Origin of the sequence: Aeromonas sp. Lyrl_2, assembly GCF_051948815.1 — a bacterium.
GTDB classification, from domain to species: domain Bacteria; phylum Pseudomonadota; class Gammaproteobacteria; order Enterobacterales; family Aeromonadaceae; genus Aeromonas; species Aeromonas veronii.
Map to the genome: position 1 here is coordinate 56,266 of NZ_JAYJLJ010000018.1, position 55,462 is coordinate 111,727.

The window sequence follows — 55,462 nt, forward strand, 5'->3', positions numbered from 1 at the left end:
GCCACCACCGCATCGTAGACCTCGCTATTCATTGCCGGCAGATAGACGTAGCCGACCCGTCCTCCGCTCAGGCTGGCCACTAGCTCCCGCCGTTTCTCAATCCAGCGATCCTGTTGCAACTGGTACTCCTGCTGTTTGTCGATGGCGGTGAGCACCACCTCGTCAGTTTGCTTGTTGCCCTCCTGCTGGAAGGTGAGGGCGAGCCGGGCACCGGCCTGATGGTTGAGGGCCTGATCCAGCTCGGCCAGATTGGCAATCGGGACGCCGTTGATGGCGAGCAGGCGGGCGCCCGGGGCGATATCGCTCTCCTGATCCAGCGGGCCGCCGGAGAGCAGGGCGGTGAGCATCACCCCCTGCTCGCCATCCTGCCAGTAGCCGCCAAGGCTGGCGGTCTCGTCCGCCATGCGCGGGAAGGGGGCGGGGCCGCTGCCCCAGGTGTGGGAGACATTGAGCTCGCCAGCCAGCTCCGCCAGCAGGTTGCCAAAGTCCCGCGGGTTGCCGATGCCCGGCAGCAGGCGGCGGTAAGCGGCGACATAGCTATCCCAGTTCACCCCGTTCATATCGTCCAGATAGAACTCGTCCCGGGTGAGCCGGGCGATCTGATCGAAGGCGGCGGTCATGCGTTCCTGCCAGCGGCTGGTGGGTTGCAAGGCGAAGGGGGCGCTGGTGGCCTCGCCGGAGTCGAGGTGGATCCGGGTGATCTCCCCATCCCGCACCAGGGTCGCCAGGGTGCCCTGCTGGTTGAGGCTTGCCAGCGCTGGGCCGGGCTGTTCACCAAACAGTTCGCTGGTTTTGCCCTTGCGCAGATCCTGGCTGTAGCCCTTGATCTCGCTCTCGCTGTTGACTCCCATCTCTTCCACCAGATAGATCAGCTGGTCGCCGATGATGCGGCTGGCGAGCAGGGTGCCGGTGGGTTGCAGCAGCAGCGCTTCGCGATGGTTGAGACGATCGCTCTCAAAGCCGTATCCCCCTTTCGGCGGCTCCAGCTCGGCAATGGCATCGGCTCTGGCAGCGCGGCTGCTGTATATGCCGAGCAGGTTGGTGACGAGGGGCTCGCCATCGGGCCCCAGTGCGCCAAACCGGGTAGATTGCCAGTAGAGGATGGCGCCATCCTGACTCCAGCCCGGTTGCCCATCCTGATAGCCGTTGAGGCTGACATTGACCGGTTTGGCCTTGAGGTTGGCCGTGTCGATCACCGAGATCTCCTGCTCTGCCGCATCGGGGCGGAAAGTGAGCGCCAGATGGCGTGAGTCGGGGGCAAAGGCGAGATGTACCTCGTGGCGCGACGGGTTGAAGCTGGCAGGCACCAGCTCCCGCTGCTTGTTGCTCGCCAGATCCAGCAGGTGGATGGCCTGGCCATCCACCACGAATGCGAGCTGTTTGCCATCGGGGGAGAGCACCGGACGGCTGATCCCCTTGTCGGGAATCGCCAGCAGCAGACTCTCGGTCAAAGTGCCGGGATCGCTGAACAGCAGATCAGGGTCCCCCTTGCGCAGGCGATAGAGGGCGGCGTGCCCCTGCTGCTCCGACAGATAGATGAGGGCGCGGCCCTGCTCGGCGAAGAGAGGGCTGGATTGCTCGCTCGGATCGCGGGTCAGCTGACGCACCCGCTCCCGCTCGGGGTCGACGGCAAACAGGTTGCCCTCGCTCACCAGGATCAGCTCATCCGCCTCTTCGCTGACCAGCGCTTCGTCTGCCAGAGTCAGGGCCTCGCTCGCCTCATCCGGCGTGCTTGCCACTTGCGGGGTGAGGGTCAGCTTGCGTGGCTCGCTGCTACCGGCATCGAGGCGATAGAGTTCACCGAGCCATGACCAGACCAGATCGCCATTGCGAGAGGCGCTGAGCCCCCGCACCGGATGGCCCTGATAGTGGGTCAGCTGTTGCTCCTTGCCGCTGGCGAGATCCCGGCGCCAGACGTTGAAATCGCCGCTGCGCTCGCTCAGGTAAAAGAGGGTATCTCCCTTGTCGCTCCAGACCGGATCGGTGGCCGCCACCCGATCTTCGGTCAGCTGCTTGTGCTGCTTGCCATCAAACAGCCAGAGGCGGGGCACCGCAAACGAGTGCTGATGCTTGCGAAAGGGTTGATCCGCCGCGGGCATCTGATAGGCGATCCGCTCCCCGTGGGGGCGGGCGAGGGTCGCAGGCAGCGGCAGATCGGCCTGCAAGGTGCCGCCGGTGATCGGGGTCCAGTAGAGCTCGCCCCATTGGTAGCCTTCCGCGACAAAATGGTCGGCATCGGGCGCGCCCAGGCGCTGGCTGCTCAGCAGCAGTCGTTTGCCATCGGCGCTGAAGGCTTGCGGCAGATCGGTGCGCGAATCGCGAGTGAGGCGCACCATCTCGCCGCCGTTGGCGGGTACCACGAACACATCTTCGTTGCCGTAGAGATTGGCGGCAAAGGCGAGTTGTTTGCCATCCGGCGACCAGATTGGCCGCTGGCTCAGGTAGTCGCTGCCGGTGAGCGCCGTAGCGGGGCCACCCTCGGCACTGGCGACAAAAATGCGCCCCTGCCAGGTGAAGGCAAGCTGCTTGCCATCGGGGGAGAGGGCGGGCTCGCGCAGCCAGAGTGCATCGGCGGCGACACTGGCGGGCAGCCAGAGCAGGAGTGGCGAGAACAGCAGGGTGGCGAGGCGGCACGAAGAGCGCATGGCATGATCCTGTCGGGGAGTGGAGTGTTATCTTCGCCGATCATTGCCCCGGGTGCCAGCGCGATAATTTTTTGTATCTTGTTGTTTTAACTGTTAATTACCAATGCCAAATGACGGCGTTCAAGGAAGATGGCCTTGCTGCGGCAAGATATGTTTTGCCGAGCATATTGAGTATTGATGGCGATCCAATATCATGGCGCTCGCTCGCCGCTCGGCGGGCATCGTTCAGATGATCTGGTAACAAGAAAAGCCCGCACCAGAGGCTTGTCGAGGGATGGAATGAGAGCCGTATTACTGTGTTTGTTGGGGCTTTGGCCCGCATTGAGTTTTGCCTTTACCGAAAAAGCCGATTTGGTGGTGGTCAAGAAGTCGACCTATAGCCTGACCCTGATGAAGGATGGCAAGGAACTGAAGCGCTACTGGATTGCTCTGGGCCCGGCGCCCAAGGGGCACAAGCAGCAGGAAGGGGATCAGCGTACGCCGGAAGGGCGCTACACCCTCGACTACAAGAAGACCAATTCCGGCTACTACAAAGCCATCCATATCAACTATCCGAACCTGGATGACATCAAGCGCGCCAATGAGCTGGGTGTTCGTCCGGGTGGCATGATCATGATCCACGGCCAGCGCAACAGCATTGGCAACCGCAGGGTTCAGCCCTCCAACTGGACCAACGGCTGCATCGCCATGCTCAACCACGAGCTGGATGAAGTGTGGGACGCGATTGATCCGGGTACGCCCATCGTCATCGAGCCCTGATCCCCTTGTGCACGCCCGCGACTCCGCGGGCGTTTTATTTCCCGCCAGTGATGACGTGACAGCGCTTGCTGTCCCGTGCTAGTTTTTTCGGCTCGCTTTGGCTGTGACAAGGAAGATCACATGATGTCAGTAACGAGCGTGCCCGAGCGAACGGGGATGCTCTGGTGGCGTGCCGCACTGGATATGCTCCCGCTCTCCATTTCGGTGATCCCCTGGGGGATCCTGTGTGGCGCTTTGGCGTTGCAGGCAGGGCTGAGTCCGCTTCAGGCTCAGCTGATGTCGTTGCTGGTCTACGCCGGAGCCGCCCAGCTCTCGGCCACGACCCTGTTCGGGGCGGGCACACCCCTGCTGCCCATCATGGGCTCCACCATGGTGATCACTTCCCAGCATCTGCTATACGGCTTCACCTTCCGCCGTGACGTATTGCCGCTCTCCCTGCGCTGGCGTGCCAGCCTTGCTTTTTTCCTGACTGATGAGATGTTCGCTGTGGCGCTGAAAGACCGGGAGCGCAGCGGCCACTTTGATCCGGCCTACGCGCTCATCGCGGGATTCGTCTTCTATCTGTTCTGGAATCTGGCGACCCTGGTCGGCATCGCGGCCGGCCAGTACATCGATGGACTGGACAGCATGGGGCTGGATTTTGCCATCGCGGCCACCTTCATCGCCATGACCATTCCCGCCATGAAAAACTTGCCCATGGTGGCGGCCACTCTGGTGAGCGGCGGCACAGCGTTGATTACCAAGCCGCTGCTGGCGGAGATCCACATCATCGTCTCGGCTCTGGCTGGCATGGTGGTGGGCTATGTGCTGCACCGGATGAGGAGGTAGCGTGAGCTGGCTGATGATTGGCCTGCTGGCCCTGATCACCTTTTTCAACCGCTTCGCCTTCTTTTCTCGGTTGACCCGATATCAGCCGGGTGCCGAGATGGGGGCGTTTCTCGGCTTCTCGGCCCAGTCGGTGCTGACTGCAATCTGGTTGCCCATCGTCTTTAGCTACGAGCCGGGGATAGGTCTTGACTGGGATCCTGACTACCTGACTGCCACCCTGTGGGTGATGCTCTTGACCCTGTTGCGGCTGCCGACTCTGGTTGTGGTGGTGGGCGGAATGGGGGGCTTCTTTCTGCTGCGCTGGCTGGGAGGCATAGCCGAGCTCTTGCCTTGGTGAAGCGCGAGCCGTGATCTTGTGTAATGGATGTCATTATTCGACATCCGTCATGTCATGAATGTCACTTCAAAAAAAGCCTGCAAATGGTGAGGATATGGGCTCTATCCGTGAAGGAGTGTCCCATGTCTTTGATCGAAACCTGTCAGCGCATCGTGCGCGATCCCCATCTCTCCGCTGCCCAGAAGAGCCACGCGCTGGCGCTGGCCGCCGAGAATGCGTTGCCCTACCCCGACCTGCCTGCCGCAGTCGCCGAGGCGATGGAGCAGGGATTTATCTGCGACATGTTCGAAGGGCATGCCCCCTACAAGCCGCGTTATGTGCTGCCGGACTATGAAAAATTCCTGACTCAGGGCTCTGCCTGGCTGGAGCTGGCACCACCACAGGATTTCGACGAGGCGCTCAACGCCCTGCGCATCCTCTATCACCATGTCCCCTCCGTCACCGGCATTCCGGTCTGGCTGGGTCGGCTCGACCATCTGCTGTTGCCGTTTGTCGGCGAACTGGATGACGAGACTCTCTACCGCAAGCTGAAAGGGTTCTGGATCTATCTGGATCGGGTGCTGCCGGACGCCTTCATGCACGTCAACATCGGGCCTGATGACAACCGTATCTGCCGCCTGATCCTGCGCATCGACAACGAGCTCAAGCAGGTGGCGCCGAACCTCACCTTCTTCCACGATCCGGAGCAGACCCCGGACAGCCTGCTGCTGCAGGCGGTGAAGAATATCGCCGAGTGCAGCAAGCCGCACATCGCCAACTACCCGATCCACCGCGATACCTTCGACCAGCGTGGTTTTGGCATCGTCAGCTGCTACAACGCCCTGCCGCAGGCCGGTGGCGCCAACACCCTGGTGCGCATCTCCCTCAAGCGGGTCGCCGAGCAGTGTCAGGGGATCGATGATTTCCTCGGCTGCCTGCTGCCCCACTACTGCCGCTTGGCCTCTCAGCTGATCGAAGCGCGGGCCGCATTCCTCCACGATGAGTCCGGTTTCTTCGACAGCTTCCTGGTCAAGGAGGGGCTGCTGGATGAGGATCGTTTCGTCCCCATGTTCGGCATCTACGGCATGGCGGAAGCGGTCAATATCCTGATGGATAAAGAGAATCTGCCGGATCGCTACGGCCACGGCGAGGAGGCGAACCAGCTTGGCTATCGCATCTCGGCCCAGCTCTCCGCCTATGTGACCACGACCCCGCAGACCCATGCCTGGGGTGGCCGTGCGCTGTTGCACTCGCAGGGTGGCCTCAGCATCGATGTGGCTGTTACCCCCGGGGTACGCATTCCCTACGGGCAGGAGCCGGATCCCGCCAGTCATGTGCTGGCGCTGGCACCGCACCACACTTATTACCATTCGGGGATCAGCGAGATCCTGACGCTGGATCCCACCATCCGTCAGAACCCGCAGGCGCTGCTGCAGCTCTGCAAGGGGGCGCTCGCCATCGGTATGCGCGAGTTCACCGCCAACGTGGCCGACAGCGATCTGGTGCGGGTGACCGGCTATATGATCCGCAAGAGCGACGTGGCTCGCTTCGCAGAGGAGGGATCGCGGTTGCAGACCACCTGTCTCGGTGCCGAGGCGAGTGAAGTGACCGCCATTCGTCAGAGGGCGCCGCGAGTGGTCGCCCACGAATCGACCATCGGCGAGTATTGAGTTCGCACCGATGGCTGATGTATTGCCAACACGCAGCGCCTTGGTAAGCAGGGTGCTGCCGTTCTCCTGTGTCGACGGGCCGGGTAACCGGCTGGTGCTGTTTCTGCAGGGTTGCAACTTTCGCTGCCCCGGCTGCCACAACCCGCACACCATCGGGCTGTGTGACGATTGCGGTGACTGCCTTGCGGTCTGCCCGAGCGGCGCCCTCACTCTGGATGAGGGCCCCCTTGGCGAGCGCAGAGTGCGCTGGCAGGCGGCGCTCTGCACCGACTGCGACGCTTGTCTGGATGTCTGCCCGCGCAGTGCCAATCCCAAGACTGCCACCATGACGGTGGACGACGTGTTGGCCCTGCTGCGCCGCTACGGCCCCTTGCTCAGCGGGATAACCGTCTCCGGCGGCGAGGCGACCACCCAGCTCCCCTTTGTGGTTGCGCTGTTTGCCGCCATCAAGGCCGCGCCGGATCTGGCCCATCTCACTTGCCTGCTCGACAGCAACGGCTCGCTGGCCGAAACCGGCTGGCAGCGGCTGCTGCCGGTGCTCGACGGCGCCATGCTCGATCTCAAGGGGTGGCGTGACTCGGTGCATCACACCCTGACCAGCTATGGTCGCGAGCGGGTGCTGGCATCGCTGCAACTGCTGGCACGCCACGGCAAGCTGGCCGAACTGCGGCTGCTCCATGTGCCGGGCAAGAGCGATTTTCTGGATGCGAGTGGTGAGCTGGACGCGGATCTTGCCGCCTTCTTGCAGCAGCTTGGGCCTGTGCCCATTCGCCTCAACGGCTTTCGCCATCACGGGGTGCGGGGTGAGGCGGCACAATGGCAAGAGGCTCACCAAACCGAGCTGGAACAGCTGGCCAACCGCTTGCGTGCAGCAGGATTGGGGCCGGTCTCACTGCCTGCCTTGATGGGCTGAGTGGCTGCGTCATCCGGTGACCGTCATGGCGTGAGGTGCGGTATGGAAAGGCCGCAACTGTGATTTCTGTCTATTGGAGGGGGCGAGAACGGCGGCTAGAATAATGGCCATCTTCTTACCCCCTCAATGACAGATAATCATGAGTGAAAGCAAGGCGTTATATCGGGTTCAGTTTATTTGCCACAGCGAGCGCTACGAAGTTTATGTGCGCGAAGTCAATCAGGGCCAACTGTTTGGTTTTATCGAGATCGCCGATTTTGTTTGGGATAACCATACGGCGCTTATCGTCGATCCCAGTCACGAGAAGCTCAAGAGCGAATTTGCCGATGTGCGCCAGACCCTTATTCCCATGCATCAGGTGCTGCGCATCGATCAGGTGAAAAAGCAGGGGGCAGCTCGCATCACAGATCTGGGCAGCAACGTTACCTCCTTCCCCAGCCCCATCTATACCAAACGTCCCTAGTCCCTACTTGCCGTTGATGTTTCACCGCGGTGAAACATCAATCTCTGCTCGCTGTCGTCCGGCTCAGGGCTCAATCAATTCGCGACCCAGTTGCAGGATCCGCTGGCGGAACCAGTGACGGGCCGAGCCATCACCGGCCGGGCCATACCAGACCAGACTGTGACTCACCTTGCCGTAATCGAACGGTGCCGGACGCATCACCAGATCCGGCTGACTGGCCATGCAGGCCGCCCAGCCACCGATGGCGGTGAGGATCAGGTCGGTTTGAGGCAGCAGAGCCGCCGCGCTGGCAAAATCGGGCAGGGTGGCGCCAATCTGGCGACGCACCTGCTGCTGGGCCAGGCTCTGTTCGAAGAAGGGGTTGGCCAGCTCCTGATCCCGGATGGCGATATGGCGCCAGCTCAGATAAGCATCGAGATCCCAAGGCTTGGCTAGTGCGGGGTGGTCTTTGCGCAGCAGGCAGACCAGTTTTTCTTCCCGCAGGGTCTCCCACACCAGCCCGGGCTGGCGCGGCAATGGCTGGCTCTGGTCATGGGGCAGGATCACGAAGTCGAGTTTACCCGCTGCCAGCGCCTCCAGCCCCTGCTCATCCTTGTTCCAGATCTCCGGCACCATGCCCGGCACCTCTTTCATCAGCTGACCCAGAATGGGGCCCACCGGCCAGGTCATCACGCTCTCGCGCAATCCCAGCCGCAATGTGCCCTGCCACTGCTGCGGGTTGAAGGCATTCTGGCGAGTGAGGCCGTTCAGCTCCCCCAACAGCCGGTGCAGGGTGGGCGCCAGTCGCTCGGCCATGGGGGTGAGCAGCAGCTGGTTGCCCTGGCGGTAGAGCAGTTGATCCCCCAGCAGATCCCGCAGCTGGTTGAGGGTCTTGCTGACGGTGGAAGGGGTGGTGCAGAGCCGCTCTGCGGTGCGGGTGACGCTCTGGTTGTCGAGCAGCAGGTGCAGGGTGACCAGATGGCGACCTCCCAGCCGAGAGAGAGCGATCAGATCCATAGTGGCTCCTGAAGTGGATAAAGATAAGCGGATGAAAAGACAGGCTCTGAATCAGTACGATACAGCGTGACCTGTTGGCATTCTCTCACAGCAGGGGGAGGGTGAGCAGACTCCTCAAGAGGTGACTGCGAACGCAACAGACAAAAAAGCCCCGCCAAAGCGGGGCTGATGCGGATTAGCCCTTGAGCACCGCTGCCATGGCGTCAGCCACATAGTCGACGTTGCGGCTGTTGAGGCCCGCCACACACATGCGGCCGGAGCGCACCAGATAGACGGCGAACTCTTCGCGCAGGCGATCTACCTGCTCCGGCGTGAAGCCGGTGTAGCTGAACATGCCGCGCTGGTTGATGAAGTAGCTGAAATCGCGGCCCGGCACCTTGGCGCTCAACACCTCGAACAGCTTCTGGCGCATGTCCTTGATGCGGGTGCGCATCTCGGTCACTTCATCGACCCACATGGCGTGCAGCTCGGGTTGGCTCATCACCGCCGCGGTGATCTGGCCGCCGTGGGTGGGGGGGCTGGAGTAGTTGCGACGCACGGTAGCCTTCATCTGGCCCAGTACCCGGCTGGCCTCTTCGGCACCCTGACAGATGACCGACAGACCGCCGCAGCGCTCGCCGTAGAAGGAGAGGTTCTTGGAAAACGAGTTGCTGACGAAGAAGCTGACACCGGCGGCCACCATGGCGCGGATGGCGTAGGCATCCTCTTCCAGCCCATCGCCGAAGCCCTGATAGGCGATGTCCATAAAGGGGATCAGGTTCTTCTCGACCACCAGCGCGATCACTCGATCCCACTGGGCACGGGAGAGATCCACCCCGGTCGGGTTGTGGCAGCAGGGGTGCAGCAGCACGATGCTCTTGGCCGGCAGGCTGCTCAGGCAGTCGATCATGGCATCGAACTGCACGCCGCCAGTGGCCGCATCGTAGTAGGGATAGTCATGCACCTTGATGCCGGCTCCCTCGAACATCGCCTTGTGGTTGTCCCAGGTGGGATTGCTGACCCACACCTCGGAGGTCGGGAAGTAGCGCTTGAGCAGATCGGCCCCGATCTTCAGCGCGCCGGAGCCACCGATGGTCTGGATAGTGGCGATACGTCCCGCCTTGACCGCTTCATGGTCGGCACCAAACAGCAGGTGTTGCACTGCGGTGCGGTAGTTGGCGGCGCCTTCCATCGGCTGGTAGGGGCGCGGCGCCGGGGCGGCGGCGCGCTGGGCTTCGGCCTGCTGCACCGACGGCAACAGCGGAATGCGGCCCTGCTCGTCGTAATAGAGGCCGATCCCCAGGTTCACCTTCTGCTCGCGGGTGTCTTTGTGGAAGGTCTCGACTAGCGTCAGGATGGGGTCGCCAGCATAGGCATCGACGTGTTCAAACATGGGGGATCCTTGAAATTGACTGTCCAGTAAAACCGGCGGTCAGCCGGGCTGGACATCATGGCGCAAAGCTGGCGGTGGCTCAAGCCCGACGCTGGTCGAGCCTGAAGGGATGGTGCCGCGATCCTGCTTACTTCAAATAGGATCGCAGGACGCTGACCACCTGATCCAGATCCTCCAGCCGCTCGGCCGGGGTGGCATCGGCGGCGCCGAGATGCTCGCGCATATGTCCTTCCAGTACCTCCAGCATCAGGCCGTTGACGGCGCCGCGGATGGCGGCGATCTGCTGCAAAATGGCGGTGCAGTCGCTCTCCTGCTCCAGCGCGCTCTCCAGCGCACCGGCCTGTCCCTTGATGCGGCGCACCCGTGCCAGCAGCTTCTTTTTGTCGTGAATGGTGTGGGACATGACGGATCCTCTCGATCAATAAAACTATACTGGGGTATAGTATATTGCATCATCGCTCTCAGGAGAAATCCATGTCATCCCTCGCTCAATCCCACTGCCATCAACCCGTCATCCACGAGGGCAATCCGCTGGCCGAACAGAAGACCCGCTGGGCCGTATTGTTGACCGTCATCATGATGGTGGCGGAGATTGGCGGCGGCTGGTTCTACAACTCCATGGCGCTGCTGGCCGATGGTTGGCACATGAGCTCCCACGCACTGGCGCTCGGTCTCTCTGTGCTGGCCTACCGCGCCGCCCGCCATTTCGCCCGTGACCACAGATTCAGCTTCGGCACCTGGAAGATCGAGGTGCTGGGTGGCTTCACCAGCGCCCTGTTGCTGGTGGGAGTGGCCGGGTTGATGCTGTTCGAGTCGGTGTTCCGGCTGCTCGATCCCAGCCCGATCCACTATCAACAGGCGATCGCTATCGCGCTGGTGGGGCTGCTGGTGAACCTCGCCTGTGCCTGGCTGCTCAAGGATGATCACGGCCACCATCACCACGGCCACCATCATGAGCATCACGACCACGATCATCATCATGACCATGGCGATCACCACGGCCATCAGGATCTCAACCTGCGCGCCGCCTATATTCACGTGCTGGCGGATGCGGCCACTTCCGTGCTGGCGATTCTGGCGCTGACTGGAGGTATGTTGTGGGGGGCTGACTGGCTGGATCCGCTGATGGGCATAGTGGGTGCAGGGCTGGTCGCGGTGTGGGCTTGGGGCCTGTTGCGCGACTCCGGTCGGGTGCTGCTGGATGCCGAGATGGATACCCCGCTGGTGGCAGAGATCCGCGAGGTCATCGCCGAACTGCCACAGACCGAGATCCGCGATCTGCACGTCTGGCGGGTAGGGCAGCAGCAGTATGCCTGCGTGCTCTCTTTGCTGATGGTCAATCCGCTACCGGCGCAGCAGATCCGCGAACGGTTGGCGATCCATGAAGAGCTGGTGCATGTGACCATCGAAATCGCCAGCGAACAGGATAAATAACGGGGGCCCTTGGCCCCCTTGGTTTCAGTGCCGTTGGCACTCTGATGTCAGTGCGGCTGCCCGGTGATTTCATCCTGGGGCTTGTGTTGCCACACAGCGCCGAGCAGCAGCTTGAGCAGTAGTCCGGGCGGGTTGTCCAGCAGCTTGCCGGACTCCAGCAGCAGCTGACCATCGGCGCGAAACCCGAGGCTTGCATCTATGGTGCCATCCTCCGAGACCACCTGGATCAGGCCATTGAGGGCGGAGCGCTCGCCGGGCTGACAGCGCAGCCGCAGCTCGCGGGGTTCCCCCAACAGGGTGAAGGCGCGGCTCAGCGGGGGCGAGTCTTCATAATCGGGCCAGTTGAAGAAGTGATACTGCTCGGCCAGGGCTCCCGCCTGCTGGCAAAACTGGTCGAACAGCTGCCCGATCGCCTGATACTCCTGATCGAGTCGTCTTGCCTGCTCTTCAATCCGTTTCATTGTTTACTCCTTGTCTATCCACTTGATCAGACATTGCTTTTCTGACCCCGTGACTGCCGTTTTCCAGATATGAGGCCAAATGGCTGCGAGGTCTGTGAGCAGGATCCAAGTTTCAGTCTGAAAACGTTATCTTGTTGAAACTGGATGGTTTTTTTGCCCTTCCGCTCACATTTGAATCGATTGCCGCTGATTAATATGGCACCGCCTGGCAATGACCGGGTGCTCGACTATCGAGACTAACTACAGCGGGAATTATAAAAATATGGATATGAAAAAGACCAAAGTGGCGCTGGTAACAGCCTCACTGCTCGCGCTTTTGTCTGGCTGTAATGACAACAGCTCTGATGCCTCCGGTGTGAACCCCGTCCCCCCTACACCGCCTACACCTGAAGTCACCGATGGGCCTGTCGCCCGTCTGCCCAAGATGGATCCCCCGAAAGAGTTGCTGGTTGCCGGGGAGAATCAGGTGGTCATTGCGCTGGTGGATACCCAGTCGGCAGCCAAAGGGGCTAAGGCACCGTTTGACAGCCACAGCCTGCATCTGTGGAACAACGACGCCTGCCAGGCAACGGCTGATAGTGACCTGAATACCGGGTGGGATGACAAGAGCAAGACACCTGCCACCGCCGACAGCTTTGGTCCGGCCTGGGTCGTTCCGCTCAAAAATGTGGAAGGGTGCATCAACTTTATCGCTCGCAACGGCGATCTGGCCAACCTGACCGGCAGCGATATGAAGGTGAGCTTCAGTGAGCACCCGGATCGCACCGTGGCCATCGTCGCGGGCAAGAAAGATCTGTTTGGCAGCCGTGCCGAAGCCTTTACCGCCGCCTTTGGCGTGGCGGGGGCCAGCGCTCATCTTATCGATGGCAATACCCTGATCTGGCAAGGGGGCAAGGATAAGCCCCATGTTCGCCTCTATTACACCGACTCGGGCACCATCAAGGCCAATGCCGATGGGGTGTTCGATTTCCCCTATATCAGCCTGACCGCGACCAGCCTGACTGCTGAGCAGCAGGCCAAATATCCGCACCTCAAGGATGCGGCCGCCTTTGCCCTGCCTGCCGGGAAAGATCTCAAGCCCCTGCTCAAGGGGGAACTGGTGGCTATCGGCACCGATGCCAACGGTATCCTGCAGGGGGCGACCCTGGTGCAGAGCGCCGGCGCCCTCGATGCGCTCTATGCCCCAGAGGCGACCAAGCTGAGCTATGGCGCCGTGGTGGAGGGCAACCGGGTGACCTTCCGTCTCTGGGCACCGACAGCCAAGTCGGTCAAGCTGGCCCTCTACAACGCCAGCCACCAGAAGAGTGGTGAAGTGGCCATGACCTTCGACAGCGCCAGCGGCAGCTGGAGTTACGAAGGGGGCAGCGAGCTGATCGGCCAATTCTACCGCTACGACATGGAGGTCTACCACCCGCTGAGCCGCAAGGTCGAGCACTACGAGGTGACCGATCCCTACTCCTTGAGCCTCGCGATGAACTCCGAGTTCAGTCAGGTAGTGGATCTCGACGATCCGGCCCTGAAACCGGAAGGATGGGACAGCCTCAAGGCGCCCCACAGCCAGCAGAACCCCGCCGATATCACCATCTATGAGGCCCATGTTCGCGACCTGACCGGGAACGATGCCTCTACCGATGAAGAGAAGCGCGGCAAGTTTGTCGGCCTGACCCAGCCCGACTCTGTACCGGTCAACCATCTGAAAGCGCTGGCAAAGAGCGGCGTCAGCCACCTGCATCTGCTGCCGGTGTTCGATATCGCTACCGTTAACGAGGATCCGGCCAAGGTGGCCAATCTCGGCGATGACTTCAGCAAGCTCTGTCAGGTCAATCCGGATGTGAAAACATCCAAATTTGGCGGCTACTGTGGTGGCGGTCAGACCGTGGGAGATGTGCTGGCCGACCTGCAAGGGGGCGACAGCAAGGATAATCCGCAGGTGCAGGAGCTTTCCGGTTACCTGCGCGGCGTCGACTCCTTCAACTGGGGTTATGATCCCTACCACTACACAACACCGGAAGGCTCCTACGCCACCAACGCCGAGGGCACCAAACGTATTCTGGAGTTCCGCGAGATGGTCAAGGCCATCAAGCAGAACATCGGTATGAACGTGGTGATGGACGTGGTCTACAACCACACCAACGAATCCGGGCTCGGCCCCAAATCGGTGCTCGACAAGATAGTGCCCTGGTACTATCAGCGCCTCAATCCGGAGACCGGCTCGGTGGAGAACTCCACCTGCTGCTCCAACACGGCGCCGGAACACGCCATGTTCGCCAAGCTGATGGATGACTCCCTGGTCACCTGGGCGCGCGACTACAAGATCGACGCCTTCCGCTTCGACCTGATGGGCCACCATCCGAAAGATCAGATGGTGCAGGCGCTGGCCGCGGTGAAGAAGGTCAATCCCGAGATGTACTTCTACGGCGAGGGGTGGAACTTCGGCGAAGTGCAGGATGACAAGCGCTTCGTGCAGGCGACCCAGAAGCATCTGGGTGGTACCGGTATCGGCTCCTTCTCCGACCGCTTGCGCGATGCGGTGCGCGGCGGCAGTCCGTTCGACGGTGGCGATACCATTCGCAAGACCCAGGGCTTTGGCAACGGTGCCTTCGTCGATCCTAACGAAATGAGCAAGGTGGATCTGGCGACGGCCTTGCACCAGTCCGATCTGGTGCGGCTCGGCATGGCGGGCAACCTCAAGGAGTTCGTGCTGACCGACAAGGATGGCATGCCGAAGAAAGGCGCCGAGATTGACTACAACGGTCAGCCTGCCGGTTATGCCCAGGATCCGGTGGAAGTGCAGAACTATGTCGACAAGCACGACAACCAGACCCTGTTCGACAACCTGATCTACAAGGCACCTGCCGGAGCCGATCTGGTACGGATGCAGGGAGTATCGCTGGCGACCGCCATGCTGGGTCAGGGCATTCCCTTCACCCACGCCGGTGTCGAGCTGCTGCGTTCCAAATCCATGGAGCGGGACAGTTATGACTCGGGCGACTGGTACAACAAGGTCGACTACACCCTGGGCGACAACAACTTCGACAAGGGGTTGCCGCGCAAGGACAAGGATGGCGACAACTATCCGCTGATCGAGCAGGTGCTCGGCAAGCATGCCAAGCCGGGCTCGGCCGAGATGGCGCAGATGGTGAGCTTCTATCAGGAGCTGGCGGAGCTGCGCAACTCCTCCCGCCTGCTGCGTCTGGGCAGCGGCGCCGAGGTGATCAAGCGGGTCGACTTCCGCAATACCGGCCCGGATCAGGTGCCCGGCCTTATCGTCATGACGGTGGATGATGGCGTCAGTGCCGGGGCGGATCTGGATCCGGCCATCGACGGCCTGGTGGTGATGATCAACGCCAGCAACCAGAGCCAGAGCATCGGCGACTTCCGTGACGGCAACGATCAGCCCATCGATCTGAGCGGTATGGTGCTTGGCAGCAAGCATCGCGCAGTCGACAGCATCGCCAGCGGCGCTGCCTATGATAACGGCCAGCTGACGCTGGGGGCCTGGTCTGCCGCCGTGTTCGTCAAGCCGCAGTCTGGTGCACAGGGTGCGGGCCTGCCGGTCAGCAAGAAGACCGACCTGAGTACCCTGCCACCGTTTGGCAACACCGATGTTTATCTGAAGGGGTTCCTCAATGAGTGGGGCAACACCAACCAGATGACCTTCAGCGGCAACTTTATGTACGAGTTCACTACCGAGGTGAGCACCGACAAGCTGGGTACCACCAACGTCAAGATCGCTGACGCCAGCTGGGGGCCGGTCAACTACGGCAGCTGCAACGCCGGTGACAAACTGGTGGTTGGCACTCCGCTGACCCTTTGCAAGGGTGGGGATACCGGCAACATCGGGCTCGATCTGGCCAAGGCGGGCAGCTACAAGTTTGTCTTTACCGCCATGAACAAGGACAAACCGACCCTGAGCGTCAGCTTCACCGAGCCGGTGCAGAGCTGCAAGGTGCTGGAGACTGTGGCGGGCAATCCTCTCGGCTACAACCTGTTCGTCAAGGGTGAGCTTTCAGGCTGGAATGCCCAGCCCCAGTACCAGCTGAGCTATAAGGGGATGGACGGTGATCTTGCCATCTATCAGGCGGCGTTCAACTATGCCGGTAGCACCGAGTTCAAGGTCGCCAACGAGGACTGGAGCAAGGAGTACCTGCTCAACGGTGGTGGCGCGGTGAACGCTGAAACCGGCTATTCGTTCGCCTTCTCCAAGGGGGGCAGTGCCAATAACAGCATCACCTTGCCGCAGGGGCTGTGGAGTGTGCTGGTGAAGGTTGACCCGGCTGGCGTCAAGGCGGGTACTGCCGTCATTCAGGAGTGCAGCGTCAAGTAAGCAAGCCATTGAGTCCGGGGGATGGCTCGGCGCCCCCGGGTTGAATTCCACCTTGCCAAGGGTGGGATAACTCCGAGAGAGTAAGCAAAGCGCGACTGCCGACCGGCAGGCGCGCTTTTTCTTTTACGGGGTGCCGTGAGAAAAATGAGAGGAAAAAGAAAAGCCGTCCCGGTTGGGGGACGGCGTTTGGCTGGGATGCTATCGGCTGGCTTAACGCTTGCGCAGCAGCCGCAAGGCGTTGGCGGTCACCAGCGCTGTTGCGCCGGTATCGGCCAGTACCGCAATCCACAGGCCGGTGATGCCGAGCAGGCTGGTGACCAGGAAGATGGCCTTCAGCCCCAGCGCCAGCGCGATATTCTGGTGAATATTGGCCAGTGCCGCCCGCGACAGCCGGATCATCGCGGCGATGCCACCGAGCTGGTTGTGGGTCAGCGCCGCATCGGCGGTCTCCAGCGCCACATCGGTGCCGCCCCCCATGGCGATGCCGATACTGGCCCGCTTCATGGCGGGGGCATCGTTGATGCCATCGCCGATCATGGCAACCTTCCGGGTGCTGGCGAGCTTGGCGATCTCTTCTACCTTGTTCTCCGGCAGCAGACCGGCGCGCCAGCCCATGCCCAGCTCGGTGGCGATCGCCTCGGCAGCGTTGGAGTTATCCCCGGTCAGCATGATGCTGTTGAGCCCGAGCCGGTTGAGTTCTTGCAGCGCGGTGGCGGCTTCCGGCCGGATCTGATCCCGCAGCGCCAGCAGGGCGACCGGCAGCGCCTGGTCGCCGCTGCTCTGGCAGAGCACCACAACGGTCTTGCCCTGCCGCTCCAGCGAACCAATCCGGGTTTGCTGTTCCATATTCAGGGCCGCCACCCGGCTCGGTGCCAGCAGTTGCCACAGTTCACCGTTGATGCGTCCCTCAACCCCCATGCCCGGCAGTGTGCGCAGGTCGCGGGCCTCCGCCAGCGTCAGCCCCTGTTCGGTCGCGTTGGCGACCACGGCGCGGGCCAGCGGGTGGTGGGAGCCCTGCTCGATGGCAGCCGCCAGTGCCAGCAACTCGGTCTCCGGTTGGCCATTGAGGCTCACCAGCTCGGTCAGCTGCGGCTTGCCCAGGGTCAGGGTGCCGGTCTTGTCAAACGCCACGGTATCGATATGGGCCAATCGTTCCAGCGCGGCCCCCCCTTTGATCAGCGCCCCCTGACGGGTTGCGGCGGCCAGCGCCGAGGTAACCGCTGCCGGGGTGGAGATGACCAGCGCGCAGGGGCAGCCGATCAGCAGCAGCGCCAGCCCGCGATAGATCCACTCGTCCCAGCTCTGGCCGAAGGCAAGGGGTGGCACCAGCACCACCAGCAGGGCGACCAGCATCATGGCCGGGGTGTACCAGCGGCTGAAGCGGTCGATAAAGCGCTCGATGGGCGCGCGCTGACTTTCGGCCTCCTCGATGAGGTGTAGAATGCGGTCGATGGCGTTGTTGCCGGGCTCGGAGACGACTTCAAGGCGCAGCACTCGATCTGCAGCCAGACTGCCGGCCGGCACCTTGTCACCCTGACGGCGTTCCACCGGAATGGATTCACCGGTCAGGGCGCTCTCGTCAAACGCACCGAGCTTATCGAGCAGGCGGGCGTCGGCAGGTAGACGGGCACCCGGGGCGATTTCGATAATGTCGCCGGGACGCAGCTCATCGGCGCCGACCTCTTCGCGCACCTCGCCCTCGGCAGTGGTACGGATGCGCAGCGCCTTGTCAGGCACCAGCGCCATCAGCGCGGTCACTCCGGCCCGGGCGCGTCCGGCGGCGTAGGCCTCCAGATGTTCACCCAGCATAAAGAGCAGCAGCACCATGGCCGCTTCGGCGGTTTCACCGAGGAACAGGGCGCCCAGGGCGGCCACCGTCATCAGGGTCTCGATGGCGAAGGGGGAGCCGCTTTTGGTCAGCGCCCACGCCTTGCGGGAGATGGGCCACAGGCCCCAGAGGGTGGCCAGGGTAAAGAGCGGCTGACCGAACTCTTTCGGCAGCAGGGCGGCGACCAGCATCAGACTGGCCAGTGACAGGGGCTGCCAATATTTGCCCAGTGTGGTCAGCAGCGGGCTTTGGCGTGTTGCTTCCTTTGTGATTGTGTGGGCTGTATTGGCCTGAGCACCCTTGAGCTGGAAACCGGCGGCCAGCACGGCGGCGGTGACGGGATCTGGGGAGAGGCCTGGGGCCAGATCCACTACCAGCTTCTCGGTGGCAAACAGCACGCGCGCCTGTTGCACGCCGCTCACCCGGCTGACGGCGGTCTCGATCTTGCGGGCGCAGCTGGGGCAATCCATCCCCAATACCTGCCAGCTGTGGCGGCTGTTGCCTTGTACCGGTGCAACTAGCGGGTCGGCAGGGGGCATATCGTGCTCATGCTCATGCTCATGTTTATGATCGTGAGCTGGCGATAAGGGGGCGCTGCAGCACGCTTTATCGTGACAGCCCCCTCGGGGAGGCTCTTCATCCCCGGGGGATTCATTGCCGTCACGGGATGCGTGCTCATGAGGTGTCTGGGTTGAACAGCAACTGACGGGCGTGGTGTTGTCGCAGCAGTGGCTATCATGGTGATGCTCACTCTGGCCGGAGGCCGCCTTGCTGACGGCCTTGATGGGGGCAGCGTGCTGATGATTGCAGCAGGATTTGCTCATGATGAGTCCCTCTTGATGGATCCCGCCCCTGCGAGATCCCTGATTACCGAGAAGGAGTCTAAACCTTGGTGTTAAGTCCAAGGTCAACCCCTTTATATCCCTTGTCTTCGCGGGTGTTTGTCTGGTCCCGCCGCCCCTATACTGATCACTCGGATTTTTACTACACCAATAAAGGACATAACACATGAGCAACTCAGTCACTCTGCAAGGCAACCCGGTCTCCGTCGCTGGTCACTTCCCGGTCGCCGGTGAGCAAGCCAAGCCCTTCTCCCTGGTGGCCAAGGATCTCTCCGACGTGACCCTGGCAAGCTTTGCCGGTCAGCGCAAAATCCTGAACATCTTCCCGAGCGTCGATACCCCGACCTGCGCGACCTCTGTGCGCAAGTTCAACGAGCAGGCCAGCGCGCTGGAGAACACAGTTGTGCTGTGCATCTCCGCCGATCTGCCGTTCGCCCAGTCCCGCTTCTGCGGCGCCGAAGGTCTGGACAAGGTAGTGACCCTCTCCACCCTGCGCGGTGCGGCCTTCATGGAAGATTACGGCGTGGCCTTCTCTTCTGGCCCGCTGGTAGGTCTGACCGCTCGCGCCATCGTGGTGCTGGATGGTGACAACAAGGTGCTGCACAGCGAGCTGGTCGCCGAAGTGGCCGACGAGCCGAACTACGCTGCGGCGCTGGCCGTGCTGTAAGGCTGCAAGCCATAAAAAATCCCGCTTCGGCGGGATTTTTTATGCGGGAATTGTCCGTTCAGGGCGTAGCTGGCGGGGTGGTCGCCGGTTCAGCCTTGGCGGTTGGGGAGGGTTGCCACTCCACATAGGGGCGGTGGATCTTCTCGTAGATCTCGGCCAGTTTGCCGGAGGCAGCCAGCTGATCGATGGCTTGGCGGAGAAATTCGTCCATCTCATCACCTGCAGCCCCTTTCTGGATGATGAAGACATCCTCGAAATCTCCGAAAAATTCTCGCCTGATATTGGTCAGCCCCAGCTGCTTGAGCATCAGGTCGGCCTCCTCTTGTGCCCAGACAAAGGCGTCGATACGGCCGCGTGAGAGCTTGCGCAGTGACTGCTCGATACTCATCGAGCGCTGCACCGGGAAGGGCATATAGTCGGGAACGGCTTCAATCAGCAGATCCCGTTTGGTGGGCACTATGCCGTAGGCCATATCCGTGGTGACCGGATAGGCGGTATTGCTGTAAATCACATGGGCAACCTTGCCAAAACTGCGAGTACTGAAACGATAAGCCAGCATATCGATATCCTTGAGGTTGCGGATGGCGGGCAGCCCCAGGTCAGCCTTGCCGGAGATCACCCCAGCCATGGCACGGGCGATGGGGTAGATGGTGATCTTGATGGTCACATCGGGGTAGAGATCATCGATGGCGTGTACCAGATCGACAAAGGGGCCTGTCTTGTCGGCATTGATCAGCCCTGGCAGCTCGCCAAGGTGGGCATTGAGGATGCGCACCTGTTTCGGCGGCTCGGGGGGGGCGTCGTTCTCCGGAGTCTGCGACAGGCCGAGAGTCGCGCTGCCGAGCAGGGTGACCACGAGCAGCAGAAGGGGGATGTGTCTGGTCATGGCGGGTCTCTCTTGGTGATGGGTCAGCTCAAGTGTAGTCAGCCCGTCGCCAGCGCCCCTCGGCCAGGCCATCATGGATAGGGTTTTACTTCTCGGCCCCCGCTCACTAGACTTCGCCTCCCACTTCTTTGATGACGTAGCGCCATGACCTTTAGCGAACTTGCCCTCCATCCCGCTCTGCTTGCCTCTTTACCCGCCACCTTGCAGACGCCGACCCGCATCCAGCAGCTGGCCATTCCGGCGGCGCTGGCGGGGCAGGATCTGCTGGCGCTGGCCCAGACCGGCAGCGGCAAGACGCTGGCGTTTGGCTTGCCGCTGCTGCAACGGCTGGATCCCGCCTCCAGTCAGGTGCAGGGTCTGGTGCTGGTGCCGACCCGCGAGCTGGCGATTCAGGTCTCTGCCGCGCTAAAAGAGGGTGCCGAGGCGCTGGGATTGTGCATCGTGACGTTGTGTGGGGGCGTTGCGCAGGAGCGGCAACAGGCCGAGCTGGCGCTGGGGCCACAGCTGCTGGTCGCCACGCCGGGGCGGTTGCGGGATCTGCTGAGCCAACAGTTGCTGGGGCTGGATGGTTTGCAACTCTTGGTGCTGGATGAGGCGGATCGCCTGCTGGAGATGGGCTTTGCTCCCGACATCAAGGCGCTGCTCGGCTTTATTCCGGCGGATCGCCAAACCCTGCTCTTCTCCGCCACCTTGCCTGCCGAGCTGGAGGCGCTGGCCAACGGCCTGCTGCGCGCGCCCACCCGCATCGAAGCCAACCCCCTTAACAGCGTGGTGAACGAGATCGAAGAGCGGCTCTATCTGGTCAACAAGAGCAGCAAGGTCCCGGCGCTCATCAGCCTGCTCAAGGAGCAGGCGTGGCCGCAGGTGCTGGTCTTTATCAGTGCGCGGGATGATGCCGACGGTGTGGCCAGAAAGCTGGCCAAGGCAGGTATCGCTGTGGCTGCCCTCCATGGCGAAAAAGAACAGGCGGTGCGCGAGCAGGCGCTCAGCGATTTCAAAGAGGGCAAAATTCGGGTGCTGGTGGCCACCGACCTGATGGCGCGTGGCATCCATGTGGAGGCGCTGCCGGTGGTGATCAATCTGGACTTGCCCGCCAGCGCCCCTGTTTACGTACACCGCATCGGTCGTACCGCCCGGGCTGGCCGCGAGGGGCTGGCCATCTCGCTGGTTTGTCATGGCGAGAGTGACATGCTGCAAGCTATCCGCACCCTGACCGGCCGCGAGCTGCCGTTGGGCGATCTGGCGGGATTCCCGGTTACCGACCAGCCTGCCAGCGGGGAGGGCAAGCGCCCCCCTCGTGACAAGCAGGCCAATCGCCGCACTCAGGCCAAGCGCAGCGTCAAGCAGTTCAAGGGCAAGCGCTGACCTCAGGGTTTGCCTTGCTCCCGCGCGAAGAAGTCACGACGCCACTGGCTCAATACCTCCTCCTTGTGCTGTTGCCACAGGGCAGGATCCATCTGCTGTTGGCTGATCGCCAGTTGCTGCTCCAGCTCGGCTAGCTCTCGCTGGTAGCGGCTGCGTTGATCGAGCTGCTGCTGGCGCGCTCCGGCAAACGCCAGCGTGGCTTCGGCCTGCTCTGCGGGCAGGAAGTGATGGGCCAGGGTGGCCAGCTCCTCATCTCCCCACAGCTGACGGGCTTGCTGCAGGCGGGCATCCGGGTTGAACTGCTCGCCTGCCAGATCCGGATGATCCGCTGCCCACCGGTCCTGCAAGCGGCTGAGGGCGTCCAGCCGCTCGGCCAGCGGCAACTGCTCGCTCTCCTGCGCCAACTGATCCAGCGCCAGGGCATAGCGCCCCTGTAACCGGATCAGACTCTCCCCCTCGCTCAGCCACCCGGCCCCTGTTGCTTCCAGATTGCTCACGCGCTGCGCCAGCGGCAACTCGCTGTCGCTGATCTCGCTGGCAAGCTGGTTGATCAGTTCATCCGGTATCGCCTGCCAGCTGCTGGGCACTTCTTTGCTTTTGCCATCCATCCCCTCAGCGTTTGACATTCGGGGAGGCGGGCTCCCCGGTTCTGCTGGCAACTGCACATCGGCCAGAGAGGGCGTCGCCGACTGTTCTGGTGATATCGGGGACGGCTCTTCCTGCCAGCCCAGATTCACCAGCAAAAGGGTCAGGATAGCCAGCGCCAGTATCCCGTAACGGCGAGTCATCGGCTGATCTCTCCCTTGACCGGGAAGTGGTCTGAGAGGTTGCTGGCGGGCCAGAGGCTGCCATCGCTGCTGCGCGGGATCCAGACCGTGTTGAGGTTGTGGCTGGCGCTGCCGTATTCCCGGCTTACTACCAGATAGTCCAGATACTCGACGTTGGCGCCACCGGAGAGCGGGCCACCGGCATAGGGGTTGATCCTGGGATCGAAGGTGGCTTCGGTATAGCCGCCATAGGCGGGTTCATGGGCGTTCAGATTGGCCAGCATGTTGGCGTAGTCATCGGCAAACTTGCGTTTGTTGACGTTGAAGTCGCCGCCGTAGATGACGGTGTCGCTGGCGGGGATCTTGAGGCTGGCAGCCAGAGTGCGGATCTGACCGAACTGGATCTGGCGCAGCTTGCGCGCCTCGTCGGTGTCGAAGCTGGCGGTGTGGGTAGCGAACAGGTGCCACGCCTTGCCCCCCTTTATCACCTCGGCGTACATCACCCCCTTGTCGGCGAAGCAGTCGGTGCCGGTGCATTGGGGATAGACCAGCTGGGCCTCCCGCACTATGGGATAGCGGCTGACGATCACTACACCGCCGTCATGAATGTTGACCCCGGGCTTGTCGAGCACCTTGGTCTGGTAGGGGTACTCTTTCGCCAGCGCCTGCAAAAAGCCCTCGCGGCGGCCATCGAATACCTCTTGCAGCAGCAGGGCGTCATAGCCCTTGAGATAATTAGGTAGTAGGGTCAACCGCTCGCCGATGCTGGAGGCGATGACCGGCAGCGCCCAGACGTTGTAGCTGGCCACCTTGAGCCTGTGCTCTGCCGGTTCCGGTTGCTCCTGTTTTTGGGGAGGCGTGATCATATAGTGCAAATCGTCATAGCGGCCGGTGAACTTGGCGGCAAAGGCCAGCTCTTGTGGCCCCGCAACGCGGTGGATCGCCCGATCGTTTTGCCAGCCGGATGCGCCGGTCGGCGTTTCGCCACCGTGCTGCAAGGTGGTGTTCCACCAGGTTCCCTCCATAAGCTGATTGAGCCGATAGACGTCGCCACCAGCTGTGCTCACGCGGGTTTCGAACAGATAGCTCTTGCCCGCTTTTACCCCCTCATAGCGATTGAAGCTGAGTACCATGGCGCTCTCCCACGGGCCCAGCTCGGTGCGGTGCTGGCTCCACTGACTGCCGGGTTGCAGCTGGCCGCTGCCGCTTTGGCGGATGTCGATCTGGAGCGGTTCAGGACTGTTGTTGGTGAGATAGACATCTGTATCGGCCAGTGCCAGTTGCGGGAACTGGCTGACCAGCAGCAGGGCGGCATAACTGAGGGTTTTCTGCATCACAGGATCCTTTTGGTTGCAGGGCAATGGAAAGTGACTGTTATGGCGAATGCAGAGGTCAGTTTGTTTACATTTTGGTTACAAGCAAATGAATTGGTTTTGTTTGGAGCTTTGTAGAGGAGTAAAGCGAGCGAGGCAGCACGTTTAAAGAGAGAGGGGGAGGTGCGAGGGAAGGCGCCCGTGTCAGGCGCCTTCAGGAGTTAGCGGTGGGCCAGCGGATAGGTGAAGAGCGCCAGATGGGCGAAGTTGAAGGCGAAGTGGATCAGGATGGCCACGGAGAGTCGCCCGCTGAGCTGGAATGCCAGGCCGTAGCAGCAGCCTGCCAGGGTCGCAAACAGCGCCAGCAGTGGGCCACCGGGCAGGTGGATGGCTCCGAACAGTAGCGCGGCCACGACGATGCCAATCCAGGGGCGGTAACGCTCGGTCAGCTCCTGCTGGATTGCGCCGCGAAACAGCGCCTCTTCCGCCACGCAGGTGAACAGCAGATTGTTGAGTGCAAACAGCCACCACCAGTGGGGCAGACCCACTTCCGGTTTCAGTGCTCCCAATTGCCAAGCGATGACCAGCAGGGTACCCAGCGGCAGCAGTAACAGGGCCAGCGGGCGCCAGCGGATGGCGCCCCCCTTGCCCAGCAGCATCGGGCAGGCCAGCAGCAAGCCAAAGAGCAGCAGCGGCTTGTCGAGGTTCAGATACATGTTGAACGGCACGCTGGCGGGGCCTGCCAGCGCCTGATCCAGCACCTTGAGATTGTTGAAGCCGGGGATCAGGTGCAGGGTCAGCGCAATCGCCCAGAGGATCAGCACCACTCTGGCCGCCATCGCCCAGCGGGCGGGGAGGGTTGGCGTACGCCACGCAAGCAGTAATCCTGCGACCGAGACCAGCAGGGCGGGTAGTGTCATTCGGTCAAGCCACAGTGCCAGCAGCAGGGAGAGTCCCAGCAGGGCCAAGGCGGGAAGACGCTGGCGGAAGAGGGCAAGCAGCACGGCCAGCGCCAGCGCGCCCCAGATAAATGAGTCGGGGAGGGGTAACATTGGATCTCCTTGATCGAGGCAGGCGGCAACCTTAACAAGTGGGCGTCAGCAGGACAACCGCGCAGGAGGTGGTCGGATCCCTTCTCTATACTCATCAACAGGGTAAAGGGAGAGCAGCTGATGAAGCACTGTCTGTGGTTGTTGTGTTGTTGGTGTGTCTGGCTGCAGGCCGCACCCTTGCTGCTGGTGACCGGTGAGTTCACCCCCTATACCGGCAAGGCCCTGCCTGAAGGCGGCGAGAGCACCCGGCTGGTGACGGCCCTGCTGCAAGAGGCCGGGTATCGAGAGCTCCAGGTCGACTACCTGCCTTGGCCCCGCGGCTATCAGTTGACCCGCAATGGGTTGGTCGCGGCCACCTTCCCCTACGCCTGGACTGCCGAGCGGGCCAAGCTCTTCCACTACAGCGCTCCCATTCATATAGATCGCCTCTCCTGGTTCACCTATAGGGGGAGCGAGGCCATTCAGGCTGGCCGCTGGCAAGGGCTGCGAGTCTGCATTCCGCTGGGGTGGAGCACCAGCCATGCCGACGGGGTGATCAAGCGTTTAGGGCTGGATCTGCAGCGCCCCAAGACCCTGGCACAGTGTCTGCAACTGCTGGATCGCAAACGGATCGATCTGCTGCCGATGAACGAGACGGTGACCAGGGATGCCAGCCGTCAGCTGTTTGGCGATCCTTGCCATCTACAGGCATTGCCCCACTTTCGCCAGAGCGACACCTTTTACCTGATCATTTCACGGCAGTACCCGGAGGCCGCGAACCTGCTTGAGCGCTTCAATCATGCCCTGGCTGCCGCCCGTGCCGATGGCCGCTATGACCAACTGGTCTCCCGAGCCGGAAAGGGGATCGATTGCCGTTGAGAGTGCACGGCCGGAAAACAAAAAGCCGGAGCAGTGGCTCCGGCTTTCTATTTGCCTTCAGGGACGCTTAGCGGCCTGATTCGGCAATCACGCGGGCGATGATATCGGCGCGCTTGCCGGCTTCCAGTTCGCCCAGGGCGATCAGGCCAGCCTTGAAGATGACGTTCTTCGGCAGGCTGACGTCGTCCAGCGTGGCGATCGCTTCAACGTGCATGCCGTTCAGACGGCTGGCATCGCGCGGGCTCAGGTTGACCTGAGTGTTCATCACCTGCTTGCCTTTCTTCTTGGCAGGTGCAGCCGCTTTCTTGGTGGATTCCTGTTCTTCGTCTTCCGGCAGTTCGTCATCAAAATCGTAAATAGACATAGTCAATCCTGTTGAGTTAGGCAAAAGGGCACGTTTGCCCGACATAGTAATCCGACATTGGGTCAATCAGCCCATATCCTCGTTACGGATAAAGGCGCGCCAGGAGCCGAGCACCTGGGCAAAATCTTCCAGCCCGCACATGGCCAGCTGTTCATCATCGTAGTAGGCGAGATCGTCAAGATCCTCACCCAGCTCGATATTGAGGGCGTTGGCTTTCACCTCCGCCTCTTCATGGGTCAGCAGCAGGGAGTAGTCACCGCCGTTGAGCCGGTATTCGACTCGGGTGCGGTTGGAGAGCTGATCAATGATGGAGAAGAGCTCGTCGAGCTTCTCCTCATCCTTGCCAACCTCGTCGATCAGCCACTGACCGATGGCTTCATGGCCCATGGAGAACCGGGCGCGATAGCCACCAAACGGGTCGCGGCGAAATTCATAATCCATAGTACAGTCCAGATCGGAGGGATGGGCCATCACGGGCAGGCGGGTGCAAGCACGCAATTCCTGCTCCATGGCGGGGCACACATCGGGTAAAGTGGCCTATTCTAGCGATCCCCCTCTCGCTTGTCTTGATGATGTGGCATCTTTGCGCCCATGTGCCCTGAATCGGCCCGTGGTGGCGTAGCCAGATCAGCCCCTTGTCCGGAGATGTTATGCAGCTAAACGATAATCTTGCCCGCCAGATCGTCGCACGGGCGATGAAGATCCTGTCGTTCTCGGTCAACGTGATGGACGAACACGGCTTCATCATTGCGTCCGGCAATCCGGAGCGGATCCATCAGCGCCACGAAGGGGCCGTGCTGGCATTGACCGAAAACCGGGTGGTGGAGATCAGCGAAGCGACCGCCTTGCAGCTCAAAGGGGTGCGACCCGGCATCAATTTGCCCATCTCCTACCAGGGGGAGCTGATCGGGGTGATCGGCATCTCCGGCGATCCGGAGGAAGTTCGTGCTTACGCCGAACTGGTGCGGATGACCGCCGAGCTGATCCTGGAGCAGGCGGCGCTTACCGAGCAGTTGCAGTGGGACAAGCGCCACAAGGAGGAGTTGGTGTTGCAGCTCATTCGTGGTGAGGGGCGAGTCGATCAATTGCAGCAGGCGGCCCGTTTTCTCGGGCTGGACTTGGCCCAGCCCAGGGTGGTGGCCGTGCTTGCGCTGGAGGAGGCCGATCCGGCGCGTCTGCGAGAGCTGGTTCATCAGCTGGAAAATCCGGAGCGGGACAATCTGGTCGCCATCAACGGGCTCGACGAGATAGTGGTGCTCAAACCGGCACAATTGAGTGATGGCGTCTGGCAATCGGCGCAGGAGCGCAGCCGGATCAAGCAGTTGCTGGCGCGTATTCCTCACTTCAAGGTGCATATCGCGGTGGGCGATTACTTCGCCGGGATCGACGGGCTGGTGCGCTCTTACCAAACGGCGCGAGATACCCTGCGCCGTGGCATGCGGCAGGCGCCGCGCAAACAGGTCTACTTCTTTGAGGACTACCGTTTGCCAGTGCTGCTGGGCAGTCTGGCGGACTCCTGGCAGGCGGATCAGCTGCGCACACCGCTGCAGAAACTAGCCCGGGAAGATGGCAAGGGGGCGCTGCAGAAGACCCTGCGCCACTATTTCTTGCAGGATTGTGATCTGCATCGCTGTGCCGAAGCACTGTTCATTCACCCCAATACCCTGCGCTACCGGCTGGGGCGAATAGAGCAGATAACCGGGTTGAATTTCAACAAGTTAGACGACAAATTTTTGCTCTATCTCGGCCTTAATCTCGACTTGTGATTGTAATTTTAGACAGAAAACCACTTTTACATGACGTGATTTTTGGCTATTCAGCCAAAGCATTCTGATTGCAGATCTCCATAATGGCGGCCATTCACTCCCATTGAAGGTGTCCGTCATGATCCCGGTTACAGCCCTTGGCGCTATCGCGGCGCTCTCCATCGCCATCATCCTCATTTTGAAGAAGGTGCCGCCCGCTTACGGCATGATCGTGGGGGCTTTGGCCGGTGGCCTGATTGGCGGTGCCGATCTGACCCAGACCGTCGCCCTGATGATCGGCGGGGCCCAGGGGATTACTACGGCGGTGATGCGGATCCTGGCGGCCGGTGTACTGGCGGGCGTACTGATCGAATCGGGTGCGGCCACTACCATCGCCGAGACCATCGTCAAGAAGCTGGGTGAAACCCGCGCCCTGCTGGCACTGGCGCTGGCGACTCTGATCCTGACTGCGGTCGGCGTATTCGTGGATGTGGCCGTTATCACGGTTGCCCCCATCGCGCTGGCCATCGCCCGCCGTGCTGACCTCTCCAAGGCGGCCATCCTGCTGGCGATGATCGGCGGTGGCAAGGCGGGTAACGTCATGTCCCCCAACCCCAACGCCATTGCCGCGGCTGATGCCTTCCATCTGCCCCTGACCTCTGTGATGGCGGCGGGCATCATTCCGGGTCTGTTCGGTCTGGTGATGGCCTACTGGCTGGCCAAGCGGCTGAACAACAAGGGCAGCAAGGTGGCCGCCGATGAGGTGGTGAGCTTTGCCGGTGCCAAGTTGCCGGGCTTTGCCGCCGCCATCAGTGCACCGCTGGTCGCCATCCTGCTGCTGGCCCTACGCCCGGTCGCCGGTATCGTGGTGGATCCGCTGATTGCGCTGCCGCTTGGTGGTCTGGTCGGTGCCCTGATGATGGGTAAATTCCGCAAGGTGAACCAGTTTGCGGTCTCCGGCCTCGCCCGTATGGCGCCAGTCGCCATCATGCTGCTGGGTACCGGTACCCTGGCAGGCATCATCGCCAACTCCGGTCTGAAAGATGTGTTGATCAGCGGCCTGACCGCCTCCGGTCTGCCTTCTTACCTGCTGGCGCCTATCTCCGGTGCCCTGATGTCGCTGGCGACCGCCTCGACCACCGCCGGTACCGTGGTGGCCTCCAACGTATTCAGCTCCACCCTGATTGAACTGGGGATCAGCAGTCTGGCTGGTGCGGCGATGATCCATGCCGGTGCCACCGTGTTTGACCACATGCCCCACGGCTCCTTCTTCCACGCCACCGGTGGCAGCGTCCACATGGGCGTGGGTGAGCGTCTGAAACTTATCCCTTACGAAACCGCAGTCGGTCTGACCATTGCTACTGTCTCCACCCTGATGTTTGGCGTGTTTGGCCTCGCCTAAGGAATTGATATGAAAATTGTTATTGCCCCCGATTCATTCAAGGAGAGTCTGAGCGCCATGGCGGTGGCTGATGCCATCGAGGCCGGTTTCAAGCAGGTGCTGCCGAACGCCACCTACGTCAAATTGCCGATGGCCGATGGCGGTGAGGGCACTGTGCAATCGCTGGTCGATGCCACCGGTGGCCGCATCCTGCCGGTTGAAGTGACCGCGCCCCTTGGCAACAAGGTGCAGGGCTTCGTCGGCCTGCTGGGCGATGGCGAGCGCGCCGTCATCGAGATGGCCGCCGCTTCCGGCATCCATCTCGTCGCTCCCGAGCAGCGCAATCCGCTGCTCACCTCCAGCTTCGGGACCGGTGAGCTGATCCTGGCTGCGCTGGAGATGGGGGTGAAGCACCTGATTCTCGGTATCGGCGGCAGCGCGACCAATGACGGCGGTGCTGGCATGATCCAGGCGCTCGGCGGCAAGTTGCTCAAAGCCGATGGCTCAGCCATCGAGCTGGGTGGCGCAGGTCTCAGTGAGCTCGCGACCATCGATCTGAACAGTCTGGATCCGCGTCTGGGCGAGCTGGTTATCGAGGTGGCGTGCGATGTGAACAACCCGCTGTGCGGCCCGAAAGGCGCCTCCGCGGTGTTTGGCCCGCAGAAGGGGGCGACCCCGGAGATGGTGCAGCAACTCGATGCCAACCTTGCCCGCTACGCCGACTGCATCGAGCAGGCCCTTGGCAAGCAGGTGAAGGATATTCCGGGGGCGGGCGCTGCCGGTGGCATGGGGGCCGCGCTGGTCGGTCTGCTTGGTGCCGAACTCAAGCCTGGCATTCAGATCGTGATTGAAGCCCTGAAGCTGGCCGAGGAAATGGCCGATGCGGACCTGGTTATCACCGGCGAAGGGCGCATCGACAGCCAGACCATCCATGGCAAGACGCCAATCGGTGTCGCACGTTGCGCCAAGCAGTTCGGCAAGCCGGTGATCGGCATCTCCGGTTGCCTGACCGACGATTGCGGTGTGGTACACGCTCACGGGCTGGACGCGGTATTCGCCGTGGTCAACCGCGCCATGTCTCTGCCGGAGGCGCTGGAGAGCGCCAGCACCAACATTCAACTCACTGCACGTAACGTAGCAGCGCTCTATCAGCTCAAGGGCTGATCCGGTTCGGCCGATGCGCCCCATCGGCCACTCAATATCCCCGTTTGGGGCATCTCCCATCCCGCGAGATGTCTGACTGCCCTGGCACTTATTTGCCGATCCATCGTGATCGGCTCTTTTCTTTCTGCTTCTTTGTCTTGCCACTCTTTTGACTCCATGGGTCAGCGCGGTTTTGATAGGCGCGCATCTCCCTTTACGGCATAGTGGTCGTACCAAGTACAAGGAGAGACTCATGTTCCTGCTGACCCTGGGGGTTGCGCTGTTTACCCTGATCCATCTCTACCCCTGTTTTGCGGTGGCCCATCGGGCGCGACTGAGAGAACGGCTGGGTGAGAATCGCTACAAGGGGCTCTTCTCCCTGCTGGTGTTTGTCGCCATCGCCTGCATCATCGCCGGTTGGCGCTCGGCCAGCTCGCTGCCGCTCTATTTCCTGCCGGAGTGGGGGCCGATGACCATGACGGTGATGATGCCCTTTGCTCTGATCCTCTTCTTCTCCGGCCAGGGGCCCAACCATCTGCGCCGCTGGCTGGTGCATCCCCAACTGCTCGGTACCCTGCTCTGGGCGGTGGCCCATCTGCTGGTCAACAGCGAGGCGCGATCTCTGGTGCTGTTTGGCGGCATCGGGCTGTGGGCGCTGGTGAGCATGGTCTGGATTTCGGTGCGGGACTGGCAGCGATATCCCCGCCCGGCGGCTAACTGGACGGGCACTGGCATCAGCGTCGGGGCGGGCCTGGCTGCCACCGCGCTGCTGGTGTTCTGGGGCCACGGCTGGCTGACCGGCATTCCATTGCATTGAGAGTGAACTGCGGCTCTGGTAACCGCGTATGATGGACAAAACAAAAGGAGTCTTGGCGATGAAATGGTTCACTCTGTTGCTGTTATTGGGGGCTGGCGCGGCCTCTGCGGCGTGCCCCGATTATTTCAATGTGGAGATGCGGGAGCTAAACAACTCTCAGCGCCACAACCTCTGTCAGCTGACCGAGGGCAAGGTGGTACTGGTGGTCAATACCGCCTCCTACTGCGGCTACAGCGGTCAGTTTCGCGATCTGGAGAAGCTCTACCAGAGCTACAAGGATAAAGGGCTGATTATTCTGGGTTTCCCCTCCAACGATTTCTGGCAGGAGGCGGGCAACGAGACCAAGACCGCCGAGGTGTGTCGCCGCGACTATGGCGTCACCTTCCCGATGTTCAATCGGGTAGCGGTGCGGGGCTCCGATGCTGTGCCACTGTTCAAGGGGCTGGCGGCGGCCGCTGATGGGGATGAGCCGAACTGGAACTTCCACAAGTATCTGGTGGGGCGCGATGGCAAGCTGATCGCCAGCTACGGCGCCAACCAGAATCCGGCTGACGACCCCCTCAAACTGCAGATCACCCGGGCGCTGGGGCTCTGACCCTACCCCTTGGCGGGCGGCTCTGGAATAATGGGCTCCCGCCACTCAATCCGGTTATCCTGTGCTGCAACGTCTTCCTCAAATGGTGATCTTCGATGCGCTGGTGCGCGAGCAGGGGATCTCTGCCGCCGCCCGTCGTCTCGGGGTCTCCAAATCCCATATCAGCAAGCAGCTGGCGCTGCTGGAGACCACCCTTGGCGCCCAGCTGGTGCAGCGCACCACCCGCCGCTTCGTCCTGACCGAGCTGGGTCAGGAGTATGCCCGTCACTGTCATGCGCTGGTGGCGGTGGCGCAGGAGGCTGACTCCATGATCGCCGAGCGGCGTGGCAAGGTGAGTGGCGTGCTCCATCTCGGGGTGGGCCAATCATTTGGTCGTCTGCACGTCATTCCCCATCTCAAGGCGTTTCAGGATCGCTATCCCGAGCTGGAGCTGGAAGTCTCGCTGTTCGACCACAGAACCAATTTGGTGGATGAGGGGCTGGATCTCTGGCTCACCACCTATGAGGACAAGCCGGAAGGGCTGGTGGGACAGCGGCTGGCCGACATTGGCTTCGTGGTGGCGGCTTCGCCGGATTACCTGCTGAGCCACGGCACGCCGCTTCATCCCAAGGATCTGGCCCAGCACAACTGCATCACTTACCAGAGTCGGGAGCGGCGCTATCACCAGTGGTCGTTTCGCCAGGGCAAGGAGCGCCAGACGGTGCAGGTGGCGGGCAACTATCGGGTGGATATGGCGGAGGCGGTGCGGGATGCGGCACTGGCCGGGCTCGGCATCGCCTATATCGCCAACTACTTGCTGGACAAGGAATTACAGAGCGGCAAGCTGATCCCGGTGTTGCCAGGGTGGCGACCGAACCAGCAGATGGCGGTACACGCCGTTTATGCCCGGCGTGAACATCTGGATCCCAAGATCCGTCTCTTCATCGATTTCCTCAAGGCCCGCTTTGGCCCCGAACCCTATTGGGAGCAGCGACTGGCCCCCTGGCTCGGGGGTAAATTGTCCGGTGGTGAGGAATGATTGTTTCCATTTAAGAACTTTCGATTTCTCCTGATACTAAAATCGAACCAAATCAGCCAGTTGGCGCAACCGATATCGTGCAAACGTTTTTTCTAACAGGGTTGTAACCAAGCGGACTTGCAGTGACGGGGTGAGAGGCGCAGAATCCGCGCCCATCCTTTGCCCCACCTGATGGAGTCCCTATGATTGCCCTGCTCGGCATCCTGAGTATCCTGGCGCTTGCCGTCATATGCTCTGATAATCGTCGTCGTATCCCGTTGCGAACAGTTGGTCTTGCCCTCTGCTTGCAAATCATGTTTGCCGGTTTGGTGCTCTGGTTGCCTGCCGGTCAGCACGTGCTGAACGGGGTCAGCGAGAGCGTAAGCAGCGTGATTGGTTATGGTCAGGAGGGGATCGCCTTCCTGTTCGGCGATCTGGCCAAGTTCAAGCTGGGCTTCATCTTTGCCTTCAACGTGTTGCCGGTCATCATCTTCTTCTCCGCGGTGATCGCCATCCTCTACCATATCGGCATCATGCCGCGGGTGATCGCTCTGCTGGGTGGTGGCTTGCAGAAGCTGCTGGGTACCGGCCGTGCCGAGAGTCTTTCCGCGACCGCCAACATCTTCGTCGGCATGGTAGAAGCGCCGCTGGTGGTCAAACCCTACCTCTCCAAGATGTCCGATTCCCAGTTCTTCGCTGTGATGAGCTGTGGTCTCGCCTCCGTCGCCGGTGGCACCCTGGTGGGCTATGCCAGCCTCGGGGTTGAGTTGAAATACCTGATCGCAGCGGCTTTCATGTCGGCCCCTGCCGGTCTGGCGATGGCCAAAATCCTGGTGCCGCCGGGAGCTGAAGAGGTCGATCACCATCAGGATGTCGAGATCCCCCGCGCCACCAACGTGATTGAAGCGGCGGCCGATGGCGCCATGTCTGGCCTCAATATCGCGGTGGCAGTCGGTGCCACCCTGCTGGCCTTCGTTGGCGTGATCGCCATGCTCAATGGTCTGCTCGGCTGGGCTGGCGGTCTGGTGGGGCTGGATCTGAGCTTCCAGATCATTCTGGGCTGGCTGTTTGCCCCCGTCTCCTGGCTGATCGGGGTACCCTGGGATCAGGCGCAAGCCGCTGGCGCTCTGATCGGTACCAAGATCGTGGTCAACGAGTTCGTCGCCTTCATCGGTCTGGTGCAGGATCAGACCCTGAGCGAGTCGAGCAAGGCCATCGTGACCTTCGCCCTGTGCGGCTTTGCCAACATCTCCTCAATGGCGATCCTGATCGGCGGTCTGGGCTCCATGGTGCCGGAGCGCAAATCCTTCATCGCCCGTTACGGCATGCGCGCCATTCTCTCCGGCGTGCTGGCGAACCTGATGAGTGCCTGTCTGGCCGGTCTGTTCCTCGCCCTGTAACAGTCGCGGTACGGAATAGATGCAACAAGGGCGCCCTGATGGCGCCCTTGTCGAATGGATAAAATGAAGCCCCGACTTTGGTCGGGGCTTTTTGTTGGTGCTCAGTCTACGTAGAAGGTCTGCTGGAAGCTGAGGTTCTGTTGCTGCCCACCGCCCATGATCTTCAGGGTGAACTGATAGGTGTCTTCGTTGCGGTAGGGGAGGGTTGCCAGATAGTAGATGGCATCGCCCTCTTTTACCTCCTGAAAGCTCAGGGTGCGGATGGTGCCGGTCAGGTTCTTGGCCTCACCGGTGATCCCCACGGCTTGCGCCACTTTCTGCTTGTCCTGTACCGCGATATTGATGATGGCGTTGTAGCGGCTGCGCTCCAGTCCATACGCCTTGGCGACCTCGGGGGTGAGAAAGCTGGAGTTGAAGGCGTTGTAGTGCACCAGCCAGGGCCCCAGCTCCTTCATCTGTTCTGCCTTGAGCGGCAGGGTCATCAGCAGTGCCAGCAGGCCACTCATCCAGGCTGTTTTCATCTGTCATCCCTCTCATATCTACGGTTGGCGCAGGCCGATTCATTCAGCCTTGCGTGTCATTCAGCAGCGCACTCACTTCTTGCGGCAACTGTTTGGGGCTGTCGATGGCGACGGTTTTGTGTCGCCCCAGCTCGCCCCGCACTATGGTGATCTGTCCCTTGGCCACCTTGAACTGCTTGGCCAGAAACTTGATCAGATGACTGTTGGCCTGGCCATCGACCGGCGGCGCCGTGATGGCCACTTTCAGCTCTTCGCCATGCAATCCGATGATCTGATCCCGACTCGCCTTGGGTTGGATCACCAGATGCAATACCAGTTCATCCCCTTGTTGCAGGACGGCTGGCATCAAATCATCCACCACAGCTGGCCGAACAGGTCACCCAGCAGGTAGTTGATGGCTTGCAGGCCGATAAAGGCGACCAGCACCGAGAGATCCAGCCCGCCCAGTGCCGGCAGTACGCGGCGGATAGGGGCGAGGAACGGCTCGGTCAGCTGATGCATCACGTATTCGATGGGGTTGCGGCCCTGGCTGACCCAGCTCAGGATGGCGCGGATCAGCAGTACCCAGAAGATCATCGAGCCTGCTTTTTTCAGCACGGTCAGCGCGGCAAACAGGCTGATGCTGAGCCAGTCTGCCAGCAGCACGTTCATGCTCTTGAGCAGGGCAAGCTTGGCGAAGGCGATGGCCAGCGCCAGCACCACGGAGGCGAGATCGATGCCGCCCAAGCCCGGGATAACGCGGCGCAGCGGGATCACCAGCGGATTGGTCAGCTTGACCACCATCTGGCTCATCGGGTTGTAGAAGTCGGCACGGGCCCACTGCAGCCAGACGCGCAGCAGGATCACCATCAGGTAGAGATCGAAAACGGTGTTAATCAGAAAGTAAGCAGTGTTCATCTGGGCTCCTGTTAGAAGAGGGTTTCCATTTCGGTGGCACGAGCAACGGCCGCCTGCATGGCTTGCGCAGTCAGCGGCATCAGCCCCTGCTGCTGGAATGTCTTGATGGCTTCGGCTGTGGTACCGCCCTTGCTGGTGACCTGCTCACGCAGGGTTTGCAGCGCCAGCTCAGGGTTCTGCTCCACCATGGCGGCTGCGCCCAGCGCGGTCTGCTGCACCAGCAGGCGCGCCTGATCGGGCGAGAAACCCATCGCTTCGGCCTCTTCGGCGATCGCCTGCATAAAGAGGAAGAAGTAGGCCGGAGCACTGCCCGCTGCGGCGATGACGCCGTTGATGCCGGACTCCTGCTCTACCCAGAGGGTCTTGCCGACCGCCTGCATCATCTGCTCGGCAAACTCGCGATCCACGGCGGCAATATGTTCGGGTGCATAGAGGCCGGTCATGCCGAGACCCAGCAGGGCAGGGGTATTGGGCATGGTGCGGATGATGCGGTCATGGCCACCGGCCATCTCGCCAAGGCGCGCCACCTTGATGCCAGCCGCGATGGAGATGAGCAGCTTGCCCTCAAGGGAGCCCAGCTCGGCAACCAGAGCGGCTAGCATGCCGGCCATCAGCTGCGGTTTGACCGCCAGCACGATCACTTCGGCATCGCGGGCCGCCTCGGCATTACTCTGGGTGATGCGAATGCCATGTTCGCTCGCCAGCGCCTCCAGCTTGGGCAGACTGGGGTTGGCGGCCGTGATCTGCCCGGCGGGATAACCCGCCTTGACCAGTCCGGCGATGATGCTGCGGCTCATGTTGCCCGCGCCGATAAAGGCCAGCGTTCTATGCTGCATCAGATGCTCCTGTTGCACATGGGGTCGCGGCGGGGTTGGCGCTGCCTGCACCACCTGACGCCAGAATTCGGTGTTCCATCAAACGCTCCTGTTGATGAAGTCGCGGCAAGAGGCGGACGTATGGGTTATCCGCTGGCCTTGCCTATGAGTAGTCACGGGCGCCGAAGATGGCGGTGCCGACCCGCACCATGGTGCTGCCGTGGGCTATCGCCAGTTCAAGATCCTCGGTCATCCCCATCGAGAGGGTATCCACCGTGGGGTATTGTCGCGCAAGCTCGGTGAACAGAGTCTGCATACGGGTCATTTGGGCGGCCAGTACGCGCTCGTCACTGGTGTGCTCGGGAATGGCCATCAGCCCCCGCAGCACCAGTCGCTCACTTTGAGAGACCAGCTCGGCAAGGCGGAAAATCTCTTGTTCCGACGTTCCGGACTTGCTGCTCTCTCCGCTAATATTGATTTGCAGACAAACATTTAGCGGTGCCATGCTGGCGGGACGCTGGTTGTTGAGGCGGTCGATCAGCTTGTCCCGATCCACGCTCTGCACCCAGTCAAACCGTTCGGCGACCAGTTTGGATTTGTTCGATTGCAAAGGGCCGATAAAGTGCCACTCTATGTCGCTATATTCCGGCTGCTGGCGCAAGGTATCGATCTTGGCCGCTGCTTCCTGAGCGTAGGATTCGCCAAAACAGCGCTGACCTGCGGCATGGGCGGCCATGATGGCCTCGACAGGTTTGGTCTTGCTCACGGCCAGCAGGCGGATCTGCTGCAGGTTGCGGCTCGCCCGTTCGGCGGCCTGGGCAATACGTTCCTTTACCTGAAACAGGTGCTGGGCAATCTGGTTCATATTTCGTTAGTGATCTTGTGATGGGAGAATGACAAGTCTATGGATATCACAGAGTTATTGGCTTTCAGTGTAAAGCATAAAGCCTCGGATCTACACCTCTCGGCCGGGGTTCCCCCGATGATCAGGGTTGATGGTGAGGTTCGCAAGATCAATTTGCCCGCCCTGGAACACCGGGAAGTGCATGCCCTCATTTACGACATCATGAACGATCATCAGCGCAAGGAGCTGGAGGAGAACTTCGAGGTCGACTTCTCGTTCGAGGTGCCCAATCTGGCCCGTTTCCGGGTCAACGCCTTCCAGCAGGCGCGCGGCTCGGGCGCGGTATTTCGTACCATCCCCAGCACGGTGCTGAGCCTCGAGGATCTCGATGCGCCGGAGATTTTCCGCAAGATCGCCGAGTTCCCGCGGGGTCTGGTACTGGTGACCGGCCCTACCGGCTCGGGTAAATCGACCACCCTGGCGGCCATGGTCAACTACATCAACGAGAACTTCCATCACCACATCCTCACCATCGAGGATCCCATCGAGTTCGTCCACGAGAACAAGCGCTGTCTGGTGAACCAGCGGGAAGTTCATCGGGATACCAAGAGCTTCAGCAACGCCCTGCGCTCGGCACTGCGGGAAGACCCGGACATCATTCTGGTGGGCGAGATGCGCGACCTTGAGACCATTCGTTTGGCCATGACGGCCGCCGAAACCGGCCACCTGGTGTTTGGCACCCTGCACACCTCGTCGGCGGCCAAGACCATCGACCGTATCATCGACGTCTTCCCCGGCGCGGAGAAGGACATGGTGCGCTCCATGCTCTCCGAATCCCTGCGGGCGGTCATCTCCCAGACCCTGCTCAAGCGCATTGGCGGTGGCCGGGTGGCGGCCCACGAGATCATGATGGGCATTCCGGCGGTGCGTAACCTCATTCGGGAGGACAAGATCGCCCAGCTTTACTCGGTGATCCAGACCGGGATGACCCACGGTATGCAGACCATGGATCAGAGCCTCAAGCAGCTGGTGAGCCGCGGTGTGGTGGCATCCCTCGATGCCAAGGCCAAGGCCGTCGATCCCAACAGCATTTAAGCGACTCGCACCCAGGGAGGGATAGATGATGAATCTGGATGATCTGCTGAGCCAGCTGGTCGAGCGAAAGGGATCGGATCTGTTTGTGACGGTGGGCTCGCCGCCCACCCTCAAGGTGAATGGCCATCTGGTGTCGCTGGGGGGGGAAGCGCTCGACAAGAAGGGGGCTCTGACGCTGGTCAGGGATACCCTCAGCAGCGATCACTTCGAGCGCTATATCCGCACCAAGGAGGCCAACTACGCGATTTATCGCGAAGCGCTTGGCCGTTTTCGGGTCAGCGCATTCTGGCAGCAGGAGCTGCCCGGCATGGTGGTGCGGCGTATCGAGACCCGCATTCCTACCTTTGAAGATCTGCAGCTACCCAAGATCCTGCAAGAGGTGGCGATGGCCAAGCGGGGGCTGGTGCTGTTTGTCGGCGCCACCGGGGCGGGCAAATCGACTACCCAGGCGGCGATGATCGGCTATCGCAACCAGCATGCCGATGGTCACATTCTGACGGTGGAAGATCCGGTGGAGTTCGTTCATCAGCATGGTCGCAGTCTGGTGACCCAGCGAGAGGTGGGGATCGACACCGAGTCGTTCGATGTGGCGCTGAAAAGTTCGCTGCGTCAGGCACCGGACGTGATCCTGATCGGCGAGATCCGAAGTCAGGAGACCATGGAGTTTGCCCTGCAGTTCGCCGAGACGGGACACCTTTGTCTCGCCACTTTGCATGCCAACAATGCCAACCAGGCGCTGGATCGCATCCTCCATCTGGTGCCGCAAGACAAACACCGCCAATTCCTGTTCGATCTCTCTTTCAACCTCAAGGCCATCGTTGCCCAGCAGCTGGTGCCGAGTATGGATGGCAAGCGGCGCTGCGCTGCGTTCGAGATCCTGCTCAATACCCCGCTCATCACCGACATTATTCGCAAGGGAGAGATGCATCGCCTCAAGGAGGTGATGACCAAATCCACCGAGCTGGGTATGCAGACCTTCGATCAAGCGCTCTTCAGCCTGTTCTGCGCCGGCCAGATTGGCTACAGTGAGGCACTCGCCCATGCTGACTCGGCCAACGACCTGCGACTGCTGATCAAGCTCTCCGGTCGCGAGCGGCTCGGCACTGGCACGCTGGACAATGTGACGCTGGATGAATGAATCATGGGGCCGCTCTGTCGTTCGGCCCCTCGCCATAAAGGAACGTTATGCTGATTGTGGTTTCCCCGGCCAAGACGCTGGATTACGAGTCACCGCTGGTGACACCCCGTTTCACCCAACCCGAGCTGCTGGATCACTCCGCCGAACTGATTAGCCGAGCCCGCCAACTGAGCCCTGACCAGATCGCCACTCTGATGAAGATTAGCGACAAGCTGGCCGGTCTCAATGCCGCCCGTTTTGCCGAGTGGCAGCCAGATTTCACCCCTGCCAACGCCCGTCAGGCACTGCTGGCCTTCAAGGGGGATGTCTACACCGGTTTGGCGGTAGAGGATTTTAGCGAGGCCGATTTTGACTTTGCTCAGGCACACCTGCGGATGCTCTCAGGCCTCTATGGTGTGTTGCGTCCCCTCGACCTGATGATGCCCTATCGACTGGAGATGGGGACCAAGCTCGACAATAGCCGAGGCAAGGATCTTTACCAGTTCTGGGGCGAGGTGATCACTCACCACCTCAACGACGCGCTGGCAGCGCAGGGGGATGAAGTGCTGATCAATCTGGCCTCCGACGAGTATTTCAAGTCGGTACGACCCAAGAGCCTGAAAGGGCGGATTGTCACACCGGTGTTCAAGGATGAGAAGAACGGCCAGTTCAAGATCATCAGCTTCTACGCCAAGAAGGCGCGCGGCATGATGGCTCGCCACATCATCAAGCACCGTCTGACCGAGGTGGAGCAGCTGACCGGTTTCAACGCCGAGGGCTACTACTTCGTGCCGGAAGAGTCGGACGCCAATACCCTGATGTTTAAACGCGCCGAAAATTAATTACAAAAAGAGGGAACCAATCTTTCGACCCACGGGTCTGAATATGTGAATCCTCTGTTGTAAGCACTTTTTATTCGCCGACGTTTGATACGTCGGCTTTTTTATTGCCGTTTTTATTGTCCATCGATTGCCTTCGCCGGGACTATGTGGTTCAGATAGACTCAAGACAGGGAGCGAGTCGTCGTGAGGTGAATATGGAACAGAAAAATGCCATTCGGCAGGTTGCCGTACCTTGGGCTCCGTCCCGCCAGCTACCGCCCGGTCTGGTTGTGGCCGAGCTGCATCAGGATCTCTGGAGCGACTCTCTGACCATCATGCTGGGGCGGGCACGCAGCATCGATCTGCCCCCGCAAATCCTCTGCCGGGTCTATTTTCGCCATATCTACGCCCTGCGGGTTATCGAGGATTGTGATCTGGCCGAGGGGAAGGATAGCCACGCCATCGAAGAGCAGATCCAGCTCATCACCCCATCCCGTTTTGCCAGCTGGTTCCATCAGGAGTCGGACGGCCTGCATCTGGATGAAGATCTGCAGCACTATCGCATCTCGACCTGGGATTATTGCGCCGATGTGCTGACCTCCTCGGCGCCTGAACTGCAGTTCCTGCCCCAGAGCGAGTAGCTCGCTGTTACGTCAGAGGCGAAGGATGATCCTTCGCCTCTTGGTTTTTGGGCTGGTGCAGATTTTGTGGCGCTCAGGCCACTCAACCCGGGTGGTAGCCTGTTGTGTTGGCACAAAAAAAGCGCCTCAGAGGAGGCGCGGGGAAAAAGACAGATTGGAAGCGTCACATGGGTGCTACTTGAATCAGCGAATGAGCCGTGCCATTCAAGTATGGAGCCATCATGCCAAGCTCAATCTGAAGTAGTTCTGAGGCGATTCTTCATTTTCTGTTCATCTTGTCAGCAAAGCGTGGCCACTGGCTGAAAGCCTTTTCATTTTGGCCACGATATTGTCCCGTCCCTCTCAGGGGTGGTCATCGTCTCATGGGGCCAGCTCGAATGCTGTGCCTGTCTGTTCCAGTGCAAGCAACCAGCGCTTGATGGGAATGCCGCCAGCATAGCCGGTCAGCTCGCCGCTGCGTCCGATCACCCGATGGCAGGGCACTATGATGCTCAGCGGATTGCGGCCGTTGGCGGCGCCCACCGCCCGCACTGCCTTGGGATTGCCGATAGCCTGGGCAATCTCGAGATAGCTCACGGTCTCGCCATAGGGGATATCACACAAAGCGTTCCACACCGTTTGCTGGAACGGGGTGCCTTTCGCTGCCATGGGCAGATCGAACTGCTGCAATTTTCCGGCGAAATAGGCGTTGAACTGGGCAAGATAGGGCGCCAGCGCCTTGTCATCCCGTTGCCAGTCAGTTTGCGGCATGACGGGCCGCTCCCCGTGCATGAACTCCACGTGGCGCAGGCCATCCTGATCGATGGCGACCAGCAGCGGGCCGCGGGCGCTGTCGCAAAAACTGTATCTCATCGGCTGACATCCTTTGGGGGCTGGGGGCTGGCTCAGTCCAGAACCGGTTTGCCGCGGGCGGACTTGATATCCCCCTTGCGTTTCTTGGCATCGACCCGTTTGCGCTGGGAGCTGCGGGTCGGCTTGGTGGCATGACGAGCCTTGGGGCGCCAGGCTGCTTTCTTCAGCAACTCCACCAGACGGCTCATCGCCTCCTTGCGGTTCATGTCCTGGCTGCGATGGCTCTCGACCCGGATCAGGATAAAGCCATCGTGTACCCGGCTGTCGCTCAGCTTGTCGAGACCCTCCTTGTAGAGGGGCGTCAGGCTGGGAGAGTTGCGGTAATCGAAGCGCAGCCAGACGGCGGAGTCGGTCTTGTTGACGTGCTGTCCACCGTTGCCCTGTGCCCGCATGGTCTGAAATTGCAGCTCATGCCAGGGAATCGTGACGCTGTTGGAGATAACTAACATGCTGTTTTGCTCTTGTTTGGTGCATACCCGCTGACCGCTGCAGCATGGTGCCTCATTATGGGGCGTGCTGGCCGGTTATGGGGATGTGCCTGGCGAATGGCGCCGACATTAAACTCTATCTATATGAAATAAAACAATAAAAATACTTGGCATAAGAATTGAAACCCGATTCATGACACACCATGGATTGGGAGCAACCAGATGAAGCTGATTAGTGCGATTATCAAACCGTTCAAGTTGGACGATGTCCGCGAGGCTATTGCCAACCTGGGGGTGGAAGGGCTGACCGTGTCCGAGGTCAAGGGATTTGGCCGCCAGAAGGGACACACCGAATTATACCGGGGAGCCGAGTATCAGGTCGACTTCCTGCCCAAGGTGAAGCTGGAGATTGCCACCGCTGATGATAACGTGGAAGGGGTGATCGAGGCGATCTGCAAGGCGGCCTATACCGGCAAGATCGGCGACGGCAAGATTTTTGTCTACGACTTGCTGCAAGCGGTGCGCATCCGCACCGGCGAGAGTGACGACGAGGCGCTGTGATGAACCGCATCCGTGACGTACAGATCTGTTGACCTCCCGATCTCGGGGAATCCCGATGTCGTGAGCGCTTATTGAAGCCTGATCAACATAACGTTTTGCTCAGAAGAGGTCGAATGGGATTCCATCCGGCCCTTTTCATTTATGGGCGATTAAATATGTGATGTGGCGACGGCGAGCTTTCTTGATCCGCTTATAAGATGTATGCAGAATGCAAACGGAAATCGTTATCACTCTGTATAGCTAATCAAGGAATGGATGATGAAAATGAAGATGTTGGCACTGGCTTTCTCTGCGTTGGCAGCTCAGTCGGCATTGGCGGCCGGGGAAGTGAATGTCTACTCCAACCGGCAGGATGAGCTGATCAAGCCCATCATCCAGCAGTTCGAGAAGGAATCTGGCATCAAGGTGAACGTGGTGTTCGCCAAAGAGGGGTTGAACGAGCGTCTGGAGCGGGAAGGCAAACTCTCTCCGGCCGACCTGATGCTGACCGTCGATATCAGCCGTCTGACCGATCTGGTGGACAAGGGGCTGGTGCAGCCGGTAGACAGCAAGATCCTGCAGGAGAACATCCCCGCCATCTATCGTGATCCGGAGAATCGCTGGTTCGCGCTGACTACCCGGGTTCGCGCCATCTACTCCAGCAAGGATCGCCTCGGCAAGCTCGATACCATCAGCTACGAAGATCTGGCCAAACCGGAATTCAAAGGGAAAATCTGCACCCGCAGCGGCAAGCATGAGTACAATGTGGCGCTGGTCTCCTCCATGATTGCCCATCACGGCATGGCTGAGACCAAAACCTGGCTGGAAGGGGTCAAGGCCAACCTGGCGCGCAAGCCGCAGGGCAACGACCGGGATCAGGTCAAGGCGATCAAGGATGGTATCTGTGACGTGTCACTCGGCAACAGCTACTATCTGGGCGCCATGTTGAAAGATCCTGCGCAGAAGTCCTGGGCGGATGCGGTCTATATCAACTTCCCGAACCAGGCTGACCGCGGTGCACACGTCAACGTGAGCGGCGTGGCCATGACCAAGTATGCCAAGAACAAGGCCGAGGCCCAGAAGCTGATGGAGTTTCTGGCTGGCGACACAGCCCAGCACATGTATGCGGACGTGAACGCCGAATATCCGGTCAAGGCCGGAGTCGAGCCTTCCGCCATGGTCAAGTCCTGGGGCAGTTTCAAGTCTGACGCACTACCGGTCAGCGATTACGCCAAGCACCGCAAGGACGCCTTGCAGTTGCTGGATGAAGTGAAGTTCGACTTGTAATCAGATGGGGCCAACGGCCCCATCAACATCTGTGGTCTCATGAAAAATTTTGGATGGATGACCGGCAGCTGGGCTACCGCCCTGCTGCTGGGTTTACCGGTTATAGCCCTGCTTTTCTCTGCCTTCTCGGCTGAGGGGGCGCTGTTTCGCCACCTCGCCGATACCGTGCTGCTCGACTATCTGGGCAATACTCTGGGGCTGGTGGTCGGCGTAGTATTGCTCAGCTTGCTGTTTGGCGTGCCTACCGCCTGGCTGGTGGCCATGTGTCAGGTACCGGGGCGGCGCGCCCTGCAGTGGGCCTTGATGCTGCCGATGGCCATGCCCTCCTATATCGTCGCCTACGTCTATACCGACCTGCTCGACTACTCGGGCCCGCTACAGGCCGGGTTGCGAGCACTCTTTGGCTGGAACAGTCCAGCCGATTACTGGTTTCCTGCCATTCGCTCCCTTGGCGGCGCCGCCTGGGTGCTGGCGCTGGTGCTGTTCCCCTATGTCTATCTGCTGACCCGCGCCTCTTTTCTCGAGCAGTCAGTCAGCCTGATCCACTCCAGCCGCCTGCTCGGCTGTACGCCGTGGCAGAGCTTTCGTCGTCTCAGTCTGCCGCTGGCGCGCCCTGCCATCATGGTGGCGGTATCCCTGGTTGCGATGGAAACGCTGGCAGATTTCGCCACCGTCCACTTCTTTGCCATCAACACCCTGACCACGGCGGTCTACGACACCTGGCTCGGTTACGGCAGTCTGGCCACTGCGGCCAAACTCTCCTGCCTGATGCTGCTGGCGGTGGTGCTGCTGATCGCGCTGGAGCGTCGCTCGCGCAGTCGGCAGCAGGTATTCCAGAAGTCCATGGGCCATGAGCAGCCGCTGCGCTATCCGCTCAAGGGGATGAGTCGCGCTCTGGCTGCTTTTTGGTGCTGGGGGCTGGTGCTGGCCGGTTTCGGTCTGCCATTCGTCATCCTGCTCGATTACGGCGTGCGTTACTTCGAGTTGTCGTGGACGCCGGAGTTTGTCCGCTTCGCCGGCAACAGCTTGGCTATCTCGGCGCTGACCGCTCTGTTGGCGATGGGCATCGCCCTGCTGCTCGGCTTTTTCCGCCGTCTCGATGGTGGGATCAAGAGCCTGCTGCCCCTACGCATCGCCGCCATGGGTTACGCCATGCCGGGTACCGTGCTCGCCATCGGGGTGCTGGTGCCGCTCACCGCCCTCGACTTTGCCATCAACGATCTGGCCGAGTGGCTCGGGCGTCAGGGCCCGGGCTTGCTGCTGACCGGCACCATCACCGCCATCGTGTTCGGTTATCTGGTACGCTTCGTGGCCATCGCCATCGGCTCGGTGGAGAGCAGCATGGGCAAGATCTCCCCCAGTCTCGACATGGCTGCCCGCTCCCTGGGGCAGGGGGATGGCGGCATGCTGCGCCGGGTCCATCTGCCGCTGGTGCGCCGCGGTCTGTTTGCCGGTGCCATGCTGGTGTTTATCGAATCCATGAAGGAGCTGCCCGCCGCCCTGCTGCTGCGGCCGTTCAACTTCGATACTCTGGCGACCCACGTCTATCAGTTTGTCTCGGACGAGATGCTGGAGCGCGGTGCCCTGGGCGCTATCGTCATTGTGCTGGTGGGACTGTTGCCGCTGATCTGGGTCAACCGCAGTCTGGACACTCCGGGCCACTGAGTCGCCACGTCGGCCAATGATATTGCATGCGGTGCGCTGAAAAAGGCCGCGCACCGCCAGAAACGAGAGGAAGTCAGCCTTGTCCTGTTTGCAGGTTGAAAATGTCAGCTGCCGTTATAACGGCCGCAATGTGCTGGAACAGCTCTCCCTGACGGTGGCAGACAACGAGATCGTCTGCCTGCTGGGAGCCAGTGGCTGCGGCAAAACCACGCTGCTCAAGGCCATCGCCGGGCTGCTGCCGCTGGCCGATGGCTCGATTCGCCTCGGCGATACCCTGCTCGACGGGCCGGGTGCCAGCGTGCCGCCCGAGGCGCGCAACATCGGCATGATCTTTCAGGATTACGCCCTCTTTCCCCACCTGACGGTGGCCGACAATGTTGGCTTTGGCCTGACCAAACTCGATCGCCGCGCCCGCCAGCAGCAGGTGGACGAGGCGCTGGCGCTGGTCAATCTGCAGGGGCTGGGGGATCGCTATCCGCACCAGCTCTCCGGTGGTCAGCAGCAGCGGGTGGCCATCGCCCGGGCGCTAGTGTGCAAGCCGCGGTTGATGCTGCTGGATGAGCCCTTCTCCAACATCGATACCCAGGTACGGATGAAGCTGATCCTCGAGATCCGCGCCTTGCTCAAGCAGCAGGGGATCGGCGCCATCTTCGTCAGCCACAGCAAGGAGGAGGCGTTCGCCTTCGCCGATCGGCTGGCGCTGTTTCGCGCCGGTCACATCGAGCAGGTGGGCCAGCCTGAGCAGCTCTATCGCCGCCCGCAAAACCGCTTCGTGGCGGAGTTTCTCGGTGGGGTCAACTATCTGGCTGCCGAGGTGGTGGACAGCCACTGCGTGCAGACGGCGCTCGGGGTCATTTGTGGCAGCGAGCCTCATGGCCGCGCGGTGGGTGAGCAGTTACAGCTGATGCTCCGCCCTCAGCAACTGCTGCTGGAGAGCGCCGCAGATGGCGAGCTCAAGGTGGTGGAGCAGCAGTTCCTCGGCCACCACTGCCGGGTGCTGTTCGAGTGTGGCGAGCTGCAGCTGGAGGCGAGCATTGGCGAGCCCCTTGATGGGATGCGGGCACGGATCAAGGTTGCCCCCCATGGGCTGGTGTTGTTTGACCCTTTGCCCTGAACGCGTGATATCGTCGTGAAATCAAAGAACTGGATCCACTCTGGTTTATAATCGCGCAACGCAAATAGCCCGTAACGCTAACGCCTACTCAGGGGAGAGATATATGAAAGCCCAAGCCGGGATCTGCGCAGAGCCGAATCTGCACGCCCTCTATCTGATGTTCAATCGCACCGGCGATGCCGCCGAACTGGTCGGCCGTTTGGCCAAACTGCCCGCCCTGTGGCAGGCGGTCGCCGCCGATTTCCCCGATGCCGGTTTCAGCGGTCTGGTTGCTGTTGGCGCCGACGCCTGGGATGGTCTCTACCCTGCCGCCCGTCCGCCCCAGTTCCGCAGCTTTATGGCGCAATCCGCCAACGGTCAGGAAGCTCCCAACACCCCGTTTGATCTCTTTATTCAGCTGCGCGCCGATCGGGTGGATGTGCTGCACCACGCCGGTCACCGTGTGATGGCGCTGCTGGCCGGACTGGTCGAGCTGGCCGAAGAGGTGCGCGGTTTCCGCAATCTGGATTTCCGTGACCTGACCGGTTTCGTTGACGGCACCGAGAACCCGCAGGATGAACACCGTGCCGAAGTGGCGCTGCTGGCGGAAGGCGAGTTTGCCGGTGGCTCCTACATTCATGTCCAGCGCTGGGTCCACGCCATGAGCGACTGGGAGAAGCTGGCGCAAAAAGAGCAGGAAGACATTATCGGTCGCACCAAGCCCGACAATATCGAGTATGAGTCTGCTGCCAAGCCGCTGACCGCCCACATCAAGCGGGTCAATCTGAAGACGCCGAAAGGGGAGTCCATGGAGATCCTGCGCCAGAGCATGCCCTGGGGCACCATGACCGAGCAGGGGCTCTACTTCATCTCCTGCTGCCGCACTCCTCAGCACTTCAACGCCATGCTGGCCAGCATGTACAAGGGGGAGGGTAGCCACTTCGACCACCTGCTGCGCTTTACCAAGGCGGTGACCGGCGCGGCTTTCTTCGCCCCATCGGAGGGTTTTTTGATGGCGCAGGGCAAATAAGCCCGCCTGACGAAGACTCAGAAAACAAAAATCCCGGCCTTGGCCGGGATTTTTCGTTCTGGCGTGACCGCTATGACGCGGTAGCGGCCATTACGGCGTCTGTTCGAACAGCTCGAGGGCGGAGAGGTAGAGCTCTTCGATATCGGTATCGCTGGTCGGGGTGATGAAGATGGTGTCATCACCGGCGATGGTGCCGAGGATCCCCTCTGCCTTGCCGAGGGAGTCGAGCAGGCGGGCGATCAGCTGGGCAGCGCCCGGGCTGGTGTGGATCACCACCAGTGCGCCGTTGTGATCGACGTCCAGCACCAGATTCTTGAGCGGGCTGGAGGTGGTGGGCACGCCCAGTTCCACTGGCAGGCAGTAGACCATCTCCATCTTGGCGTTGCGAGTGCGAACGGCGCCGAAGCGGCTCAGCATGCGCGATACCTTGGACTGGTTGATGTTCTCGAAGCCCAGCTCTTGCAGGGCGGTGACGATTTCTGCCTGGGAGCCAAAGCGCTCTTCTTTCAGCAAGGCTTTAAAGGCCTTGGCCAGTTTTTCTTGCTTGTCGTTGTGTTTCATCTTGGTCTCACGAATGAGGAGGTGTGGCGGCCTGTGCGATACAGGCGGCAGATACGAACAGCGGGGCCATTTTGCATTCATATGCCGTTTTTTGCAAGGAAGCGGCGCTTGTTCTGCATATTGATTCAAAAATGGCTTGCATCAACCTTTATTAGGGATAGAATCGGGATGAAATTTTGAAAACTTATTCAATTGGGCTGTATGGGTATTGAATTAATAGGTATCGAGAAGTCCTGGCACAAGGTGCCGGTTCTGCAACAGGTCAGCTTTCGGGCATCTCCCGGTGAAACCTTGGTGTTGCTGGGCCCGAGCGGTGCTGGCAAGAGTTCCCTGCTACGGATGATGAATCTGCTGGATACCCCGGATGCGGGTGTTCTGCGGATTGGTGAAAGTGAATTTTCTTTCCCGAACTCCCTCTCTGCTGCCGAATTCAACCGCCAGTCCCAACTGCTGCGCCGCAAGGTGGGGATGGTGTTCCAGCAGTACAATCTCTGGCCACATCTCACTGTGATGGAGAATCTGATTGAAGCGCCGGTCAAGGTGCTTGGCATGAGCAAGGAGGCCGCCATCGAGAAGGGGGCCTATCTGCTGGCCCAGCTGCAACTGGCCGACAAGCGCGATGCCTGGCCTGCCCGTCTCTCTGGCGGTCAGCAGCAGCGGGTGGCCATTGCCCGTACCCTGATGATGGACCCGGAAGTGCTGCTGTTTGACGAGCCGACAGCAGCCCTCGATCCCGAGATCACCAAAGAAGTGGCCGAGATCATCCGCAACCTGAGCCAGACCGGCATTACCCAGGTGGTGGTGACCCACGAGGTCGACTTTGCCCGCAAGGTGGCCAGTCAGGTGATTTATCTGGAGAAGGGGCGGATCATCGAATCCGGCACCGCTGCAATTTTCCAATCCCCGCAAACCAGCCGGTTTGCCGAATTCTTGATGCATTGATATTGAATCGATAAGGAAGCTGTCATGAAAAAGAGTCTGTTGTTGGTTGCTGCCATGGGCCTGTTGAGTACCTCAGTCATGGCCAAAGAGATCAAGTTCGCCACCGAGGCCACCTACGCACCGTTCGAATACCTGGATGACAAGAACGAGTTTCAGGGTTTTGACATCGATCTGGCGCGCGCCATCTGCGAGCAGGCCAAGCTGGAGTGCAGCTTCCACAATCAGGCCTTTGACAGCCTGATCCCCAGCCTGAAATTCCGTCGCTACGATGCTGCCATCGCCGCCATGGACGTGACCCCGGAGCGCTCCGCTCAGGTCGACTTCTCCGACATCTATTACGAGAATTCGGCCGTATTCGTCGCCAAGAAAGGGGCCTTCAAGGGGCCGGAAGAGATGGTCGACAAGACGGTCGGCGTGCAGAACGGTACCTCTCACCAGTCCTATCTGGTGGATAACTGGGTGAGCAAGGGTCTGCTGACCGTGCCGTACGCCAGCTACCAGAGCGCCTTCCTCGACATGATGAATGGCCGTACCGACGGTGTCTTTGCCGATACTGCCGTTGCTGCCGACTGGCTGAAGCAGCACAAGGAGTATGCGGTGGTGGGTGCGCCGGTGACGGATGCCAAGTACTTCGGTACCGGCTTTGGCATCGCGGTCGCCAAGGGCAATCAGGAGCTGCTGACCCAGCTGAACAAGGGGCTGGCCGAGATCAAGGCCAACGGCACCTATCAGAAAATCTTCGACAAATACTTCGCGCAGTAAGCCATGTTGAGCCTGTTGTTGGATGCAGCCTGGATGACCCTCGGGCTGGCCCTGGCATCACTGGTCGGGGGCATGGTATTGGCACTGGCGTTCAGTGCCGCCGAGCTCAGCAAGCAGCGTGCATTGGTGTGGCCGGTGGCCACCCTGACCACGCTGATCCGTGGCCTGCCCGAGTTGCTGGTGGTGCTGTTCATCTACTTCGGCTCGACCCAGGTGTTGTTCCTCATCACTGGCGAGTATGTGGAGTTCAGCCCGTTTGCCTGTGGCGTGCTGGCGCTCTCCCTGCTGTTCGCCAGCTATGCGACCCAGACCCTGCGGGCGGCGCTCAATGCGGTGCCTTCAGGTCAACGGCTGGCGGCGCTGGCGTTGGGGTTGAGCAAGAGCCACATCTTCTTTCGCATCGTGTTGCCGCAGGCGTGGCGTCATGCCCTGCCGGGCCTCGGCAACCAGTGGCTGGTGTTGCTGAAAGATACCGCGCTGGTGTCGCTTATCGGGGTCAACGAGATGATGCGTCAGGCCCAGATGGCCTCGGCCAGTACCTATGAGCCTTTCACCTGGTATGCCGCCGCGGCCCTCATCTATCTGGCCATCAGTCTGGTGAGTGAATATGGCCTCGGGCTGGCAGCCCGCTACACCCGCCGCTACGGAGGCTAACTGATGCAAGAGTATCTCGTTACGTTGCTGGGCGGTCTGGTCACCACGCTGGAGCTGACCCTGTTCAGCCTGCTGCTGGGGATTGTGTTGGCAGCCCTGATGACCTGGGTGCTGGAGCTGCGCCTGCCGGTAGCGACCCAGCTGGTGCAGCTGTGGGTGCTGCTCTTTACCGGTACGCCGCTGCTTATCCAGATCTTCCTGATTTACTACGGGCCGGGCCAGTTCGAGTGGCTGAAAGCCAGCCCGCTCTGGCCGCTGCTCAAGCAGCCCTGGTTCTGCGCCGTGCTGGCGCTGGGCCTCAACACGGCGGCCTACTCCACCCGGTTGTTCAAGGGGGCGCTCGATGCCATCCCGGCCGGTGAAGTAGAGGCGTGTCGTGCGCTTGGTTTTAACGGTCGCCAGACCCTCTGGATGAAGGTGCGCCACGCCGCCCGTCATCTGGTGCCTGCCTACTCCAACGAGGTGATCCTGGTGCTCAAGGGGAGCTCCCTCGCCAGTACCATCACCATCATGGACATTATGGGGCTGGCGCAGGGGTTGAACGCCCAGACCTACGATACCCTGGCGGTGTTCGGGGTGGCTGGCGGGCTTTATCTGGCGATGAACGGATTGTTAACAATTGGTTTTCGCTGGTGTGAAAAACGGGCGTTGGCATTCCAATCCTGAGACCTTCATAACTACCTCTTTATGGTAAGGAGAAGTGCAGAAAAACTGTGCTTCTCCTCCAACTTTTTGTATTTCCCTCCAATTTTTGCTCCCGCATGTTTCGTGGCTCACAGAACCCGTGACTGCAACTGTTATCAGATTGTTTTTTATGGGGGGATCCATTAAGGTTGGGCGCACAACAACAAACAACCTTAAACCTACGCTTAAACATGGAGTTGATCATGAAAGTTGCCGTTCTGGGTGCCGCTGGTGGCATCGGTCAAGCCCTCGCTCTGCTGTTGAAAAACCGTCTGCCGGCTGGCTCCGAGCTGAGCCTGTATGACATCGCCCCGGTTACTCCGGGTGTGGCCGTTGACCTCAGTCATATTCCTACCGACGTCGCCATCAAGGGCTTCTGCGGTGAAGATCCGACTCCTGCGCTGGTTGGGGCCGATGTGGTGCTGATCTCCGCCGGTGTGGCACGCAAGCCGGGGATGGATCGCTCCGACCTGTTCAATATCAACGCCGGTATCGTCAAGAATCTGGTCGAGAAGTGCGCGGCCACTTGCCCGAAAGCACTGATCGGCATCATCACCAACCCGGTCAACACCACTGTGGCCATCGCCGCCGAAGTGCTGAAGAAAGCCGGTGTCTATGACAAGCGTCGCCTGTTCGGTGTCACCACTTTGGACGTGATCCGCGCCGAGACCTTCGTGGCCGCCACCAAAGGGTTGAACGTGGACAAGGTTCGCGTCAACGTGATCGGTGGCCACAGTGGCGTCACCATTCTGCCGCTGCTCTCCCAGATTGAAGGCGCCTCCTTCACCGCTGAAGAAGTGGCTGCCATGACCAAGCGCATTCAGAATGCCGGTACCGAAGTGGTTGAAGCCAAGGCCGGTGGCGGTTCCGCAACCCTCTCCATGGGTCAGGCGGCTTGTCGTTTTGGTCTCTCCCTCATCAAGGGTCTGCAGGGCGAAGCCAACGTCATCGAGTGCGCTTACGTGGAAGGCAACGGCGAGCACGCCACTTTCTTCGCGCAGCCGGTACTGCTGGGCAAGAACGGCGTTGAAACCGTACTGGATTACGGCAAGCTGAGCGCGTTCGAGCAGGAAGCGATGGAAGGCATGCTGGCTACCCTGAAAGCCGATATCCAGCTGGGTGTCGATTTCGTCAAGTAAGCGGGTCAACCGTGCCAACAAGGGAGCTTCGGCTCCCTTTTGTATTGATGAGATCCGCCCGGAAGACTAAGGGGATGGGGCTTGGTGCCGATAACAGAGTGCAGCAGGAGATCCTTATGATGAAACCCCTTACCCTACTCATTCTTGTCGGTGCATTCACCGCGCCCCTCTATGGTGCCGAGGCGGTATCGGCTGCCGTATCGAGCGATGCGCCTGCAGCAAGTGCATCAGCACCGACCGAAAGCAGTGCTGCGGTGGCAACGGCCCCTGTCTCTGCTGCTACGCCAGCGCCCTCTGAGGCCGTCCCCGTCTTGCTTCCGGCTGAGCCGGTCACACCCGTTGCCAGCAGTGGCGAGGGGGCCACGCCGCTGCCAAAACCGGCGGAACCTGCTGCTGTGGTTGCGCCTCCCGCACCTCTGGCCGCAGGCGAGTTGCAGGCGGTGCCGCTCTATCGTCAGGACGAGCTGCTCAACTGGATTGAGCAGGGGCGCCACCTCACTCAGGTGAAGCAGGATCGCTGTCAGCTGACTCAGGATATCGAAGCGCGCGCCTCGGTGATGAAGATCCCGGCCTATCAATTCCTCTGGGGGGATATGCTGGCGTGGGGTGTCTGCACCAAATCCAATGCCGAGCTCGGGGTGCAATATATGTGGGAGGCGGCCAATCAGGGGTTGGCGCCGGCGCTGGAGCAACTGGGTCGCTACTACTGGAAAGGAACTTTGGTGCAGAAGGATTTGGTGCGAGCCGAAACTCTGATGCGCGAGGCGGCCAGCCTCGGTTTTCTGCGGGCTCGCATCGAGTGGGTCGAGATGCTGTTGCAGGGGATGGGCAGTCCGCTCGATTATGAGGACGCCTATCGCTGGCTCCATGGCTCCGTCATCGGTGACAAGGCGCTGCACCAGAAGGCGGCGAGTCTGCTCAGCCGTCTTGGCAACCGGATGCCGGCCAACGTGGTGGCCCGCGCCAAGGCGATGCACTGATCCAAAAAAATGACCCACAGATCTGCACCTGTGGGTCCGGTTCCAGCCGCCGTGCCATGACAGGCAGGAACCTCCCTCTGTTATATGGCTGCCCGCGCCTTAGAGATCTTGGTGAGGGCCAAAAACTTCGTAATGGAGCTGCCCGGCTGGCACCCCAGCCGCCAGCAGCTGCCGCTTGATCTCTTGCATGAAGCCGACGGGGCCACAGAAGTAGTAGTGGGCCTCAGGCGTGATGCGCTCCTTCACGGCAGTCAGATCCATGGTGCCGGCCAGGTCGTAATCTTCACCCTGTACATCGCTGGCCTCCGGCTCCCGATACCAGACCCGGCTCAGCAAGTGGGGATGCTGGCGGGATTTTTGCTGAATATCCTCCCGGAAGGCGTGTACAGCACCCTGTTCGCAGGCGTGTAGCCAGGTGATATCAGCCTGATGGCCGCTCGCCAGCAGCTGGTTGAGCATGCTCATCATCGGTGTCACGCCGACACCGGCGGAGAGCAGTACCACCGGGGTCTGGCTGTCGGCTTTCAGGTAGAAATCGCCGGTAGGGGGCATCACCTCGATCTTGTCACCCGCCTGCAGGTGATCGTGCAGCAGGTTGGAGACCTGACCCTGCGGCTCACGCTTGACGCTGATGCGGTAATCCTGCCCGTTGGGGGCATCGGAGAGGGAGTATTGGCGGATTTCCTGATATTCCAGCTCGGGGTGAACCAGCTTGATGCTGAGGTATTGGCCCGGTTTGAAGGTCAGTACCGGCTTGCCATCTTCCGGCGCCAGCAGGAAGGAGGTGATGAGGTCGCTCTCGGCTCGCTTCTCCTTGATGATGAAGGTGCGGGTTCCTTGCCAGCCGCCATCCTGGCTTGCCTTCTCCTGATAGATCTCTCGCTCGCGGCCGATGAAGATGTCGGCCAGCACGCCATACGCCTTGCCCCATGCCTCCAGCACCTCGTCGGTGACCGCACTTCCGCCCAATTCTTTGAGCGTGGCCAAGAGATGACTACCTACAATGTGATATTGTTCCGGCTGGATCAGGAATCCGGTATGTTTGTGCGCAATCCGCTCGACCGCACCGGCGAGTGCTCCCAGATTGTCGATATTCTTGGCATACGCGGCGACTGCATTGAACAGGGCCAGCGGCTGGCCGCCACTGCGTTGGTGGGCCAGGTTGAAGATATCTTTCAGCTCCGGGTTATGGCTGAACATCCGCTGGTAGAAGTGCTGGGTGAGGGCAGGGCCTGCCGATTCGAGCAGCGGAATGGTGCTTTTGATGACGGCAACGGTGGTTTGATCTAGCATAGGGGCCTCGTTCTAATTGAACATATAAAATGTCATTTAATAAGTGGCATCCTAGATGTTTATTTGATTTGAATCAATACTCCACTTTTCGCATCACGCTAATCAGGTTTTATGAGACTAACCAGTTATACAGATTTCGGATTGAGAGCCCTGCTCTATCTTGCCACCCTGCCGGAAGGGGAGTTGTCGAGCGTTGCCAAGGTATCGGCCCTGTATGGCGTTTCCCGCAACCACATGGTGAAGGTGGTCAATCAGCTGGTGAAGCTGGGCTATCTGCAATCCCAGCGTGGCAAGAATGGCGGTATTCGCATGGCTTGCGATCCCGCCACCATCAATATCGGGCAGGTGATCAGGGCGCTGGAAGGCAATCTGGACGGCATTGACTGCGGCTCGCCCGCTTGCCACATCGTCTCTGTCTGTTTGCTCAAGAGTGCGCTGAAAGAGGCGATGGATGCGTTTCTGGCGGTGATGGACAGCTATACGCTGCAAGACCTGCTGGCCAACCGTGACGAGCTGCAACGGGTGTTTGGCGAGTTGATCCCGACGCTGGTGCTGGAGCCGGATGATGAAGATGAGCAATGACGATAAGCAATAGAA

The 55,462-nt window shown here is 60.7% G+C and carries 55 protein-coding genes (1 of these 55 cut by a window edge); 34 read left to right on the top strand and 21 right to left on the bottom strand.

Annotation, left to right across the window (positions count from 1 at the left end; translation table 11 throughout):
• Positions 1–2,645 carry the 5' portion of a S41 family peptidase gene (locus tag VF684_RS15700; protein WP_376899086.1) on the bottom strand. Its footprint begins 523 nt before the window's first position, so only the first 2,645 of its 3,168 coding nucleotides appear in the window; the start codon lies at positions 2,643–2,645; the stop codon falls past the left edge of the window.
• A gap of 279 nt (positions 2,646–2,924) precedes the next feature.
• On the opposite strand from VF684_RS15700, the gene VF684_RS15705 reads away from it, so the two are divergent.
• From VF684_RS15705 to VF684_RS15730, 6 genes are all read left to right on the top strand, one after another.
• Complete coding sequence (locus VF684_RS15705; RefSeq protein ID WP_042084254.1) at positions 2,925–3,404, top strand: L,D-transpeptidase family protein; 480 nt, start codon at positions 2,925–2,927, stop codon at positions 3,402–3,404.
• A 120-nt stretch (positions 3,405–3,524) separates the two neighbouring features.
• On the top strand, positions 3,525–4,232 hold the full coding sequence (locus VF684_RS15710; RefSeq protein ID WP_245148098.1) for an AzlC family ABC transporter permease: 708 nt from the start codon (positions 3,525–3,527) through the stop codon (positions 4,230–4,232).
• 1 nt (position 4,233) lies between these two features.
• Positions 4,234–4,569: an AzlD domain-containing protein gene (locus tag VF684_RS15715; protein WP_005340292.1), complete on the top strand. Its 336-nt coding sequence runs from the start codon at positions 4,234–4,236 to the stop codon at positions 4,567–4,569.
• A 122-nt stretch (positions 4,570–4,691) separates the two neighbouring features.
• Complete coding sequence (locus VF684_RS15720) at positions 4,692–6,218, top strand: YjjI family glycine radical enzyme (protein ID WP_376899083.1); 1,527 nt, start codon at positions 4,692–4,694, stop codon at positions 6,216–6,218.
• Positions 6,219–6,228: 10 nt separating this feature from the next.
• Positions 6,229–7,131, top strand: a complete 903-nt coding sequence (locus VF684_RS15725) for a YjjW family glycine radical enzyme activase (protein WP_376899081.1) — start codon at positions 6,229–6,231, stop codon at positions 7,129–7,131.
• Positions 7,132–7,270: 139 nt separating this feature from the next.
• Positions 7,271–7,594, top strand: coding sequence for a DUF1820 family protein (locus tag VF684_RS15730; RefSeq protein ID WP_279499006.1), 324 nt, complete (start codon positions 7,271–7,273; stop codon positions 7,592–7,594).
• Positions 7,595–7,657: 63 nt separating this feature from the next.
• On the opposite strand, the gene VF684_RS15735 is transcribed toward VF684_RS15730, so the two are convergent.
• From VF684_RS15735 to VF684_RS15745, 3 genes are all read right to left on the bottom strand, one after another.
• On the bottom strand, positions 7,658–8,590 hold the full coding sequence (locus VF684_RS15735; RefSeq protein WP_100646832.1) for a LysR family transcriptional regulator: 933 nt from the start codon (positions 8,588–8,590) through the stop codon (positions 7,658–7,660).
• A gap of 175 nt (positions 8,591–8,765) precedes the next feature.
• Entirely contained in the window at positions 8,766–9,962 is a 1,197-nt protein-coding gene (locus VF684_RS15740; protein WP_376899079.1) for an amino acid aminotransferase, read from the bottom strand.
• A gap of 127 nt (positions 9,963–10,089) precedes the next feature.
• Positions 10,090–10,365 carry a metal/formaldehyde-sensitive transcriptional repressor gene (locus VF684_RS15745; protein WP_005357909.1) on the bottom strand — a complete coding sequence of 92 codons (276 nt, stop codon included), beginning with the start codon at positions 10,363–10,365 and terminating at the stop codon, positions 10,090–10,092.
• A gap of 71 nt (positions 10,366–10,436) precedes the next feature.
• Between VF684_RS15745 and dmeF the strand changes: the two genes are divergently transcribed.
• Positions 10,437–11,396 carry a CDF family Co(II)/Ni(II) efflux transporter DmeF gene (gene dmeF, locus VF684_RS15750; protein WP_376899076.1) on the top strand — a complete coding sequence of 320 codons (960 nt, stop codon included), beginning with the start codon at positions 10,437–10,439 and terminating at the stop codon, positions 11,394–11,396.
• A 47-nt stretch (positions 11,397–11,443) separates the two neighbouring features.
• On the opposite strand, the gene VF684_RS15755 is transcribed toward dmeF, so the two are convergent.
• Entirely contained in the window at positions 11,444–11,857 is a 414-nt protein-coding gene (locus VF684_RS15755) for a hypothetical protein (protein WP_040067388.1), read from the bottom strand.
• 262 nt (positions 11,858–12,119) lie between these two features.
• Here VF684_RS15755 and pulA point away from each other — a divergent pair, with 262 nt between their 5' ends.
• Entirely contained in the window at positions 12,120–16,184 is a 4,065-nt protein-coding gene (gene pulA / locus VF684_RS15760) for a pullulanase-type alpha-1,6-glucosidase (RefSeq protein WP_376899074.1), read from the top strand.
• 210 nt (positions 16,185–16,394) lie between these two features.
• On the opposite strand, the gene VF684_RS15765 is transcribed toward pulA, so the two are convergent.
• Positions 16,395–18,836: a zinc/cadmium/mercury/lead-transporting ATPase gene (locus tag VF684_RS15765; RefSeq protein ID WP_376899072.1), complete on the bottom strand. Its 2,442-nt coding sequence runs from the start codon at positions 18,834–18,836 to the stop codon at positions 16,395–16,397.
• A 184-nt stretch (positions 18,837–19,020) separates the two neighbouring features.
• Here VF684_RS15765 and tpx point away from each other — a divergent pair, with 184 nt between their 5' ends.
• Positions 19,021–19,521, top strand: a complete 501-nt coding sequence (gene tpx / locus VF684_RS15770; protein WP_005341463.1) for a thiol peroxidase — start codon at positions 19,021–19,023, stop codon at positions 19,519–19,521.
• A gap of 58 nt (positions 19,522–19,579) precedes the next feature.
• On the opposite strand, the gene VF684_RS15775 is transcribed toward tpx, so the two are convergent.
• Positions 19,580–20,407 (bottom strand): transporter substrate-binding domain-containing protein, encoded by an 828-nt coding sequence (locus tag VF684_RS15775; RefSeq protein WP_139441939.1) that lies wholly within the window; start codon positions 20,405–20,407, stop codon positions 19,580–19,582.
• Positions 20,408–20,551: 144 nt separating this feature from the next.
• Between VF684_RS15775 and VF684_RS15780 the strand changes: the two genes are divergently transcribed.
• On the top strand, positions 20,552–21,772 hold the full coding sequence (locus tag VF684_RS15780) for a DEAD/DEAH box helicase (protein ID WP_139441940.1): 1,221 nt from the start codon (positions 20,552–20,554) through the stop codon (positions 21,770–21,772).
• A 2-nt stretch (positions 21,773–21,774) separates the two neighbouring features.
• On the opposite strand, the gene VF684_RS15785 is transcribed toward VF684_RS15780, so the two are convergent.
• From VF684_RS15785 to VF684_RS15795, 3 genes are all read right to left on the bottom strand, one after another.
• On the bottom strand, positions 21,775–22,560 hold the full coding sequence (locus VF684_RS15785) for a hypothetical protein (RefSeq protein ID WP_201998780.1): 786 nt from the start codon (positions 22,558–22,560) through the stop codon (positions 21,775–21,777).
• Positions 22,557–23,873, bottom strand: coding sequence for a sphingomyelin phosphodiesterase (locus VF684_RS15790; RefSeq protein ID WP_139441942.1), 1,317 nt, complete (start codon positions 23,871–23,873; stop codon positions 22,557–22,559). The genes VF684_RS15785 and VF684_RS15790 overlap by 4 nt, the downstream gene beginning before the upstream one ends.
• A 200-nt stretch (positions 23,874–24,073) precedes the next feature.
• Positions 24,074–24,904 carry a CPBP family intramembrane glutamic endopeptidase gene (locus VF684_RS15795; protein ID WP_139441943.1) on the bottom strand — a complete coding sequence of 277 codons (831 nt, stop codon included), beginning with the start codon at positions 24,902–24,904 and terminating at the stop codon, positions 24,074–24,076.
• A gap of 120 nt (positions 24,905–25,024) precedes the next feature.
• Between VF684_RS15795 and VF684_RS15800 the strand changes: the two genes are divergently transcribed.
• Positions 25,025–25,762 (top strand): substrate-binding periplasmic protein, encoded by a 738-nt coding sequence (locus tag VF684_RS15800; protein WP_139441944.1) that lies wholly within the window; start codon positions 25,025–25,027, stop codon positions 25,760–25,762.
• Positions 25,763–25,829: 67 nt separating this feature from the next.
• Here VF684_RS15800 and VF684_RS15805 read toward each other — a convergent pair whose 3' ends face one another.
• Both VF684_RS15805 and VF684_RS15810 read right to left on the bottom strand, forming a co-directional pair.
• Positions 25,830–26,126 (bottom strand): hypothetical protein, encoded by a 297-nt coding sequence (locus VF684_RS15805; RefSeq protein ID WP_005348860.1) that lies wholly within the window; start codon positions 26,124–26,126, stop codon positions 25,830–25,832.
• A gap of 66 nt (positions 26,127–26,192) precedes the next feature.
• Entirely contained in the window at positions 26,193–26,567 is a 375-nt protein-coding gene (locus VF684_RS15810; RefSeq protein ID WP_031227767.1) for a YacL family protein, read from the bottom strand.
• 209 nt (positions 26,568–26,776) lie between these two features.
• Here VF684_RS15810 and VF684_RS15815 point away from each other — a divergent pair, with 209 nt between their 5' ends.
• From VF684_RS15815 to VF684_RS15845, 7 genes are all read left to right on the top strand, one after another.
• Entirely contained in the window at positions 26,777–27,892 is a 1,116-nt protein-coding gene (locus tag VF684_RS15815; protein WP_376899068.1) for a sugar diacid recognition domain-containing protein, read from the top strand.
• Between the two features lie 118 nt (positions 27,893–28,010).
• Positions 28,011–29,273 carry a GntP family permease gene (locus VF684_RS15820; protein ID WP_108613298.1) on the top strand — a complete coding sequence of 421 codons (1,263 nt, stop codon included), beginning with the start codon at positions 28,011–28,013 and terminating at the stop codon, positions 29,271–29,273.
• A gap of 9 nt (positions 29,274–29,282) precedes the next feature.
• Entirely contained in the window at positions 29,283–30,416 is a 1,134-nt protein-coding gene (locus VF684_RS15825; RefSeq protein ID WP_376899065.1) for a glycerate kinase, read from the top strand.
• Between the two features lie 232 nt (positions 30,417–30,648).
• Positions 30,649–31,212 carry an NnrU family protein gene (locus tag VF684_RS15830; protein WP_042084306.1) on the top strand — a complete coding sequence of 188 codons (564 nt, stop codon included), beginning with the start codon at positions 30,649–30,651 and terminating at the stop codon, positions 31,210–31,212.
• Between the two features lie 58 nt (positions 31,213–31,270).
• Positions 31,271–31,807 carry a glutathione peroxidase gene (locus tag VF684_RS15835; protein ID WP_005340333.1) on the top strand — a complete coding sequence of 179 codons (537 nt, stop codon included), beginning with the start codon at positions 31,271–31,273 and terminating at the stop codon, positions 31,805–31,807.
• Positions 31,808–31,889: 82 nt separating this feature from the next.
• Entirely contained in the window at positions 31,890–32,825 is a 936-nt protein-coding gene (locus VF684_RS15840) for a LysR family transcriptional regulator (RefSeq protein ID WP_005340335.1), read from the top strand.
• A 182-nt stretch (positions 32,826–33,007) separates the two neighbouring features.
• The gene (locus tag VF684_RS15845; RefSeq protein ID WP_005348874.1) at positions 33,008–34,204 is read left to right on the top strand and encodes a NupC/NupG family nucleoside CNT transporter; all 1,197 of its coding nucleotides are present in this window, start codon (positions 33,008–33,010) and stop codon (positions 34,202–34,204) included.
• Positions 34,205–34,305: 101 nt separating this feature from the next.
• Here the strand turns inward: VF684_RS15845 and VF684_RS15850 are convergent, their stop codons facing one another.
• The 5 genes from VF684_RS15850 to VF684_RS15870 form a co-directional block, all read right to left on the bottom strand.
• On the bottom strand, positions 34,306–34,725 hold the full coding sequence (locus VF684_RS15850; protein WP_033135536.1) for a DUF4426 domain-containing protein: 420 nt from the start codon (positions 34,723–34,725) through the stop codon (positions 34,306–34,308).
• Positions 34,726–34,768: 43 nt separating this feature from the next.
• Complete coding sequence (gene yggU, locus VF684_RS15855) at positions 34,769–35,071, bottom strand: DUF167 family protein YggU (RefSeq protein WP_005340341.1); 303 nt, start codon at positions 35,069–35,071, stop codon at positions 34,769–34,771.
• Complete coding sequence (locus tag VF684_RS15860) at positions 35,071–35,622, bottom strand: YggT family protein (RefSeq protein ID WP_047436998.1); 552 nt, start codon at positions 35,620–35,622, stop codon at positions 35,071–35,073. Before VF684_RS15860 ends, yggU begins: the two co-directional genes overlap by 1 nt.
• 11 nt (positions 35,623–35,633) lie before the next feature.
• Complete coding sequence (gene proC / locus VF684_RS15865) at positions 35,634–36,458, bottom strand: pyrroline-5-carboxylate reductase (protein ID WP_139441947.1); 825 nt, start codon at positions 36,456–36,458, stop codon at positions 35,634–35,636.
• Positions 36,459–36,600: 142 nt separating this feature from the next.
• Positions 36,601–37,302 carry a YggS family pyridoxal phosphate-dependent enzyme gene (locus VF684_RS15870; RefSeq protein ID WP_139441948.1) on the bottom strand — a complete coding sequence of 234 codons (702 nt, stop codon included), beginning with the start codon at positions 37,300–37,302 and terminating at the stop codon, positions 36,601–36,603.
• Between the two features lie 39 nt (positions 37,303–37,341).
• On the opposite strand from VF684_RS15870, the gene tapT reads away from it, so the two are divergent.
• From tapT to VF684_RS15890, 4 genes are all read left to right on the top strand, one after another.
• Entirely contained in the window at positions 37,342–38,376 is a 1,035-nt protein-coding gene (gene tapT / locus VF684_RS15875) for a type IVa pilus ATPase TapT (protein WP_005340354.1), read from the top strand.
• A 28-nt stretch (positions 38,377–38,404) separates the two neighbouring features.
• Positions 38,405–39,514, top strand: coding sequence for a type IVa pilus ATPase TapU (tapU, locus tag VF684_RS15880; protein WP_129504783.1), 1,110 nt, complete (start codon positions 38,405–38,407; stop codon positions 39,512–39,514).
• Positions 39,515–39,561: 47 nt separating this feature from the next.
• The gene (gene yaaA / locus VF684_RS15885; protein WP_005340358.1) at positions 39,562–40,335 is read left to right on the top strand and encodes a peroxide stress protein YaaA; all 774 of its coding nucleotides are present in this window, start codon (positions 39,562–39,564) and stop codon (positions 40,333–40,335) included.
• Between the two features lie 194 nt (positions 40,336–40,529).
• Positions 40,530–40,955: a hypothetical protein gene (locus tag VF684_RS15890; protein WP_005340360.1), complete on the top strand. Its 426-nt coding sequence runs from the start codon at positions 40,530–40,532 to the stop codon at positions 40,953–40,955.
• A 360-nt stretch (positions 40,956–41,315) separates the two neighbouring features.
• Here the strand turns inward: VF684_RS15890 and VF684_RS15895 are convergent, their stop codons facing one another.
• Together VF684_RS15895 and arfB are read right to left on the bottom strand one after the other, a co-directional pair.
• Positions 41,316–41,807 (bottom strand): methylated-DNA--[protein]-cysteine S-methyltransferase, encoded by a 492-nt coding sequence (locus tag VF684_RS15895; RefSeq protein ID WP_201914207.1) that lies wholly within the window; start codon positions 41,805–41,807, stop codon positions 41,316–41,318.
• Positions 41,808–41,839: 32 nt separating this feature from the next.
• Complete coding sequence (gene arfB, locus VF684_RS15900) at positions 41,840–42,256, bottom strand: alternative ribosome rescue aminoacyl-tRNA hydrolase ArfB (RefSeq protein WP_021230947.1); 417 nt, start codon at positions 42,254–42,256, stop codon at positions 41,840–41,842.
• Between the two features lie 201 nt (positions 42,257–42,457).
• Here arfB and glnK point away from each other — a divergent pair, with 201 nt between their 5' ends.
• The 5 genes from glnK to VF684_RS15925 all read left to right on the top strand — a co-directional run bounded on the left by glnK (position 42,458) and on the right by VF684_RS15925 (position 47,850).
• The gene (gene glnK, locus VF684_RS15905; protein ID WP_005341406.1) at positions 42,458–42,796 is read left to right on the top strand and encodes a P-II family nitrogen regulator; all 339 of its coding nucleotides are present in this window, start codon (positions 42,458–42,460) and stop codon (positions 42,794–42,796) included.
• Between the two features lie 258 nt (positions 42,797–43,054).
• Complete coding sequence (locus VF684_RS15910) at positions 43,055–44,062, top strand: Fe(3+) ABC transporter substrate-binding protein (RefSeq protein ID WP_005340374.1); 1,008 nt, start codon at positions 43,055–43,057, stop codon at positions 44,060–44,062.
• 39 nt (positions 44,063–44,101) lie between these two features.
• Complete coding sequence (locus VF684_RS15915) at positions 44,102–45,727, top strand: ABC transporter permease (protein ID WP_201914206.1); 1,626 nt, start codon at positions 44,102–44,104, stop codon at positions 45,725–45,727.
• Positions 45,728–45,806: 79 nt separating this feature from the next.
• Positions 45,807–46,841 (top strand): ABC transporter ATP-binding protein, encoded by a 1,035-nt coding sequence (locus VF684_RS15920; RefSeq protein WP_201998782.1) that lies wholly within the window; start codon positions 45,807–45,809, stop codon positions 46,839–46,841.
• Positions 46,842–46,944: 103 nt separating this feature from the next.
• On the top strand, positions 46,945–47,850 hold the full coding sequence (locus tag VF684_RS15925) for a Dyp-type peroxidase (protein WP_064338814.1): 906 nt from the start codon (positions 46,945–46,947) through the stop codon (positions 47,848–47,850).
• 90 nt (positions 47,851–47,940) lie between these two features.
• Here the strand turns inward: VF684_RS15925 and argR are convergent, their stop codons facing one another.
• Positions 47,941–48,411, bottom strand: a complete 471-nt coding sequence (gene argR / locus VF684_RS15930) for a transcriptional regulator ArgR (protein WP_005340378.1) — start codon at positions 48,409–48,411, stop codon at positions 47,941–47,943.
• 201 nt (positions 48,412–48,612) lie between these two features.
• Between argR and VF684_RS15935 the strand changes: the two genes are divergently transcribed.
• The 6 genes from VF684_RS15935 to VF684_RS15960 all read left to right on the top strand — a co-directional run bounded on the left by VF684_RS15935 (position 48,613) and on the right by VF684_RS15960 (position 53,572).
• Entirely contained in the window at positions 48,613–49,353 is a 741-nt protein-coding gene (locus tag VF684_RS15935) for an ATP-binding cassette domain-containing protein (RefSeq protein WP_068977371.1), read from the top strand.
• Positions 49,354–49,377: 24 nt separating this feature from the next.
• On the top strand, positions 49,378–50,115 hold the full coding sequence (locus VF684_RS15940) for a transporter substrate-binding domain-containing protein (RefSeq protein WP_019445594.1): 738 nt from the start codon (positions 49,378–49,380) through the stop codon (positions 50,113–50,115).
• Between the two features lie 3 nt (positions 50,116–50,118).
• Positions 50,119–50,769 (top strand): arginine ABC transporter permease ArtQ, encoded by a 651-nt coding sequence (gene artQ / locus VF684_RS15945; RefSeq protein ID WP_043826111.1) that lies wholly within the window; start codon positions 50,119–50,121, stop codon positions 50,767–50,769.
• Between the two features lie 3 nt (positions 50,770–50,772).
• Positions 50,773–51,435 carry an arginine ABC transporter permease ArtM gene (artM, locus tag VF684_RS15950; protein WP_005348902.1) on the top strand — a complete coding sequence of 221 codons (663 nt, stop codon included), beginning with the start codon at positions 50,773–50,775 and terminating at the stop codon, positions 51,433–51,435.
• A gap of 221 nt (positions 51,436–51,656) precedes the next feature.
• Positions 51,657–52,592 (top strand): malate dehydrogenase, encoded by a 936-nt coding sequence (mdh, locus tag VF684_RS15955; protein WP_139441951.1) that lies wholly within the window; start codon positions 51,657–51,659, stop codon positions 52,590–52,592.
• Between the two features lie 395 nt (positions 52,593–52,987).
• A complete protein-coding gene (locus VF684_RS15960; RefSeq protein WP_103251390.1) occupies positions 52,988–53,572 on the top strand; it encodes a tetratricopeptide repeat protein in 585 nt (194 codons plus the stop codon).
• A 99-nt stretch (positions 53,573–53,671) separates the two neighbouring features.
• On the opposite strand, the gene hmpA is transcribed toward VF684_RS15960, so the two are convergent.
• Positions 53,672–54,865 (bottom strand): NO-inducible flavohemoprotein, encoded by a 1,194-nt coding sequence (hmpA, locus tag VF684_RS15965; RefSeq protein WP_139730958.1) that lies wholly within the window; start codon positions 54,863–54,865, stop codon positions 53,672–53,674.
• 111 nt (positions 54,866–54,976) lie between these two features.
• On the opposite strand from hmpA, the gene VF684_RS15970 reads away from it, so the two are divergent.
• Positions 54,977–55,447: an Rrf2 family transcriptional regulator gene (locus VF684_RS15970; protein ID WP_005340388.1), complete on the top strand. Its 471-nt coding sequence runs from the start codon at positions 54,977–54,979 to the stop codon at positions 55,445–55,447.
• The last annotated feature ends 15 nt before the right edge of the window (positions 55,448–55,462 follow it).

What these genes read in the sequence shown, in the direction of transcription:
- VF684_RS15925 (WP_064338814.1), top strand. Translation starts at nt 46,945, where the DNA reads ATGAAAGCCCAAGCCGGGATCTGCGCAGAGCCGAATCTGCACGCCCTC.
- arfB (WP_021230947.1), bottom strand. Translation starts at nt 42,256, where the DNA reads ATGTTAGTTATCTCCAACAGCGTCACGATTCCCTGGCATGAGCTGCAA.
- VF684_RS15800 (WP_139441944.1), top strand. Translation starts at nt 25,025, where the DNA reads ATGAAGCACTGTCTGTGGTTGTTGTGTTGTTGGTGTGTCTGGCTGCAG.
- VF684_RS15810 (WP_031227767.1), bottom strand. Translation starts at nt 26,567, where the DNA reads ATGGATTATGAATTTCGCCGCGACCCGTTTGGTGGCTATCGCGCCCGG.
- VF684_RS15740 (WP_376899079.1), bottom strand. Translation starts at nt 9,962, where the DNA reads ATGTTTGAACACGTCGATGCCTATGCTGGCGACCCCATCCTGACGCTA.
- VF684_RS15845 (WP_005348874.1), top strand. Translation starts at nt 33,008, where the DNA reads ATGATTGCCCTGCTCGGCATCCTGAGTATCCTGGCGCTTGCCGTCATA.
- yaaA (WP_005340358.1), top strand. Translation starts at nt 39,562, where the DNA reads ATGCTGATTGTGGTTTCCCCGGCCAAGACGCTGGATTACGAGTCACCG.
- VF684_RS15765 (WP_376899072.1), bottom strand. Translation starts at nt 18,836, where the DNA reads ATGAGCAAATCCTGCTGCAATCATCAGCACGCTGCCCCCATCAAGGCC.
- tpx (WP_005341463.1), top strand. Translation starts at nt 19,021, where the DNA reads ATGAGCAACTCAGTCACTCTGCAAGGCAACCCGGTCTCCGTCGCTGGT.
- glnK (WP_005341406.1), top strand. Translation starts at nt 42,458, where the DNA reads ATGAAGCTGATTAGTGCGATTATCAAACCGTTCAAGTTGGACGATGTC.
- VF684_RS15830 (WP_042084306.1), top strand. Translation starts at nt 30,649, where the DNA reads ATGTTCCTGCTGACCCTGGGGGTTGCGCTGTTTACCCTGATCCATCTC.
- VF684_RS15755 (WP_040067388.1), bottom strand. Translation starts at nt 11,857, where the DNA reads ATGAAACGGATTGAAGAGCAGGCAAGACGACTCGATCAGGAGTATCAG.
- VF684_RS15910 (WP_005340374.1), top strand. Translation starts at nt 43,055, where the DNA reads ATGAAAATGAAGATGTTGGCACTGGCTTTCTCTGCGTTGGCAGCTCAG.
- VF684_RS15720 (WP_376899083.1), top strand. Translation starts at nt 4,692, where the DNA reads ATGTCTTTGATCGAAACCTGTCAGCGCATCGTGCGCGATCCCCATCTC.
- mdh (WP_139441951.1), top strand. Translation starts at nt 51,657, where the DNA reads ATGAAAGTTGCCGTTCTGGGTGCCGCTGGTGGCATCGGTCAAGCCCTC.
- tapU (WP_129504783.1), top strand. Translation starts at nt 38,405, where the DNA reads ATGAATCTGGATGATCTGCTGAGCCAGCTGGTCGAGCGAAAGGGATCG.
- VF684_RS15790 (WP_139441942.1), bottom strand. Translation starts at nt 23,873, where the DNA reads ATGCAGAAAACCCTCAGTTATGCCGCCCTGCTGCTGGTCAGCCAGTTC.
- VF684_RS15795 (WP_139441943.1), bottom strand. Translation starts at nt 24,904, where the DNA reads ATGTTACCCCTCCCCGACTCATTTATCTGGGGCGCGCTGGCGCTGGCC.
- VF684_RS15970 (WP_005340388.1), top strand. Translation starts at nt 54,977, where the DNA reads ATGAGACTAACCAGTTATACAGATTTCGGATTGAGAGCCCTGCTCTAT.
- VF684_RS15785 (WP_201998780.1), bottom strand. Translation starts at nt 22,560, where the DNA reads ATGACTCGCCGTTACGGGATACTGGCGCTGGCTATCCTGACCCTTTTG.
- VF684_RS15705 (WP_042084254.1), top strand. Translation starts at nt 2,925, where the DNA reads ATGAGAGCCGTATTACTGTGTTTGTTGGGGCTTTGGCCCGCATTGAGT.
- VF684_RS15825 (WP_376899065.1), top strand. Translation starts at nt 29,283, where the DNA reads ATGAAAATTGTTATTGCCCCCGATTCATTCAAGGAGAGTCTGAGCGCC.
- pulA (WP_376899074.1), top strand. Translation starts at nt 12,120, where the DNA reads ATGGATATGAAAAAGACCAAAGTGGCGCTGGTAACAGCCTCACTGCTC.
- artM (WP_005348902.1), top strand. Translation starts at nt 50,773, where the DNA reads ATGCAAGAGTATCTCGTTACGTTGCTGGGCGGTCTGGTCACCACGCTG.
- VF684_RS15725 (WP_376899081.1), top strand. Translation starts at nt 6,229, where the DNA reads ATGGCTGATGTATTGCCAACACGCAGCGCCTTGGTAAGCAGGGTGCTG.
- VF684_RS15940 (WP_019445594.1), top strand. Translation starts at nt 49,378, where the DNA reads ATGAAAAAGAGTCTGTTGTTGGTTGCTGCCATGGGCCTGTTGAGTACC.
- VF684_RS15890 (WP_005340360.1), top strand. Translation starts at nt 40,530, where the DNA reads ATGGAACAGAAAAATGCCATTCGGCAGGTTGCCGTACCTTGGGCTCCG.
- VF684_RS15775 (WP_139441939.1), bottom strand. Translation starts at nt 20,407, where the DNA reads ATGACCAGACACATCCCCCTTCTGCTGCTCGTGGTCACCCTGCTCGGC.
- dmeF (WP_376899076.1), top strand. Translation starts at nt 10,437, where the DNA reads ATGTCATCCCTCGCTCAATCCCACTGCCATCAACCCGTCATCCACGAG.
- VF684_RS15870 (WP_139441948.1), bottom strand. Translation starts at nt 37,302, where the DNA reads ATGAACCAGATTGCCCAGCACCTGTTTCAGGTAAAGGAACGTATTGCC.
- tapT (WP_005340354.1), top strand. Translation starts at nt 37,342, where the DNA reads ATGGATATCACAGAGTTATTGGCTTTCAGTGTAAAGCATAAAGCCTCG.
- proC (WP_139441947.1), bottom strand. Translation starts at nt 36,458, where the DNA reads ATGCAGCATAGAACGCTGGCCTTTATCGGCGCGGGCAACATGAGCCGC.
- VF684_RS15820 (WP_108613298.1), top strand. Translation starts at nt 28,011, where the DNA reads ATGATCCCGGTTACAGCCCTTGGCGCTATCGCGGCGCTCTCCATCGCC.
- argR (WP_005340378.1), bottom strand. Translation starts at nt 48,411, where the DNA reads ATGAAACACAACGACAAGCAAGAAAAACTGGCCAAGGCCTTTAAAGCC.
- VF684_RS15850 (WP_033135536.1), bottom strand. Translation starts at nt 34,725, where the DNA reads ATGAAAACAGCCTGGATGAGTGGCCTGCTGGCACTGCTGATGACCCTG.
- yggU (WP_005340341.1), bottom strand. Translation starts at nt 35,071, where the DNA reads ATGCCAGCCGTCCTGCAACAAGGGGATGAACTGGTATTGCATCTGGTG.
- hmpA (WP_139730958.1), bottom strand. Translation starts at nt 54,865, where the DNA reads ATGCTAGATCAAACCACCGTTGCCGTCATCAAAAGCACCATTCCGCTG.
- VF684_RS15860 (WP_047436998.1), bottom strand. Translation starts at nt 35,622, where the DNA reads ATGAACACTGCTTACTTTCTGATTAACACCGTTTTCGATCTCTACCTG.
- VF684_RS15745 (WP_005357909.1), bottom strand. Translation starts at nt 10,365, where the DNA reads ATGTCCCACACCATTCACGACAAAAAGAAGCTGCTGGCACGGGTGCGC.
- VF684_RS15730 (WP_279499006.1), top strand. Translation starts at nt 7,271, where the DNA reads ATGAGTGAAAGCAAGGCGTTATATCGGGTTCAGTTTATTTGCCACAGC.
- VF684_RS15780 (WP_139441940.1), top strand. Translation starts at nt 20,552, where the DNA reads ATGACCTTTAGCGAACTTGCCCTCCATCCCGCTCTGCTTGCCTCTTTA.
- VF684_RS15710 (WP_245148098.1), top strand. Translation starts at nt 3,525, where the DNA reads ATGATGTCAGTAACGAGCGTGCCCGAGCGAACGGGGATGCTCTGGTGG.
- VF684_RS15805 (WP_005348860.1), bottom strand. Translation starts at nt 26,126, where the DNA reads ATGTCTATTTACGATTTTGATGACGAACTGCCGGAAGACGAAGAACAG.
- VF684_RS15840 (WP_005340335.1), top strand. Translation starts at nt 31,890, where the DNA reads ATGGTGATCTTCGATGCGCTGGTGCGCGAGCAGGGGATCTCTGCCGCC.
- VF684_RS15735 (WP_100646832.1), bottom strand. Translation starts at nt 8,590, where the DNA reads ATGGATCTGATCGCTCTCTCTCGGCTGGGAGGTCGCCATCTGGTCACC.
- VF684_RS15835 (WP_005340333.1), top strand. Translation starts at nt 31,271, where the DNA reads ATGAAATGGTTCACTCTGTTGCTGTTATTGGGGGCTGGCGCGGCCTCT.
- artQ (WP_043826111.1), top strand. Translation starts at nt 50,119, where the DNA reads ATGTTGAGCCTGTTGTTGGATGCAGCCTGGATGACCCTCGGGCTGGCC.
- VF684_RS15815 (WP_376899068.1), top strand. Translation starts at nt 26,777, where the DNA reads ATGCAGCTAAACGATAATCTTGCCCGCCAGATCGTCGCACGGGCGATG.
- VF684_RS15915 (WP_201914206.1), top strand. Translation starts at nt 44,102, where the DNA reads ATGAAAAATTTTGGATGGATGACCGGCAGCTGGGCTACCGCCCTGCTG.
- VF684_RS15895 (WP_201914207.1), bottom strand. Translation starts at nt 41,807, where the DNA reads ATGAGATACAGTTTTTGCGACAGCGCCCGCGGCCCGCTGCTGGTCGCC.
- VF684_RS15935 (WP_068977371.1), top strand. Translation starts at nt 48,613, where the DNA reads ATGGGTATTGAATTAATAGGTATCGAGAAGTCCTGGCACAAGGTGCCG.